Genomic DNA, 53405 nt, shown 5'->3' with positions numbered 1-53405 from the left:
AGGACGACCTCGCCAGGGTTCAGGCCCGGCGCATGCCCCCGACCCGGATGACCCAGCGCCTGCAGCGTCTCGTGCAGGACCGGGTCATCGCCCGCGTCCTCGACGGTTCCGGAGCGCCCCTCTCCCCGCCCCTGGCTCTGCGCCTGCTCGGCCGGGTGCCCTGGCTGCAGCGCCTACCGGCCCGCCTCGTCGGGCTCGGCTTCCGGCCGGAGCACGTCGCGGTTCCTCATGCCGCCGCGCCGTAGACCCGGTCGGCCCGGCTCTCGAAGGCGTCGGTGAACTTGCGAAAGGCCTTGTCGAACATCTTCCCCATCAGGAGGCCGAGGGCGAAGCTCTTGAACTCGTAGGTGATGAAGAAGTCGATGCTGCAGCCGCCGTTCGGTCCCGGCTTGAACGCCCAGCGATTCTCCAGGTGCCGGAACGGCCCGTCGATGTATTCGGCGGTGATCTTCAGCGCCGATCGGTCGAGGGTCACGCGGGTGGTGAAGCGCTCGCGGATCGCCTTGTAGCCGACCGCCATCTCGGCGACGAGGATCTCGACGCCCTCGCCCGGCCCCGGCTGGCGCCGCAGCACCCGCAAGGATTCGCAGAGCGGCAGGAATTCAGGGTAGCGCTCCACGTCGGCGACGAGGTCGTACATCTGCTCGGGGCTGTGGCGCACCGTGCGGGAGATCCGGAAGGACGGCATCGGGAGGCTTCGTCTCAGGCGTGTTCGGGGGCGAGCCGGGCGAGGCGGGCCGCCTTCAGCCGGGCGAAATCCTCGCCGGCATGGTGGGAAGAGCGGGTGAGCGGGGTCGCCGAGACCAGCAGGAAGCCCTTGGCGTAGGCGGTGGTCTCGAAAGCCTTGAACTCGTCCGGGGGAATGAAGCGCACCACCTCGTGATGCTTCTTCGTCGGCTGCAGGTACTGGCCGATGGTGAGGAAGTCGACGTCGGCCGAGCGCAGATCGTCCATGAGTTGCACGACCGCGTTCCGCTCCTCGCCGAGACCGACCATGATGCCGGACTTGGTGAAGATGGTCGGATCGAGCTCCTTTACCCGCTGCAGCAGGCGCACCGAGTGGAAGTAGCGGGCGCCGGGCCGCACGGTCAGATAATTGCCGGGCACCGTCTCGAGATTGTGGTTGAAGACGTCGGGCTTTGCCGCGACCACGACCTCCAGCGCCCCGTCCTTTCGCAGGAAATCGGGGGTGAGGATCTCGACCGTGGTGGCGGGGCTGCGGCGCCGTATCGCCGCGATGGTGCGGGCGAAGTGCTCCGCGCCCCCGTCGGCGAGGTCATCCCGGTCGACACTCGTGATCACGACGTGGTGAAGGCCGAGCTTGGCCACCGAATCGGCGATCTTCTCGGGCTCGTCCGCGTCGAGGGCGCCGGGCAGGCCGGTGCGCACGTTGCAGAAGGCGCAGGCCCGCGTGCAGGTGTCGCCCATGATCATGAAGGTGGCGTGCCGCTTCTCCCAGCACTCGCCGATATTCGGGCAGCCCGCCTCCTCGCAGACCGTCACGAGGCCGTGCTCGCGCACGATGGCGCGGGTCTCGGCATAGGCGGGCGAGCCCGGCGCCTTCACGCGGATCCAGTCGGGCTTCTTCGCCTGAACAGGCTGGTCCGGCCGGTGCGCCTTCTCCGGGTGGCGCAGGCGGACGGGGACGGCCGGACGGGGATCGTTCTTGAGGAGGTCGAGGACGACGGCCATGCCACACCGCGCGAGGACTAAGGCCCGCGCCTGACGGCGGGACGTCGGATGATCCTGGGATCGGGTCCCCTGACTTAGGGCCTCCAGCCCGCGCCCGCAAACCGGCGCGGCGGCGCGTCGCGACAGCCGGGCCTGTCAGTAACGCATGCTGCGTCCGCGGATCGCCCGGTAGATCGTGATGATGATGATCGCGCCGATCGTCGCCGAGAGGAGGTTGCGCCAGAAGCCGAACACCGCGATGTCGAGCTTGGCGGCGAGGAAGTTGCCGAGCAGCCCGCCCAGAATGCCCATGATGATGTTCGAGAACAGGCCCATGTCGGAGGAGGTGAATTTCTCCGCGAGCCAGCCGGCGATCGCCCCGATGACGATCGCCATCAGGAAGCCGACGCCGGGCTGCCCGAGCGCGCCGTAGACCTGTCCGTCCATCGAGCCGATCCCCTCTCTCACGGTCGCGGAGCATGGTCCGAAGCCGCACCGGGAGTCCAGCCCGCGGCCGTCCGACCGCCTGCCCAATGCCTGTGCAGGAAACCGGAACCCTGTTCGGAGGGCTGCCGTTACAAGCGGCATTCGGGTGCCGAAAATGGTGCCCCCTCTTCGAAGGGACCGAATCCCGTGACCATCAGAACCCTCCTCGCCGCCGCGCTCGTCGCCGGCCTCCCGAGCCTCGCCCTGGCCCAGGAGACGGCCAAGCCCGACGCCGGCAAGCCGGGTGCGGCCCCCTCGGCCACCGCTTCGCCGACGCCGAACTCCTCCTCTGCCGCGGCCGTCGCGGACGGGGGCATGAAGATGGCCGACAGCGCCACCGCGAAGGTGCAGTTCATCACGACGCAGCCGGCCGACACCCTCACCTCGAAGCTCGTCGGCCTCAGCGTCTACAACAACAGCAACGAGACGGTCGGCGAGATCGAGGATTTCGTGATCCTCGACGGCAAGACGATCCATGCGGTCATCATCGGCGTCGGCGGCTTCCTCGGCATCGGCGAGCGCTACGTCGCGGTCAGCCCGGCGAGCGTCACGCTGTCGAAGAAGGACGATCGCCTGCGCGCGCTCGTCAACACCTCGAAGGACGAGCTCAAGAACGCCCCGGCCTTCGAGTACAGGAAGAAGTCCTGAGCCGCGGCCGGCCCCCGCGCGCCGCACGCACGGGGGCCTCCCGCCGCGTGCATGGATGCGGATCCGTAGGGCGCGGCCCGCACCCGTCAAGAATTTCCTAACCGCCCGCCTGCGGCTACGCTTGTCCACAGTGATTTGCTGGTGGGAGCGATGATGGTCTCGGCGTTGCGCAGGGCGGTACGGTGGCGGCAGGCGATGCGGGAGCAGGATCCGCGCCTCGGCACGAGCGGCTGCGCACGGGCGCCGGCCGCGGAGTGGCGGGAGCCGCCGCCCGCGCCGGGACGCGGCCTCACGGCGCGCGAACTGATCCGGATGGCGCAGGCTGCCCGGCGCAGGCCGGAGGCGGGGCCCGAGGGCGCGGGCTGAGCGGTCCCGCGTCGGGATCCGGGCGCAGCTGGAGATCTGCGGGCGCCTGCGCGCCGACCCCCGCAATGCGGAGCCTCGGCGGGATGCGATCCCGGATCGCGGCCGTGACCCCGTCGATCGGTCGCGAAACGCGCGCTTCGCGGCCTCGGGAAGAGGGGCGTCAGCCGTGGCTGGCCGCGCCGAGCGCCGCCACCCGGCAGATGTTGCGGGCCGGTTCGTTGAGGATCGTCTGCGCGGCCGCGATCTCCGGCTCCGGCCGGGCCAAGCCCGTCGCGGCGACCATCGCGGGCGCCGGCTCGGGCGCGCCGCGCCCGCGCTTCTCGTAGAAGGCGTTGCCCCCGGCCAGCGCCACGTAGTGCATGTTGCCGTAGGGGTAGCGGCGCCCGGCCGTGTGGAAGAACATGGCGCGGCCCACCTGCGGGTGGCGCTCGCCCGCGAGCACGGCGTCGGCCACCTGCTCGATGCGCGGCCGGTCCTGCACCCGCATCGGCTTCGTCAGGACGCCGGTAGCGAATTGCCGGGGCTGACCGACGACGTCGCAGATACGGTCCGGGTAGGCGGTCGCGTCCACGCGGTTCATCACCACGGTGCCGACCGCGAGCAAACCCTCTTCATCGCTGCGATTCGATTCGAAGTACATGGCGCGGGCGAGGCACTCGCGCTCGGCCGAGGTCGCCGCGACGGGCTTGGCACGGCCGATCGATCCCGTTGTCAGATCAGTATTCGGAGTGAGCTGGCAGGCACCGAGCCCGGGCAGCGCAAGGATAAGTCCAATATAGACAGCCGATCTCGTGCCCCGGATACCCTGCATGCAGCCCCTCTCGACCCCTGTTTTCGAATCGTTGCCGACAGTGATGCCTCAAGCCAAGCTTGATGGCAAATCGGTTATAGCCTGGACGGGCTCGAACAGGACTTGCGGGTAGCCCCGCGAAACCTCGCGCGCGGCTTCGTGAACGGATCGCGAAGGCGATTCTAACCCGCTGCGACCGCTACTCTTTCGTGATCCGGGCCGCATCGGCGCGCGACGCGGCGACGGTCCGGTGTTGCCGTCCTGTTCTTGTGGGCCCGCGCGGGATCGTGTCTATCGCGGATCCTCGCCCGCCCCACGGGCCGACGCCGCGAATCGGGAGCCTCGCTTGCGCCACACGAACGCCGACGGATCACGTCGCGATGCCGGGTTCGGCGCCGCTCGGGCTCTCCGCCGGTGGTCCGGGATGGTCCTGCTCGCGGCCCTCCTCGCGCCCGGTCCGGCCGGGGCCGAGATGTTCGCCTGCGTCACCAAGGGAGCGACCACCGTCCTGAAGGACGGCAGTCCCGAGGCGGTCGACGCGGTCGAGGGCAAGGGTGTCTCGATCAACCTCGACGCGAAGGGGGCGAGCCTCGTCCTGATCAACGATTCGAACAACGCGGTCGCCCGCTTCGCCTGCCACCGGGATCGGGCCCGTCCGGGCGTCGTCGAGTGCGCGCGCCCCGACGAGACGCTGCGGCTCAACCGCCGCACCGGCGCGATGCTGCGCACCGTCACGACCCGGGACGTGGATTTCGTGCTCTCCCTCGTCCTGATCTGCACCCGGCCGAAGCCGGCCGCGCCGCTCGCCAGCGGCTGAACCGCTCTCAGGGCGTCGCGATCTGGCGGCCCAGGATCTCCCGCGCCGCACCGAGGAAGGCGCTCGTCGGAACCGCGAAGGAGGGGCCGGCCGGCCCGCCGGCGCGGGGGCCCGCCACGAGGACGCCGATCACCGTCGGCTGCCCGTCCTCGACCTGGAGCAGCGCGGAGCCGGACTCGCCCGGAATCGCGCGGCAATCGTGGACGAGGAGCGGGGACGGCCCGTCCGTCAGGCGGGCGGCGCACTTGTTCTGCGCGCTCATCAATTGCGAGGTGGTGCGGCGGTAGCCCGCCCGCTGGATGTCGATCCGGGTCCGCCGCGCCTCGCCGGGGGCGGCGAGGTGTTCGAGGGCCAGGGGCCGGAGGGGAATCGGGCTCGCGAGCTCAATCAGAGCCCAGTCGTTCGGCATGTTCGGCCGGCTCGTGCCGTAGGCGTAGACGTATTCCGGCGGCTTGCGCACGCTGCTCGCGAGCGCGTGGGCGACGTAATGGCCCTGGTCGTAGCCGGCCACGAAGTGGATCGCTTCGGGCTCGACCCAGCGCTGGCGCGGCCGGTCCCAGAGACAGTGCGCCGCGGTGAGGACGAGGCGCGGCCCGATCAGCGTCGCCGTGCAGAACTGCCGGCTGCCCGGCCCCGTGACGACGTTGAGCTTGCCGATGGCGGTGAAGGGCCAATGAGCCGGATCGACGGTCATCTCCTCGGCCCACCCCGCCGTGCCGGCGAAAAGGCTCGCCGCGGCGACCAGACAGACCCGCGTCAACCCCTGCACGCACACCCCTCTCGGCTCCCCGCCGGAGCGTCCCGGCAGAGAAAGCCAGATAGCCGGGCGTCGCGGAGCGTCAAGCGCGGGGTCGGGCGGTCAGGCGGCGATGCCGGACGTGCGCGTGCTCGGCGTGGTGGCCGGCCGGTCCTCGTCGAGCCACTGAGCCGAGAGCTGGATGGAGGCGGCGTGCACGATGTGACCGCTGCCGTCGCGCACCGTCACGCGCAGGCCGTGATGGAGATGTCGCTGCGGCCAGTCACCCGCGATCTCGCACAGCACGCGCAACGCCTCGTCCGCGACCGCGGCCCGGTCGGCGCATTCCGCGCCGTACTCGTCGAGGGTGGTGACCTGGCTGTCGTGAACGTCGAAGAAGTAGCGGGCCATGAGGCGCATCCGGCGGGTCGGCGAGATCGGAAAGTTCCAGTCACCCGCGCGATGCGGCTCACCGCCGGGCGACCGCATCGAGCTAGAAACTTGGCCTCACCAAGGCATTAACATAGTTTAAGTGCATAAACGTACTTGAGCAAGTCCGCCACGTAAAAGCGACGCGCTGTGTCGATGCAACCGCTGATCGGTATTCGCAGGGCGAGTGTATTCGTCAGTACCACGCTGCGCTGCACTTGGTGCCTTGCACCAAGGAACGGGCCGATCTGCTTTCCCGGGAACGCGAATTGCCCACGGGGACGGCGAGGCATCGGACTCAGTGCTGCGCGAACCCCGCGGCGAGGTTGATCCCGAGCGCCAGGATGCTCGTGTTGAAGAAGAAGGCGTAGATCGTCTGCAGGGTGGCGATGCGCCGCATCACCTTCGCGGTGATGTCGGTGTCGGAGGTCTGCGACGTCGCCCCGATCGTCACCGAGAAGTACAGGAAGTCCCAGAAGTCGGGCTCGGCGTCCCCGTTGAAGTCGAGGCCGCCCGGGCCCCGCCCGCGCCGGCCTCGCCGTAGTAGAGATGGGCGTAATGGATCGCGAAGACGACCTGCACGAAGGCCCAGGCGCAGACGAGGGTCGCTGCCGCGAGGACGAGGTGGGGGCCCCGCATCGGATCGTTCCCGCCCTCGCCGAGGACCAGCATGGTGACCGCGCCGATGCTCGCTGCCGCCGCGAGCAGGGCGAAGACCGAGATCGTCATCGCGCTGTCGTCGAGGCGCGAGGCCTCGTCGCGCAGCCTCCCCGGCCGGCGGGCGGCCTGCCAGCAGACGAGGCCGATATAGACGCCGACCCCGAGGCACCAGCCGATGAGGAGGCGCGTCGGCAGCTTCTCGACGGGTAGCGCCACGGCGAGCGCCCCGACGAGGACGAGGGAGCCGAGGAGTCGCGGACGCAGCCAGAACGCGCGCAGAGGGTTCGTCATGCCCGCTCGTCTCCCGTCATCTTCTCCCTCGTCTCGTTGCACTGAATGGGTCGTCCCGCGCCGGGCCGGCGTCTGCTTCGGCGAACGCAGTGCCGGCCTCAGAATTCGAGCCCGAGCTTCACCCGAACGGCGTGGCGCTCGAAATGGGTGAGGTCGAATGCGCGCCGCGTGTAGCTCGGATCCCGGTCGTGCCCGGCGATCTGGGTCGAGTGGGCCAGGGTCAGGAACGCCTTCTCGCCGAAGCGGTGGTCGAGCGCCGGGCCGAGGAAGACGGCGTGTCCCTCGAAGCGGTTGAGGAAGGCCCCGTCATAGGCGCGCAGGTAGCGGAGTTCCGGGCCGACGAAGGTATCCTGGGTCACGCGCGCCACGACCGCGTGCGACCACAGGAAGGTCGAGGAGCGGTCGACCTCGCGGGTGCTGCGCAGGCGCCCGACGCTCGGCTCGAAGCTGAGGTTGCTGCCGTACCAGACCTTGTCCGGCACGAGTTGGACGTCGAGCTGCAGCAGGCTCTCCATGTCGAAGATGTCGGCCCCCTGCCCCTCCACCGGCAGGATGCGGGCGTAGCGCGGCCGCAACTCCACCGCGAGCCCGAGGGGGTTGTCGTTCGAGGCCTTCAGGAACCGGTATTTGAACTCCGCGGAGGCGCCGTCGAACGTGCCGTAGGACTTGTCGGGCAGATCGGCGATGTTCCGGACGCTGCGGGCATCGGCGAAGATGCCGAGGTCGATGCTGAAATTGTCGGTCGGATCGAACTGATAGCTCAGCTTCGTGTTCGAGACCCGGTAGCGGGAAGGACCAGTATCGGCGCGGCGCTTGCTGAACCGCCCGATGCTGTCGAGGAGGATCTCCTGCTCGCCGCGCTTGCCGGTCTCGGATCCTTCCGTGAAGCCGAACAGGTTCTCGGTGTCGACCTCGTCCTGAGCGTCCGACCCCTTCCGATCGTCGTCTCCGTCCTTGCCGTTGCTGTCCTTGGCCTTGCCGTCCTTATCCTTGCCCGCATCGTTCGGGCCCCTGTCACTCGTCTCGCCTCCGGGTTCGGAGGCGCCCTGCTCGGCCCGGATAAGCGTGGGAGCGGCTAGAAGCGCTCCGGAGCGACAGAGCCCGGCGAGGAAGACACGGAGGCTGGCGAGGCGGGACGGACTCATCGGAACGATCAGGCAACCAACGGACGTCGAGCGACCGTCCTCGACCGGATTCGCATGCCGGCCTGTGTGGTGACTGCATCCGCGCGGACACAGGCGTACAGAAATTCACGCTCTGGCTGAAGTATTCGGGATGGATCGGCGCCCGCGCGCGTGCGGCTGGGCCCACGTCGGGCCTCCGGCCTATCGCCAGCGGATCATGAAGGCGATGACGGCGAGGACGATGGCGGCGAACACCCAGGCCGCCCCACCCTCGGACGCGTACCCGACCATGCCGATGAAGCCGAGGACGCCGGCCCAGGCCAGGGTGAAGGCAATCGGGTTCACGGCCGCACCGGCCCGACGGCCACCCGCACGCTCATACGCTGAAGACCTCGCGCTCGCTCGCTCGGCGGCCGTTGAAGCGTGCGAGAACGGCAATATCGCGGCCGAACGTGCGGAAGTACGCCTTCGAGCACAGGCTTTCAGGCGCGGGTGCAGCCGATCCACGCGCACGCAAGCTGATCTTTGGCTGGGTCGGAAACCAATTCGTCATTTCCTCTCGACAAAATCCTGAATTGCCTTATCTCCAGAGTGATCGTTTCGATCGCTTTGCCTTCAACATAGCCGAGTCTCAAGCACATCATGTCGCGCAGTCGCGTGCGGCGGCCCTTTACCGTCGAAGTCAAATCGAGCGGCCGGCAGGGCCACGGCCTCACCATTCCCTCCCGCGTTCCCGACCCGCCCCGGCAAGCCGACGCGCGCTCCGTCGACGCGTCAAGCCTCTGGCTGAAGGCCGAGCGCGTGCCCGAGCACGTGGCTCCGCCCCCGCAGGGCGAGGCGCGGCGCGTCCTGCCGAGCCTGCTCGTCCCCGAGCCTCAGGCGCCCGAGCCGGAATTGCCCCCCGCCAAGGAGCCGCCACTACCGCGGGTCCGCCGCGTGAAGCTGCGTCCGGCCGATGCGGTGGCGCTTCCCGAGAAGCCCGACCCCGTGCCGCAGCCCATCGTCGTCGCGAAGCCGGCCGTGCATTCCGCGCCCGGTGACGACCCCGTTGCCGCGCCGCGGCGCAAGGCCAGCCCCAGGCTGCTGCCCGACCTCGCCCGCGGCGAGCGCTGGAAGCGGCGCCTACCCCGCGCCTGCTGGTAAGGCAGCGTTTGGCAGAGTCGCTGCGGCGCGTGTTCTCGATCAGGAGGAGTATCCATGGCATCGACCCCCTCGCAGCAGTGGAACGAGGGCGACGCGGCCCGGCGCGCCGGCGAGCCCGACACCGCGAACCCGTACGAGGCCGGTTCTCAGGAAAGTGCCGATTGGCTCGACGGCTTCACCAGCGGCGAGCCGGAGCAGAACGTGGACCGGCCCGAGCGCGGCGAGGGCTGACAAGGAGGGCCCCTTTCGCGATGGGTCCTACTCGGCCGCGTCGAAATTGAGGGACAGGCGGGCGCGGAACAGAACGGTCCCGCTCTCGTCCCGGACGGCCGCCACGCAATGCTGATGGTCGGCGTCGGCCTGGAAACCTTGGGCCACGGCAGACATGATGCCGACCACGCGCTCCCGCGCGACGTCAGGATTGGCAGCCTCAAATCCTTCTTTGTCCTGAATGTGATGCGCGCCGTCGTGAAGGTCGATGAAATAGTGCGGCATGAAGTCATCCGGTCGGGAGGCCGCGAAGGCAGCCCGGATGCCGTAGACGGAAAACGTTTCTGTTCCGTGTCTCGCCCGGGAGCCGCGGGCCGATATCGGCCGGGCATTTGGCCTCACCGGACCGCAGGGACGGAAACTCAGTCTTCGCCGTCCAGCCCGTTCCGCTCGTGAAGGACGGCTCCGAGCCGGGCCCGCTCCTCGAGCGCCCGGATGGCGTGGTGGCGGCTCAGGCTCTCGAAAAGGTCCGCCGCAGAGGTACGGCCCTCCCGGGCGATGTAGGCTGCGAGGCGTGCGTAATCGCCCGCAAGGCGCTCGTTGTGCGCGGCCGCTTTGGCGAGGCCGGAGACGGTCGCCTCGAAGGCGGTGAGGGCCGTGTCGCGTGCGCGCATCGTCGCCGTTCCGGGCCCGGGGCTTCGATCGGGCGGGCCTCACAAGATTACGGAGCTTGGCGGCGGCGGTTCCGCAGCCCGGCTCGGAACGTGCGCTAACGCGCCGCTTGTCCTGCCAGGGACGCTTCGTCCCGCACCCGCCGCCGTTGAGTGGCCCGCGGACTCGGACTAGGTGGGGACCGGGGCCGCGATGTCTGACAGGCATCCGGGGCCGTGGGGGCTGCCATGACGTTTCTGCGGACACGCGCATTCGATGCATCGGAGGCGGCGTCGAACGGCGATGCCCTGAGTCGGTTGCGCGCCGACGACGAGCAGGCCGTCGTCATCCGGAACGTGCTCACCGCGGCCGAATGCGCCGCAATCGTCGCTGATCTGGAGCGGAACGCCCAGGATTTCCCGACTACGTCCTTCCCAACGCCATTCCGCTCCTCCTTCTACGGGATGAATCTCAATCTCGCCGATCCGGGCCTCGACGGGTATTTCGGGATGGTCCCGCATTTCTCCGGCAGCCTCGCTGCGCTGATGACCCCCTACGGGGGCTTCGAGGCGCGCGTGATGGCGCTGTTCTCGGCCATCGATGGCGGGCGCCCCTACCGGGCGCCGCCCGGGCCCCTCGGTGGCCGCCCCTACATGATCACGACCCTCCGCTCGCACCGCGAGGGCGGCTACATCCCCCCGCATTTCGACAACGAGCAGCGGACGCGGCCGAGCTACGAGCATCTCGAGACCCTGATCGAGGGCGACATCTTCTCCTTCGTGCTGACGCTGTCCCGGGCGGAGCGGGGCGGCATGCTCGAAGTCTTCGACGCGAAGGCGGATGCGTGGTCCGCCCGCTTCCAGAACCGTGACCGGCCGCAGCCGAAGCCGGACGTCGCGGCCTTCGCCCGCCACGCCTTCGACGTGGAGGCGGGCACGATCGTGCTGCTGAGATCCGGGCGCTTCCTGCACCACGTCTCCCCCGTGGGCGGCCCCGCCCGGAGATGGACCGCCTGCTCCTTCATGGCGGCCTCGCGCGACGGCGACGGCGTCTATTGCTGGGGCTGAGGGGTGGTGCCACGGGTCCCCGCCTATTTCGACGCGTTCCTGGCAGCCATCGCACAGGGGGCGGAGATCGACCATGTCCATCTCGGGCATTGGGACGAGCCGGAGGCGGTGACGCCGTCGCGCGCGCGCGCGGGCTTCGCCGAGGCTCAGGCGCGCCTGAGTGAGCGGCTCGTCGCGATGCTGGACGTCGGGCCCACCGACCGCGTGCTCGATGTCGGCAGCGGTTTCGGCGGAACCCTGCGCGCGCTCCGTCGGAGCCATCCCACCGCCGCCCTCGTCGGACTCAACGTCGATGCGCGCCAGCTCGCGGTCAGCCTCCGGCGCGACGCCGCGCCGATGAATGCAACCTGGATCGCCGCCGATGCCTGTCGCCTTCCCTTCGCGGAGGCGATCTTCGACCGGCTTCTCTGCGTCGAGGCGGCGTTCCATTTTCGAAGCCGCCTCGACTTCCTGACGGAGGCGCGCCGGGTCCTGCGCCGCGGCGGGGTCCTGGTGATGAGCGACATCCTCCTGACGCCGCCGCCGGACGGACTCGCTGCGCTCTCCGATCGACTTGAGGCCGACCTCGGCCCCTGGCCCGCCAAGTGGGTCTCGCTCGCCGAGATCCGGCGCGACGCGGCGCGGGCCGGATTCGCCCTGACGGTGCACGACGCCACGGCACATACGGGGCCGAGCTACCACACCATCGCGCCCGACGAGCGCGCCGACCGGACCGGCGGCGCGATCCTGCGCGACCTGCAACGGAGCGGCCGCCTGCGCTATCTCTACCTGCGCCTCGCCGCGTGAGGCGCGCTCATCGGCTCGCCGGTGCGGGAACGCGCGCCGATCGGGCGTGGATCACCAGGCCGAACGCGTGGAGCGCGCCCGTGCAGCATCTCCGAGAGCGTCGGGTACGGGAGGATCGTATGCTGATGCGGTGCACGCATCTGCGGCCGGAGACGCTTGCCGAGACGCTGCCTCCGCATGAGACTCGGTCGGACCTGACGGTTCCGGCCCATCGCCGGCCCTGCCGTGGCTGCCCCGCTAGCCCCTCTCCGGCTGATCGGATGATGGGTTTCGATTGAGCTTCTGGCTTGCCAAGTGCGTGACGACCTTCCGCACAACGTATCGCACGTGGAGCCGAACCTCGGTCTTCCTGCGCGGGTCGTCATCCGAACTCAACTTGCTGACGGGCACGCTCGCGTACACCATGGTACGAAAACCTCAGGGCCGCTGCCTCGGCATCAGAGTCAGAGACCGGACGGAGAACCGGACCTCATCTGATGCGGAATCCTATTGTAGAGCGAATGCCAAACTCTACCTAGCCCCAAAAAGTCACACCGCGCGCACCGGCCTCTACCAAATTGCAGATTGACAAAGGCCAATGCTGATTGGTCAAACGTGGTACTCGTATATACTCTCGAGCAAATCACGGTGAGAGTTTCGGCCGAATAATCGGATGGCAAAGCGCTTCTATTTCGATCTTACGGACGGCCATACTACTTTCCTTGACACGGAAGGTGTTTTGGCGGCCGACATCAACGAAGCTGTCATCGAAGCGCTGGAAGCTCTACGAGAAATACGATCGGGCAGTGAGCTTGACGATTTGGAAGGAAGCTGGAAGCTGGTCATCAGGGATGAGAAAGGCTCCGCCCGCAAGACTTTTTCGGTCTGGTAGTTGATCCGGTACTTAGGTCAGCAGTGGTCGAACCAGTCTTGAAGGTCGAAGCTGAGAGATGCGATTGACTGAGAGCAGGAAGCTGTAAGCTTCGCAGTTCAGTGGACGCGAGAAGTGTCGCCTGCCCTGGCCCAGTCTGAGATCTGGTCCCAATCCACCCGAAGCAACAGGTCGCGCAGGCGCCGAACCTCTGTCCAAGTCGGAGGCCGAGTTTGCGTCTTCAGGCGAGCGACGAAGGCAGCGTCAGTCTCCATGAGAGCACCGTTGCCGTTGAGTGAAGCCACGCGAGTTTAACTTACGATGGAAGCCCTCAGTTCCGGCCCGGTCCCGCCGCCGGTCAGAGGCCCGGGGCGAGGCGGGCTGCGCCTGTCGCAGCCTCGCTCCGCTTGCGCTGACGATTACCGAGCCTGCCCCTGGCCCTGAGACCCACCCTGCTGCTGTTGATCCTTCTTGTTGGCCCTGTGGTGACCCACGGCGCAACCGGCGGCTGCCCCCATTTTGCCGTGGCCTGCCATGCTGCCGGCCGCTCCGCCGACGACGGCGCCCTTGATGCAGCCCTTGGCTTCCGCCGCTGAGCCGCCCACGAGAAGCGTCAGGGCGAGCGCGGCCCCGAATGTGGTGATGGCCTTCATGATACTCTCCGTCGATTGCCGTAGGTGACGGCAACCGGGGGATCGGGGAAGGTGTTCCCCGCCTCGCGCTACCGATGCAACCTGTGGCAAATGCCGCGCATTGAGGGCAGCCAGGAGGCTTGGGCAGGCTTCACGACACGGATCGCGTTCGTGCTCGCGGCTGTACTGATCGGGACGGACAGCGCATTCGCCGAAGAGGTCAGGTCGTTCTGCACGAAGAATTCCAAGGTGCCGCGTCCGTTTCCCAAGAAGACGATTGCCAACGTCAGCCATCAACCCATTCGATTCGCCGCCTAGATTGACGACGGCGACACGATGTTCGTGAAGGATGCCGATACCGGCATCTACAGATGCAGGAAGACGGGGGAAGACAAGGGGGTGATGACTTGCGGCCAATCCCCCGACCGCAAGCTGGTCTTCGCGCTCAACCGAGCGAACCGGCACGTCTCGCTTGCCCGCCTCAGCACGGAGGATGAGATCCCGCCCGTCCTCTCCTCCGGAAAATGCGTGTGGTGACCTGATCGAGGAACCTAATCCGGCCGAAGGGTGAACCGTCAGGTCTCATTCGGCAGCATGTTGAGTGGCTGCCGACAACAGCTTGTCCTGGCGAGGCCTTTGGTAATCCCACGGATCAGGTGTGGATCACCCGGCCATAGGCGTCGAGCACGCTCTCGTGCATCATCTCCGAGAGCGTCGGGTGCGGGAAGACCGTGTGCATCAGCTCTTCTTCGGTGGTCTCCAGCGTCATCGCCACGACCGAAAAGCTGAGCACTCGTAGGCACATGGCGGCCTCGGGTCTCATCACACATCTGAGCTACTGAGGATCACCAAAGGCCTGTCTGGAACTCGCTGGCACACTCTTGGCACAGTGAGACCAGCCTAATGGCAACCTTTAGAAAGCGCGGGGATCGGTGGCACGCTCAAGTGCGCCGCAAAGGGTCTTCTGCCCTCACCCGTTCATTCTCCACCAAAGCCGATGCCCAGACCTGGGCGAGACAGATAGAAGCCGAGGCAGACCGCAGGGGCCTCCCGGTGGGCCTCAGGATGCTCGATGACCTGACTGTGGGAGACATCCTGATTCGCTATCGGGATGAGGTCACACCCACGAAGCGCGGCGCCTTTCGGGAGACCATGGCGATCAGGGTTCTCTTGAGGCACGCACTTTCCAAGGTGCCCCTAAGCGCCCTCACAGTGGCCAGGGTAGCGGCTCACCGGGACGCCCGACTCAAAACCATCAAGCCCGCCAGCATCAATCGAGAACTCGCCATCTATCAGCATGCCTTTGAGGTAGCTCGGCGCACCTGGGGTATCCCAATCCATGAGAACCCCTTCTCGTTGGTGAGGAAGCCTAATACCGGTCGACGGTGATAGCGACTCACGAGGTTTCGTATCGGCGGCGGATCTGGTTCGATGAGGCAAACCGGGAGGGTTTGCCATGTCCGCTGCGGTTGCTCTGCGTGAGGATTTCAACGCCGACGATCTTCGACGTCTGGCCAAGGCCAGCCGAGACGCGGGCCAGAGCCGCCGGCTGCTGGCGCTGGCCGAGATCTACGAGGGCGGCAGCCGCACGGATGCGGCTCGGATCGGGGTGGTAGGGTTGCAGACGGTGCGCGATTGGGTGCTCGCCTTCAACGCAGCTGGCCCGGCCGGGCTGATCAACCGCAAGGCCCCGGGCAACCCAGCCAAGTTGAGCGATGCGCAGCGTCAAGCGCTGGCGCAGATCGTCGAGAGCGGGCCGGACCCGGATCGACACGGCGTGGTGCGCTGGCGGCTGAAGGATCTCGCCGCCTGGATCTACGCCAGCTTCGGCGTGAGCCTGGACGAGAGCACGGTGGGCCGCACGGTGAAACAACTCGGCTTCCGCAAGCTGTCGGCACGCCCGCGCCATCATGAGCAGGACCCGGCCGCACTGGCAGCCTTCAAAAAAACTTGCCCGCCGAGGTGAGGGCGATCCGAACCCGGCTGCCGGCTGGCGCGGCCATCGAGGTGTGGTGGTCAGACGAGGCTCGGGTCGGCCAGAAGAACACGCTGCCCCGCCGCTGGGCGCGCCGCGGCAGCCGGCCCTCGGCGCCCAAGGACCAACGCACGGCCCACGCCTACATCTTCGGAGCGATCTGTCCCGAGAAGGGCAAGGGTGCCGGCCTCATCATGCCGAGATGCGATACCGCGGCGATGAACGAGCACCTCAGGGAGATCAGCTGCAGCGTCGAGGAAGGCGCCCACGCCGTGCTGATCCTCGATGGGGCGGGCTGGCACGTCGCCCACGACCTCGTCGTGCCCGCCAACATCACCCTGCTGCCGCTGCCAGCCTGCGCCCCGGAACTCAACCCGGTCGAGAATGTCTGGCAGTTCCTGCGCGACAACTGGCTCGGCGACCGCGTCTTCTCGTCCTACGAGGACATTGTCGAGCAGTGCTGTCAGGTCTGGAACCGGTTCATCGACCAGCCTTGGAAGATCATGTCCATCGGCCTGCGTGACTGGGCCTATCAGTTATGATCACCACCGATTGGTATAAGGTGTCTGATGCGCGTTCAAGGCGCTTAGAGCCCGGCGAATGGGAACAGCTTCGGGAAGCCTGCCGCCGCTCTCGGAACCCTCACGTCCTCTACATGGTGGAGTTTGGCCTAGAGACGGCCATGAGGCGCGGCGAGGTGCTGGGCGTCCGGTGGGGCGATATCAACCTCACAAGGAGGACCCTGCACATCCCTCGAACCAAGAACGGCCACGAAAGAACGATCCCCCTCACCGGGAGAGCGCTGGCTATCCTCAGTCAGCGTAGGCCTGCTGTTGCTCCAGCGGATGCCTTGGTGTTCCCCACCACCGAGGATGCCGTGAAAATGGCATGGCGCAGGATCATGATGCGGGCTCCCCTGCCCGACTTCCGCTACCACGACCTCAGACACGAGGCCGTCTCACGGTTCTTTGAGATGGGCCTGAGCATTCCGGAGGTGGCCCTTATCAGCGGGCACAGAGATACGCGGATGCTGATGCGCTACACACATTTGAGGCCGGAAGCGCTCGCCGAGAAGCTGGCTCAGACAGCGAAGAAGCGGCCGGAACAGCCCATCCGCTAACGAGGATTCTCCTGGGCTTTCTCACCGGCTTAGGTGCCAACAGATGCCCAGGAGTTTGCTCTTGGTAGTCAGTGGGGTGGCAAGCGACTCTTTGCGAATCCCGCCTTACCTATCGTCCTGCGCCGCGCCAGCTTGCTCATCTGCGCCTGAATGGCCTCGGTATCCACCACCGCAGGCTCGAAGGACCCACCGCACCACTCCAGCAGGCTCTTGCGTTCGCGGTGGCGGGGCTTGGAGAGAATCTCTAGGAACTCATCGAAGCCGAACGTGCCGCCCACATCCTCAGGCGGCGCTCGCCGCTCACCTTCTAGGAACCGCGGGTACTCTGTGGCTGGGTCGGCGTCGAAAACTTCTTCGACCGTGATGGTGTGCTGCCAGTTGTCGCCAAAGTCATAGGTGTACGCGAACTGCTTGATCCCATTCTCTAGCACCGCCCCAAGCTTCGCTACCTTGGCACTGCGGGTCTCCCGCCCGTCGAACTCAGGGTCTGGGATGGCAAAGCGCCGGTCACCGATCCGGAAGTCGAATAGGTGGTAGTTCTCAAACGGCATTGCCGCTTGGATGACCTCGTGCAGGCCGTTGAGACTGATCGTGAGCGGCACCTCCACCGTGCGCCAGATGGTCGGCTCTGTGTCATCCAGCACGATGCGCAAGCGGGCGATGCGGTCCACATAGCTCATGCCGTGAAGGTAGCCGATCTGGGTTCCGGAAGTTAGCGGGTTGCTTCGATGCCCTTTCACAGGGCTGCCCGAGTGCAGCTATGATGCAGGTTAATGCCCCGCTTGATGCAGGCGGCACACTCCTCAGCTTGTTGCTGGCAAAGCAGGGGGAGGCGCCGAATGGCAAATCAGGGAGGGCAGCAAACATCAGGCGGTAGGTCTACTGCCCGATACCGAGTGACACTACTGGACGACTCCGGTCACATCATCCTGACCGAGCATCTAACAGCGTCCGGTGACGATGAGGCGATGATGCAGGCTCGTGCATTCGTTGATGGGCATGCTGCCGAACTGTGGGACGGAGTGCGCTTTATCGAGCACTTTGAACCGAAGCACGAGTAGCGCGGAAACCTTCGGTTGGCCAGGAACCTTTGATGCCCAACCTCCAAAGGTGCCCTCGTTCTAGGCTGCTGTCTTGCTTGCTCCCGAAGGTTCAGGCTTCACCGATGTGACAGCATGTAGGCTGGGAGAGCGTCGCGCCCCGTAGTCCGACCGGTGAGAACGCTCAAGCTCCATCAGTGGGCGCATCTCGTTCTCGGCCAGATCGAGGAGCATCGCATCTCGCCACCGTAGCCTGAAGGCACCCTTGCGGAACCAGCGTGGCTTTTTCTCCTCTACCAGGAGAACCAGTTTGCCTGTCCACGTCTTGCGGAACCAGAACCGTCCTGTCAGCGCCATGCCCGTACCTCGCCACCAGTGCTGTTCGTTGAGGCCAGACTCGGGATTGCCCCAAGTTCCCAGCCGCTCGCTTGGAGCCATATTGCGAAGCTTCCGACGAGTGAAAATCGCTCTGGTTAAGCGTGGCTTGCTGAAGCGGCTGGATTCGCCGGCATACTTCCAAAGCGCTTTACGTTGGCGCTCACATTGACACCATCCGCGAGCCAGCCCTGAGAACCAATTGCATGATCGCGAGTTAACCTGTAGCAACAGCCCAGAAAAAAGACCGCCCCAAGGGACGGCCCGAAGTCTAGGGAGGAAACGCCCAAGGAGCTTTGCAATTCCGGAACGCCAATACCGGAGTTGCCTTCTGTCAACTTGAGGAAGTTGGGGGAGTTCCATGGGCTCAGGTTGTCAGGCAGGCTCGTCGCAAGGCGAGCCTGTTCTGTTTCTGGAAGCAGTTCCGGCGTGTGCACTCGACATGAACCGGCAGCGGCTTGCAGCGTTGCGTGAGATGGCCGAGCCGTTCTGCACCATCGTGATTGCTTCCGGCGTCCACCAAGTCCGTATCACTGGGTCCACCGAACGCTCGGCTGCCAATGCTGCTGACACCATCTTGCGCAGACTTGAAGGAACAGGACTCAACGTGGTGCTTCGTGTCGAGTGCCGAGACTCAGCCGCTGGGCAGCGCATCACGTCTTACCTCGTAGACGTTGCGGCTGAGATCGAGGTCATGACCTTGGTTGAGCGCCAGTCGAAATAGCTGAGCACTCGGCTCGGAACCGGCTTAACTGGCCGTCAACCAAACCACACAGAGCGGGGTGTCCAAAGGGGAGCCGCTAAAGCGCTGAAGACTTGGGAGGTAATGGCACAGTGGACACACCCTCAGAAGGTCCTTCCTTTGTCCACCTCAGGTTCGGCTCCGAGTTCGGCTTGAGGGTCGCAGTCAGCACTACCTGTCCGCTAACATCGTGGACGGAAACGACGGCGGGGCTGCTTCCATGGGTCGGGGCCTCAGGCAGATCATCCAGCATCCTTAGTGCGTGGCGCAGTATCTCGTCAGCGTCACTGCACTCTCGACCCTCATCGTCCCATGCGGACAAGCTATCGCTATGCAGGTCAAAGAAGAAGCGCGTCACGGCCTTACGCTACCAAAACAATGGCTTGGCTTGAGGCTTCGCGCGACACTGCTTAAGCTCCCACCAAAGCCGGTAGAGAGCAAAAGCTAACATCCAGCAATCGTTCCGTGGCGCGCTGACCTATTTGGTAGGGCCGTGTGGATCGAGGTGCTCGATGAAGCGCATCCCATCCCAGAGTTCGACCGAATGGCTGCCTACCCTGGCGCTGGCAAGATTGAGGGCAGCTTCATCGTCCTGTGCTGCAATCGGATCGGAGCGCAGGACCCTACCGTCTGCATCGAGGACAAAGGCACGATAGCGATGAAGCAGATGTTCCTCGGGCTGGATCGTGTCGTCCGGTGTATCTGCCAACATCTCCTCACCTCATCCTAGGCGAGCGCCGCTACACCGTGGCTTTCCGATGAGGATGCCGTTCAGTGCTTGGCGATAATAAACCCTTCTACGGCAACGGAGTAGGGCTCGGGCGACCTGAACCCCGGCTGAATCGGATTAGATCGAGAGGCTGGCAGCTAGGAAGCTTACCAAACAAAAAGGACCGCCCCGAAGGACGGCCCGAAGTCTTGGGAGGAAACGCCTGCCCATAAGCAGGGACGCGGTGCCCAGCGAAGGGGGGACACGACAAGGCACCGCACTGCAATAACTCGTGGTGCGATGCGAAGTTTCGAAACTCAAGGCAGCCTGATTCGCTCGCTAGAGCATCAGCGCCCAGCCTTCTCAGCGTCGCTCTTCACGCTACCCGGGTTGTTCAGGTTGCGCTCGGTGCTGCCGGCTGGGGCTGTAGCCGCTCCAGGAGCAGTGCCCAGGGTAGTCGGCACGTCACGGCTCGGCATACCCTTCTCAGCGTTGCTCTTCACGCTGCCAGGGTTGTTGAGGTTCTTCTCCGCAGAGCCGCCGCCAGTGGTCTGAGCAAGGGCAGCGCCGGACAGCGCGAAAGAGAGCGCAGCAGCAGTAGCAAGCGTCTTCATCATCGATGTTACTCCTACAAACGAACGTCCCGCTCTAACGCTGCTAGGCCGCTACGGTTTCCGATCCTATTGCAGCTCACAGGCCGGCCTTAATCACACAGGCTTGGAAAGAGCCAAGCGTAGTGCGTATCCCAGCACCTGTTGTAGTTGGTCAGACGTGAGTTCACTTCCTTCCGAAGCGCCAAGCTGCGGACCAGACCATTGAGCACCTTCGCTCGAATGAGGATCGTGAACGGCGAAGCTCACATTGCGGCTGCCCTTGTCGGCCTCGAAGGAGAACCCAAAGGTCTGAGCAGCAACGAGATCGCGCGGCAGCGTTGCTTTGGCAATCTGGAACGCAAGCGCTGGACGGTCTGCCTCGCGGTCGCGGCTTTTCGTCAGCGTCTTGTCTTCAAGGTAAACCTGATAGCCGTGCTCCAGCCATCCACGGTTCGCCTCCTCAAGGACCGGCAGAACGTCCCGCCGCAAGGAACGGCCCTTCAGATCGAACGTGCAGAGTGTGCCGCCGCCGGTGGCTTCCTGCTGTTGGGCCTCCTCAGCAGACATCCGCAGGAACATGGCTGAGAAGGGGTTGTCATCGAGGTGCCGCTGAGGGTTTCTAGCGGAGGCCGCATGCCCCTGCCTGCCGGCACCACGGATGCCAAGGCCGGGCAGATCAACCCCTCGTAGCAGCCCAGTGCGCCAAGCGAGGAAGCCCAAACCCGCAGCGACCGCGCCGACAGTTGCGATCAGAGCAACCTCCTCAGCGCCGAGCCTACCCAGCACACCCCTACGAGCTTTCAGCACCTTCACCTTCGCCCGCACATAGGCCCGCGTGGCAGCCTCGATCTCCTCAGAGGAGAGTAGGGCCCGGGCAGGCGGGACCAACTCGTGCGCGTGCCTGTGCAGGTGCTGGTCAACCAGGAAGGTCGCGTCCTCAAAAGCGTTGAGCCAGCCCTCTGAGCCTTTGCGCCGATATTTCGCTAGGGCACCGAGCTGCTTCATGAACGCGCCGTGTTCACGATGCAGGTCCGTGACGAGCTTGGCGGTCTTCTCGTGTTGGCGCAGGGGCGCATAGAGGCTGGCCTCCAGCGCCTTAGAGTGGGCCTCAAGCTCACCGATGAGGTCGCTGAGAAGGCGCTCTCTGCTCCGGACCACCCCGGGACCGTTCAGCGCATAGGGAATGTCTCGGATGAGCTGCGAGATGTTCTCGTGATCTCGCTCGATAAATCGCCAAAGGTCCACGCTTCGCTCCTGTAAGTAGTACCTCCCAACCTCCGCGACCGGTCAGCGTTCCGGCACCCCGCATTGCAACAGGCCGGTCCCTTAAGCGTGCTGAAGGATGTGCCTAAACGCGGAGCTTCCGACCACTGCATCGCGTTAATCAAGGCTCCCCTGCCATCTTGCGAGAAAATCCATGGCACTCGACGTTCGGTCAGAACTCCGCCGGCCGGTTACGCTGACGCTTGCGGCTATCGCTGGGCTGCTTCTCCTCACCACAATCGTGCTGGCCGTCGTTCGATCTGAGGACCTGCGGCGGCATCAGGATCAGGTTGCTGGTCTCCTCGGAGTACAGGCAGCCATTCAGGCTGACTTTGACCGCCTCAAATCGCTGGCCGGCACAGCGACGGAGTTACAGACCCGCATCGTCACCGGAGAGCGGCGCATCCAGGATGCCAACCAGACACTCGCACTGACGCGGGCGCAAATCGCAAGCCTTGAGGAGCAGCGGACAGAGGCCGAGCGAAAGAGTGCTGAGATTGAGCAAACAACCGCCGGACAAACCCAGCGGTTGGCCGACTTGCAGAAGCAGCAGCAGCAGGCAGAGCAGAATCTGAAGACCATCCAAGCCGCTGCCTCGCTCGCAGAGCAAACGGCCAAGACGCATACGCAGGATTTAGCGGAGGGTGGACGTCGGCTGGAGGAAGCCCGTCAGCAGGAAGCCAAGCTCCGCAACGAAATCGCGGTCCTCTCACAAGAAGCGGCAACGAAGCGAGCTTCGATCTCAGAAGCCGAACAGCACCAACGGCAGGCTCGCTCCGCGATGGAAGCGGCACAGCGGGACCTTACCGGAGCGCGTGCGGAAGCTGAGCGGCTGTCGCAACAGCGGACCGAGCTTCAGCAGGCCATCACCGTCCTTACGGCCAATCGGGAAAGGCTGTCCGCTGAGAGTAGGCAGGCTGAGCAGCAGACGCAGAAAGCACGCGACCAGTTCGGAGAGGTCCGCCAGCAGGAAACGAAGCTGCGTAACGATCTCACCGCGATCGGCCAAGAGCTTGCAGCGCGAACCGCTGACCTGAAGCAGCGCGAGCAGCAAATTCAGCAGGCCCAGGAAAGGCTCGCATCAGCGCAGAAGGAGGTAGCCGGTGTGCAGGCAGAGCGCGACCGCCTCAGTACTGAACGCGGTCAGACTGAGCAGAGCATCAGGAAGCTGGGCGACGACCGCCAGCGTCAAGCATCTGAGCTAGAGGCGCTCCAGAAGCGGCAAGCCGAGGCGCAGGCACAACTCGCAACGCTCAATGACGGCATGGCCTCGCGAAACAAGGAACTGGCAGCCCTTGAGGAGCGCCTGAAGTCAACGCGTCAGGAACTTGCGGATGCGCAGAGCAAGCTTGCTGACACCCGCCAGCAGCTCTCGGATCAGCCCACCTCACCGCAACCCGCGCAACGGGGGCCGGCAGCACCTGCGCCGAAGCCAGCCGAGGTGCTGAAGTAAGTGCCAGAGTGTTAAGCGACTCGTCGAGAACCGCGCCCTAATGAGCGTTTGGCACCGCACCAACTATCCCACTCTGTCGTCGCGCTTCCGAGCGTGCATCCGTCCAAACAATGCTCGATGTTTCGCTCTTATCAAGACACCATTACAATTGTACCGACCTAAGATTTCTGTGAGTACCACAACACGCTCGAAGGCTGAACAACAACGCGAGGCTTTAGCCGAAATTTGAAAGTGGTGGGGGTGGGGCTCCGACCCAGAAAGAGCGTGATGGGACCCTAGGACTCCGATCAACGCCAATCCACTCTCCGCCGCAGGCAGCCTGTATTCATCTCTCGAAGCGCTGCCTCAGTGCAGACTCAGGCTCAACCCCGGCATAGACATAGACAAAGCGAGAGGCAAGACCCGCGACATTGGGTCTTCGTTTAGGTCACCAGCCCAGCCTGCCTCATCGTCACCTTGCATTTGCCAGCCATCATCTTGCCCGAGAGAGCCCCGGTTGCACCGCTGGTGCTCTGGGTCACCAGCAGCCGCCCAGTAGCCGGGTAGATCGAATGGACCCACACGGCATCCCCTAGGATGCTCACAAAGCTCCAGTGGCCAGACGCCATCCGCTGAACAAGGGCCTTCTCCACCGAAGGCTGCCCGCCAGCCATCTTGGAACTCTGGAGGATGAGCGCGCCCTGGTTCGTCTTTTCGTCGCCCGTGTAGGCCCAGGACACGTCGACAAGGCGGTCCTGGTCCAACTCTAGCTTTTCGCCTGTGTCATCGACCCTAAGGCCTTGGACGTCCTTACAGACGGCAGACATGGTGGAGGCCGAAGCAGGCGCACCAACAAGGGCCAGGAAGGTGCCGATGATGGTCAGAGTGGCAGAGATGCGCATGTGGCCTCAGGGATGCCCATAGGTGGCTCCTGAGCCCCCTGTGGCAGCGCACAGGGCTTCGCCGCAATGGGAGCAATCGTGCCAGTCCTGAGGCTTCTGTGGACAGGCCAAGGCTGTTGCCGAAGCTTCCTTAGGACAGCCCGAGGGCACGAAGCACGATGGCACCGCAGAGCCAAAGACAGAAGCTCACATACGCGACCCCAACGAACGCGAAGGGACCGCCAAAAGCCTTCTGGCTGAAGGTCATAACTGCAAGGGCAGCTAGGAGTGAGAGGATGGCGAGCATGATCGCGTCTCCAAGTCCTACGCCGCTTGAGCTTCGATGATGCGGTAGACACTCGCCCGGCCAATCCCGAGAGCCTTGGCTATCTCGGTGGGGCTCTTTCCCTGCCCATGAAGAGCCAGCACATCGGCGCTCTTGGCCCGCGCAGTCGGTTTGCGGCCCTTGTAGGCACCCTCTGCCTTGGCCTTGGCGATACCCTCCCTCTGCCGCTCCAGCATCATCTCCCGCTCGAACTCAGCGATTCCGCCCATAACGGTCAGGATGAGCTTGCCTGTGGGTGTCGCGGTGTCCACGCCCAGGTTGAGGATGCGAAGGGCCACTCCCTTTGCCGCCAGGGCAGCGATGATGGTCCCCATGTGGGTCACTGAGCGGGCCAAGCGGTCCAGCTTCGTCACCACCAGCGTATCGCCCTCACGCGTGAACTCCACTGCGGTCTCAAGGGCGTTACGTGGCCCAATGCTGGAGGTCTGCTCCGAGAACAGCTTCTCGCATCCCACAGCTCTGAGGTCTCTTATCTGAGCCTCCAGGCCCGCTTCCTGCTCCAAGGTCGATGTGCGCGCGTAGCCAATGAGCATGTGCCCTACCGAAGGCCCCTGAAGTGTCCGATGATGTCAAAGACACTGTGAGACGACACGTCCGAAACGTCAACACCATTCTATTGGACGGCGAAGGTTGGGCGTGAAGCGTGTCTCACACAGGCAGGGCCTAATGGACGTCCCCGGATGTTGCTCACTATGCGGCCTAGGCGCTCAAGGCTTCAGCAGGAGTGACGGCCGCCCAGGACAGATGCCTTAGTCCTCCCCAACTCCTCCTCAGCAAATTTTTTTCAGCCAGCCTGAGTGTGTTGGGCCAGAGGCTTAAGAGCCATTGTCAGAGGACTAATAGTCCTTGCACTCTTGATCAAAAGCAAAACGCTTCTGTAATCCATAGGCATCTGCTGGTCGAACCGATACGCCGGGCCGACAGACTTATCATGCCAACTCGTGCTCAGATGGATCGGATTATGCCGCAATAAGGATAGCCCATGAAGAAAGCACGCTGCCGTAGAACGCAAGCACTGCAGACCCAGAAAGTGGCCCAGTCGCCCACAGGGAAGCCTCAGGACGCCAGTTACCCGCTGGATGCTGGCGAGGCTGCTAAGATTGCTCAAGAGGCTCAAGCGGGCTCCTGAGGGCCTGGAAAGCCCGTGCAATCAATCGGCGCGCAATAGGGACCCACTTCGACGTTGTTCGATCAACCCTGAACGCGACAGCCGCAATCGGCAGAAAAGGCTTGTAGGGCTCTTGATCGGCATGGAGCGCCACAAGTCGCACGTGAACGCCATACAGCCTCCACAGGCATCCTGGGCCAACTGACGGCCTCTCCATACAGATATCATCAGAGCATGTGTCCAATCAGATCAACAGCGCACGTGTGATCCCCTTTTCTCTTACCGTCTTTCCATACAGTACCTAGAGGTGAACCTTTATGGATATAACATGTAGATACATACCTAAGGATAGCATTAGCCCTCTAGAGGCTATGGGTCCCTATGGGCCTAATAACGATCCTGACAATGAGGATGGGATCGTAGAACCAATCAAGCCAGACAAGGAGCGATGGCTGGACCATTGGCTTGTGTTGTTGCCCCCTAAAGACCGGACACGGTCTCCTGGGTTGATCGGGCGATGAACTCGCGCGGCGAGCGGTAGCCCAGCGCGCGATGAGGGTGAAGGTCGTTGTAGTGCGCCAGCCAAACGGGAAGCTGGCGCAGCACGCTTTCAGCATCCGGCAGGATCGAGACGCGCACGTAGTCGCGCTTCAAGGTCCGCACGAACGCCTCGGCCATGCCATTACTCTGAGGGCTCTCCAGCGGCGTCGTTTTCGGCACCAATCCGAGGTCGCGAGCGAAGCGGCGCGTGTCGCGGGCCAAGTAGCAGCTGCCGTTGTCGGTCAGCCACTCGATCAGGCTCGGCAGCTGGTTGACTGGCCCGAAGCGATGCTCGACGGCCGCCACCATCAGGTCGCGGACGTCCTCGCCCGTGATGCCCGCCGTGGTTGCCACGTAGCTCATCGCCTCCCGGTCACAGCAGTCGAGCGCGAAGGCGACCCGCACCCTCTCACCGTTCTCCGCCGCGATCTCTAGCCCGTCCGAGCACCAGCGCGTGTTGCGGACGGCCACCGCCACCTTGCCCTCATGACGGCGCGTCTCGGCTCCGCCCGCGTGTCGCTGAAGCAGGAGGTCGTGCGCCTTCATGACTCGGTAGACGCGCTTCACGTTCGGCGCAGGCCGGCCGTCCCGCTCGGCCTGCCGGCGCAAGAGGGCGTGGACGCGCCGATAGCCGTAGGTCGGCAGATCCGCGATGAGCGCCTGGATCGCGCCGAGCAGCTCGGCGTCGGGTGCAGGCGGACGACCGCGTCGCGCTATGGGCTTCCGGGCGGGGCCGTCTGCCGGGAGGAGGCGAGGTGCGGGCGCGATAAGCCCAAAGCCGAAGCCACCGCGCTCACCGGCCGTCCCCCAGCCACGAGGTCATGCGCAGCGGCAACTTTTTGGGGGCGGCGACCCGCTCCATCGCCTCGCGCAAGATCTCGGTTTCCAGCGTCTTCTTGCCCAGGAGCCGCTGTAGCTCGCGGATCTGCTGCAGGGCAGCGCGAAGCTCGGAGGCTGGCACCACCTCCTCGCCGGCCCCGGCGGCCGTGAGGGCGCCGCGCGCCATCAGCCGACGCCACGTGAACAGCTGGTTGGCGTTCAGCCCGTGGCGGCGGGCGACGAGCGAGACAGACTGGCCGGGCAGATACGTCTCCTCGACGAGGCGCACCTTCTCCTGCGTGGTCCAGTGCCGCCGGCGCTGGACGGAGGTGATCACCTCGACGCGCTCGGCGCGGGGCGGATCGTTAAAACTCACCATAGGATCGGTCATAGGCACACACTTCCACAAGCGTGAGCCCGTGTCCGGTCATTTAGGGGGCTACTTCAGCTTGTCGCAGAAGGTGAGATGCTGAAGCTCCTAATTGGATCGACCAAGACGCACCTAAGCCACCTTGAGCCCAAGAGGCAGCGCAAGAGAAACGATAAAGCCCAGGCTGCCTATGATCGAGCTATCGAGGCAGTCATTGCAAATCTCGCCTACATGGTCCTTCGCCCTACCGACTCTGGTCGTCTTGTGGTTCCAATGAACACAGGGACTAAGCGACTTCGCTACCAGCACCCTTTGCTGGCTGTCACCAATCTCAGGAAGGTCATCAATCTTCTAGACGGAAACATTCTCCAGCTAACCAAGGGACGCCACAGATCGGAGACCTCAACGATAGAGCCAAGAGACTGGTTTCTATCTTTGGTGGATCAGCACAGCATCACCATAGAGGATTTTGGCAGAGACCCTAATGAAGAGGTCATCATCCTCAGCCACAAGTCTAAGGGTTTGGCTCACACGAGCGAGGGAGTAGTGTGGCGGAAGATTCCTGAGTGGATCGATTACACCGACACTGCTGAGACCATTGCTCGCCGTGAGTGGCTTAGGAAGCTCAACGCGTTCCTGAGAGAGGCTGATATCTCGTTCGTGGACGATGGGCTCTCGCCTCAGGTCTGCACCGAGGACCGCACTATGCAGCGCCGGTTCTCCCTGCTGAGCCGTAAGGATGTCCGGTGGGACCTCGGGGGCCGGCTCTTCGGTGGGTTCTGGCAGCAGCTAAAGCGCGAGCGCAGGGATGGCCTTCGCATTGGTGGTGAGCCTGTCGCTGACCTCGACCTCAAGAATGCCTTTGCCCGCCTTGCTTATCTCCATGTGGGCCAGGAGATGCCTGAGGACGACGCCTATGACCTTTCCGGTTTCCTTCCCGGCTACCACAACGATCTGCACCGAGATGGCGTGAAGAACGGCTTCAGCGCTCTTCTGTTTGGTGGTGCTGCTGACTGCTCTGAGATCAAGGCGAAGCTGCCCCCTGGAACGAACCACAAGCACCTGAGGGCTGCCCTGGAAGCCAAGCACCCAGCCCTTGCGCCATTGTTCCAGACCACGGTGGGCTACGCCTTGATGCACACCGAAAGCCGAATCCTGATCGGCGCCTTGGATCGGCTCATGATGCAGGGCGTGGTGGCCCTGGGGATGCACGATGGGCTCATGGTGGCGGTGAGTCAGCAGGAGGCTGCTCAGAGGGCCCTGGAGGCGGCTTCAGAGGAGATCGTGGGAGCGAGGCTGCCTGTAGTGACGAAGGTTGTCTGCGGGCTTCCTAGGGCAACTAAGGGGCTATTGATTGCTTGAACTAAATCGACCCCGCCTCTGCTGCATTGCTGCATAATTGATCGAGACGCACTGTTGTGAATAAGTTACACTAATACCAGTCCTCGGTGAGGGTGACTCACGTGGGGTGAGTAGCCCAGCGAACCCGGGTGTGATTCCTTCTCTGGGCGTGGTTGCCCGAGGAGGATGTGATGGCCGCTCCCGTGCCGCTCCGGTCAGATTTCGATGCGCCGAGGCTGCGCGCGCTCGCCAAGACCTCACGGACTCCAGCCCAGACACGCCGTCTCCTGGCACTCTCAGCCATCTATGCCGGCCGATCGCGCTCGGAGGCGGCGCAGATCGGCGGGGTCGGGCTGCAGACCGTGCGCGATTGGGTGCTGGCCTTCAACACACGGGGACCTGACGGCCTGATCGACGGCAAAGCGCCCGGTGCGCGCCCGCGCCTGAATGCGGCCCAATGCGAGGCGCTGCGGGCCATGGTGGAGCAAGGCCCGACGCCAGCTGCCCACGGTGTGGTGCGCTGGCGCCTGGTCGATCTGGCCCAGATCCTGTGTGAGGACCACGGTGTCTCGGTTTCCGAGCAGACGCTGAGCCGCGTCCTGCGCGCCATGGGCTTCCGTAAGCTCTCGGCGCGGCCTCGCCACCACGCCCAGGATCTGCAGGCGGCGGAGGTTTTTAAAAAGACTTCCCGGCCCATCTGGCAGAGATCGCGCAGGCAACCGGCGGCAAGCCGATAGAGATCTGGTTCTCAGATGAGGCCCGTGTCGGCCAGAAGAACACCATCACCCGGCGATGGGCACGCCGCGGCACACGGCCGGCAGCTCCGAAGGATCAGCGTACCGAATCCGCCTACATCTTCGGAGCGCTCTGCCCTGCACTCGCTAAGGGCGCCGGTCTCGTCATGCCACGCTGCACCACCGAGGCGATGAACCATCATCTCTCCGAGATCGCCCAGCATGTCACACCGGGCGCTCACGCCGTCCTGCTGCTCGATCAAGCAGGCTGGCATCTCACCAAGAAGCTTGTCGTGCCGGGCAATCTCACCCTCATGCCGCTGCCGGCGCGCTCGCCTGAGCTGAACCCGGTCGAGGCCATCTGGCAGTTTCTACGCCAAAACTGGCTCGGCAACCGGATCTTCGGCTCCTACGACGACATCGTCGATCACTGCTGCCATGCCTGGAACAGGCTCATTGATGAGCCCTGGCACATCGTCTCCATCGGCCGACGCACCTGGGCTCATGAGTGCTGATCAGTGAGACTTGGTATAAGGTCGTACTATAACCGCCGATGCTTTCAATGTTGTAATCGGAAGCACCGAAGAGGTATCATGTCCCAACTGCCATGGGTGTGGAGTTTTCCTTTGAAGGCGACTGCAGCATTCGTCTCTGTTTTTCTCCTGTTTACCCAGCTCTCCTTTGCGGATCGCATCAAGTACGGAGGCCATCTCTCGTGCTCCAATGGGACCACAGGCTTTTCTGACTCTCAGGGTAACCTGTGGACCCAGGACCGCCGAGGCAGGCAGGGTGTGCTCCTCAATCTGGATGCTCCACCTGAGGAAGCTCCGCAGCGTCGGAGAGGCATCAGCACCATAAACCCCGATGGCTCCGAGACGTGGGACTAAGAAAAAAACCGATAGTGACTCAGGGTTATCCTGGGCTGCTATCGGTGTTGTTGCTCAAAGCATCTGTTCAAGCGCAACTCCCCTCAGCCGGGCGTGCGCGGGTTGCTAGCTGCCTGCCGCTTGGAACATTGACCGGTCGACATGAAGGGAGGGGCAGCATCGCTGGTGTTCAGGCGAGCCAATGAGAACTTCTGGCTTCCGTAATCCAGCGTGAACACAGTTCTGTGGTCCGGGGACCGGCAATACAACGCACTCGAACCGGCACCATCAATAGGGGCGCAGCGGTATATACCCGTGTAGGCATCTTTGATGAACACCGTCTCGTCATCAATGTCGATGCTAAACCGCTGCGCGTCCTGCTTCACGGGTGCGGTGTCATTGCCTTGATGGGCAAGTGCAACCCTGCCTTCTTCCGCGCAGTAGTACTGAACCTCCTCTGCGAACGGGCTTCCGGAGGCGATCAGAAGGGCTGCAAACGCGAAGGTGATACGCATCATGCCGGTGCTCGGTCGTGTGAATTGCCGCACCAAACGCGGGCGCTGACCAGACGGTTTCAGCGAAGGTTGCCCCACGTCAGTGAGCGCACGTTCGGGTCTGCGTTGCCCGACAACTACAGGGTGACCTAAAGGCTAGACCGAACGGGCTGATGGTTGCAGAGCCGGTCCCCACACCGCCTCCTTCATTGCCCACTTCCCTTCACTAAGGCTCGACCACCAGCAGCACCAAGGCAAAGCCCAGGGATCAGCCCAGATTGTCTTGTCGCTCGGCTATGGCGCCACGGGGTGATGTTGAGAGATCATCCTCTCCCCACTATCAAGAACGGCAGGATGATCGAGTGATCATGGAGAGCTATTTCGCAGTCGGTCATTGTAGATTCAGGCTGCTGTGAGGAGCTTGTTAGCACCATGGCCCACAACAGAAAGTTTGACGGAGCACGAACAAACAACGTTCCTCGATTCGTCGCGGATGCGCACCTCAAGATTTCTCAGAGTATATCTCTGAGGTTGGTCGGCAGCAATCTCGCAAGCCGAACGAAGCGCCTCGTCCAAAGCAGTATTCAAGTCTAAAAACTCAGTACCATCATAGTCATAAGTCGTGAAATCGGCATCGCTAACATCAAAGAAATACCTGGCCATTCAATGACCTTTCAGATATGGACTGGGATTTGTGTGGAACTATACCCGGGGCCAGACGAATCAGGCGCCGTAACGATCATATGAATGATGAATTTGGCAGGATCAACCTATGTTGACCGTGCGGAATGGTACTAGATAAGGTGGGTTAACCCTTTCCAGCCCATCGCCATACGGATGGTGCGGCCCGAAAAGCGCATCAACGATAGACCCTTAGCTGGTTACCCATTGACCGCCGCTTTCTTCGCTCCGGATACGCAGGGTGCCAGGTGGTACGTGAATGTATCCGTTAGGACGGCGCTTGTTGCGGCGTGGACACGCTTGCCAAGCCTGCGTGCCATGCTGACTACTGATGCATCCGGCGCAGCCCAACCCGAACGTACCCGACGCTGATCAGGCGTTCCCTGTTCTTTTCCCGGCACTCAGCCTCAAGCAGATTAGCGAGCGCATCCGTGATGGCGCACCTGAGGGCCACCCCAGCGTCGCCATAGGCTGTCCTGAGGTACGCCTGGGCAATCTCCTCCACCGGACCAGCAGGAACCTCCGTGGCCGGGGTAGCGAGCGCTTCAGCCTTCAGCATCGATGTGCTCCCATCTGAGAACGGAATGAGAACACACTTGCGGGGTTAACGTTCGGTTACCGGCACCGATAGGGTTGTGGATATCGGGGACCGGAGCACCACAGAGGCCCTTTACACCCTGCGAATAGGCTGCGGATAACCTGTGGGCAGCCTGTGGGCCGCTATTAACCTTTGCAGTTGTCTTGGCCGTAAGCGGCTCTAGGCTCCTCCAGGCACATGTGAGGAGAGGACCCTATGAGCGTACTCACTGGCCTTTTCATAACCTTGCTGGTTGTGGCTGTACTTCTCGCACGGGGGCGCCCGGCACACGTCCTGGGTTTCTTCTGCCTTCTCGGGCTCGGCTGTGTGATCGCGACGACAAGCCTTGTGGGGGCCGCACGTCACTCTCGGTGAGCCTGGGGCTCCTCAAGTAGCTGAGGTTGGCGTTCAGAAGCGCGACCTGCGGTGGTTGGATTGCTTGTCTTCAGTCACCTGACGCCCTTCCCTCACCGTTATCGCTGGCACAATCTTGGCACACGGCGGGCTGCTCAGAGAGGCACCAAGCGCCCTCCCTGGCTTGACCATAGAGACTGAGCCCCGCTAGGCTGCTGCCGTTAACAGCTTGTTCCAGCGAGGCTTTTGGTCAACCCAAAGATCAGGTGTGGATCACCCGGCCATAGGCGTCGAGCACGCTCTCGTGCATCATCTCCGAGAGCGTCGGGTGCGGGAAGACCGTGTGCATCAGCTCTTCTTCGGTGGTCTCCAGCGTCATCGCCACGACGTAGCCCTGGATCAGCTCGGTGACCTCCGCCCCGACCATGTGGGCGCCGAGCAGCTGGCCGGTCCTGGCGTCGAATACCGTCTTGATCAGCCCATCCGGCTCGCCCAGGGCGATCGCCTTGCCGTTGCCCGCGAAGGGGAAGCGGCCGACCTTGACCGAGAAGCCCTGCTCCTTGGCCTTAGCCTCGGTCAGTCCCACGCTCGCGATCTGCGGCTGGCAATAGGTGCAGCCCGGGATCTTGCCCTTGTCCATCGGGTGCGTGTGCAGGCCCTTGATGGTCTCGATGCAGATGACGCCCTCGTGCTCGGCCTTGTGGGCAAGCATTGGTGGGCCGGCCACGTCGCCGATCGCGTAGATGCCCGGCACGTTGGTGCGGCCGAGCCCGTCGGTGACGACGATGCCCCGGTCGATCGTCACGCCGAGCTTCTCGAGGCCCAGGTTCTCGATGTTGCCGACGACGCCGACCGCCGAGATCAGTTTTTCCGCCGTGATGGTCTGGGACTTGCCGTCCGCCGCCTCGACCGTCGCGGTCACCGAATCGGCGCTCTTCTCGACCTTGGTCACCTTGGCCCCGGTGAGGATCTTGATGCCCTGCTTCTCGAAGCGCTTGCGGGCGAGCCCGGCGATCTCGGCGTCCTCGACCGGCAGAATCTGCGGCAGCAATTCCACCACGGTCACCTCGGCGCCCATGGTGCGATAGAACGAGGCGAACTCGATGCCGATGGCGCCCGAGCCCATCACGAGGAGGCTCTTCGGCATCGCCTCCGGCACCATCGCCTCGTAGTAGGTCCAGATCTGCTTCTTGTCCGGCTCGATGCCGGGGATGGCGCGCGGGCGCGCACCGGTGGCCACGATGATGTGCTTGGCCTGATAGGTGCCCGCGCCCTTGGCCCCCTTCGGCGCCTCGGCGCGCTTCGTCTCCCTGACGGTGACCTGCCCCGGCTGGTTGCCCTTGGCCGGGGAATCGATCGCGGCCTCGCCCCAGATGACGTCGACCTTGTTCTTCTTGAGCAGCATGCCGACGCCGCCGTTGAGCCGGCCCGAGACGCCGCGCGAGCGCTTGACGATGGCGGCCGCGTCGAACCCGACCTTCTCCGCCGAGAGGCCGTAATCGGTGGCGTGCTGCATGTAGTGGTAGATCTCGGCGGAGCGCAGCAGGGCCTTCGTCGGGATGCAGCCCCAGTTCAGGCAGATGCCGCCGAGGTGCTCGCGATCGACCACCGCGGTCTTGAAACCGAGCTGCGCCGAGCGGATCGCCGTGACGTAGCCGCCGGGCCCGGCGCCGATGATGAGGACGTCGTAGGTGTCGGACATCGTGCGCTCCGGCTCAGACCAGCATGCCCATCGGGTTCTCGATCAGGCTCTTGAAGGCGGCGATCAGCTCGGCGCCGAGCGCGCCGTCAAGGACGCGGTGATCGCAGGAGAGGGTGCAGGTCATCACCTGCACCACGGCCGGAGCGTCCCCCTTCACCACCATCCGCTTCTCGCCGGCGCCGACCGCCAGGATCGTCGATTGGGGCGGGTTGATCACGGCGGTGAAGTGCTTGATGCCGAACATGCCGAGATTCGAGACCGAGGTGACGCCGCCCTGGTATTCCTCGGGCTTCAGCTTCTTGGCCCGGGCGCGGGCGGCGAAGTCCTTCATCTCGTTCGAGATCGTCGAGAGCGTCTTCTGGTCGGCCCTGCGGATCACGGGAGTGAACAGGCCGCCGTCGATCGCGACCGCGACGCCGACCTCCGCGTTGTTGAAGCGCAGGATTCTGTCCTCGGCCCAGACGGCGTTCGCCGCCGGCACGCGCATCAGCGCGAGGCCCATCGCCTTGATGACGAAGTCGTTCACCGAGAGCTTGAAGAGCGGCTTGCCGTCCTTGTCCTTGCCGGCGCTGGAATTCAGCTGCTCGCGCAGGCGCATCAGCGCGTCGAGCTCGCAATCGACGGTGAGGTAGAAGTGCGGGGCCACCTGCATCGCCTCGGTGAGGCGCTTGGCGATGGTCTTGCGCATCCCGTCGAGGGGCACCTCCTCGTAGGCGCCCTTGTCGAAGAAGCCGCGGACCTGATCGAGGCTGAGGCCCGACGGCGCGCTCGCGGTTGCCTTCGGGGCGGGCGCTGCCGCGACGGCGGGCTTCCCGGCCGGGGCCTCGGCGGGCTTGGCGGCCGCGGCCTTGCCCGTGCCGTTCGCGGCGGCCGCGCGCACGTCCCGCTCGATCACCCGCCCGTGCGGGCCCGAGCCCTGCACGCCTGCGAGGTCGATGCCCTCCTGCTTGGCGATGCGGCGCGCCAGCGGCGAGGCGAAGACACGCCCGCCCGCGGGCGCGGCCTGCGCAACGCCGTCGCCCCTCGCCCCGGGCACGGCGCCGCCCGGCGCCTCGTTCACCCGCTCGTAGCTCATGTGGCCGCCGCCGGGCGTGGTGTTCTGGGAGGCAGGGGACGCGTCCGTCTTCGGGGCTTCCTTCGCCGCGGCCGGGGCCGCGCCACCGCCCGACGGGGCCTGGACGCTGCCCGGATCCTCACCCTCGGCGGCGATCAGCGCGATGAGGTCGTTGACCGGCACGTCCGCCGTGCCCTCGGGCACCAGGATCTTGGCGAGCACGCCCTCGTCGATGGCCTCGACCTCCATCGTGGCCTTGTCGGTCTCGATCTCGGCCAGCACGTCGCCGGACTTGACCGCATCGCCCTCCTTCTTCAGCCACTTGGCGAGGTTGCCCTTCTCCATCGTGGGTGAGAGGGCGGGCATCAGGACGTTGATGGGCATCGCGTGATGATCCTGAGCGGCCAGGGGCCTGGAATGAGTGCGTGAGCGGTCAGTTGAGGGCGGCGCCGGGCTCGGGATCCTCGCTGCCGCCGGAGGCGAGGCCTTCCCGGATCTGCGCGAAGGCCTCCTCCTCCGTGAGGCCGGTCTCGAGCGCGTAGATCCGGGCCGCGTGGCGGGCGAGGTCGATCAGCAGCACGCCCCAGGTGAAGGGATCGTCGAAGGAGCGGCGCAGGGCGATGCTGACCGCGCCGTCGACGACGCTCGCGCGCAGGACCTCGACGCCGCCCTTCTCGAGGGCGTCGGGGGGCGGGGAGAGTTCCTGGAAGTCCTTCATCTTACTTGTAGCAGACGCTTTTCGCCGCCTCGACCACCTCGGCCACGGTGGGCAGCGCGAGCTTCTCGAGGTTCGCCGCATAGGGCATCGGCACATCCTTGCCGGTGATGCGCAGGACCGGTGCGTCGAGGTAGTCGAAGGCATCGACCATCAGGCGCGCCACGATCTCGGCGCCGACGCCCGATTGCGGGAAGCCCTCCTCCACGGTGATGCAGCGGCCGGTCTTCTTCACGGACTCGACCACCGTGTCGGTGTCCATCGGGCGGATCGTGCGCAGGTCGATCACCTCGGCCTCGATCCCCTGCTCGGCGAGCGCCTGCGCGGCCTTGAGCGCGTAGGTCATGCCGATCGCGAAGGAGACGATCGTGACGTCCGAGCCCTGGCGGTGGATCCGTGCCTTGCCGATCGGCAGCACGAAGTCGTCGAGCTTCGGCACCGGGAAGGACTGGCCGTAGAGGATCTCGTTCTCGAGGAAAATCACCGGGTTCGGGTCGCGGATCGCGGCCTTGAGCAGCCCCTTGGCGTCGGAGGCCGTGTAGGGCGCGATCACCTTGAGCCCGGGCACGTTCGAGTACCAGGCGGCGTAGTCGTGGCTGTGCTGGGCGCCGACGCGGGCGGCGGCGCCGTTCGGCCCCCGGAACACGATCGGGCAGCCGAGCTGGCCGCCCGACATGTACAGGGTCTTGGCGGCGGAGTTGATGATGTGGTCGATCGCCTGCATGGCGAAGTTGAAGGTCATGAACTCGACGATCGGCTTCAAGCCCGTATAGGCCGCGCCGACGCCGATGCCGGCGAAGCCGTGCTCGGTGATCGGCGTGTCGACCACGCGCCGCGCGCCGAATTCCTGCAGCAGGCCCTGCGTGATCTTGTAGGCGCCCTGGTACTCGGCGACCTCCTCGCCCATCACGAAGACGTCCTCGTCCCGGCGCATCTCCTCGGCCATCGCGTCGCGGAGCGCCTCGCGCACCGTCGTCGTCACCATCTCGGTGCCGGCGGGGAATTCCTCCATCACCGGGGCGGGAGCCTTGTTGGTGATGGTGGCGGGAGCGGCGGGCGCGCGCGGCGCGTCCTCGCCGCTCTTGGCCTCGGGAGCGGGCTTGCTCGCCTGGCCCTCGGCCTGCATGTCGGGGGCGGGCGCCGGCTGGCCGCCCGTGTCGGCGCCGTTGCCCTTCGGCTTGCCGCCCGAGGCCGCGGCCGCCGAGACGTCCTCGCCCTCCTCCGCGATGATCGCGATCGGCGTGTTGACGGCGACGCCTTCGGTGCCCTCCTCGATCAGGATCTTGGCGAGCACGCCCTCGTCGATGGCCTCGACCTCCATCGTGGCCTTGTCGGTCTCGATCTCGGCCAGCACGTCGCCGGACTTGACCGCGTCGCCCTCCTTCTTGAGCCACTTGGCAAGCTTGCCCTCCTCCATGGTCGGGGAGAGCGCGGGCATGAGGATGTCGGTCGCCATGGAAGGACTCTGTCGGAGGGGCGTCTGGCGCGGCGGCCTGAGGGCGAAGCGGGGCGGCGCGCCGTCAGGCGCGCGCCTCCAAGAGGATGTCGGTCCAGAGCTCCGAGGGATCGGGCTCGGGATCGTGGGTGGCGAACTCGGCGGAATCGTTGACGATCTCGCGCACCTTGGCGTCGGTGGCCTTCAGGTCGCCATCGGGCACGCCGTGCAGCTCGATCAGGCGCTTGCGCACCATCTCGATCGGGTCGTGCTCCTCGCGCATCTTCGAGACCTCGTCCTTCGAGCGGTACTTCGCCGGGTCGGACATGGAATGGCCGCGGTAGCGGTAGGTCTGCATCTCAAGGATGTAGGGGCCCTCGCCCGTGCGGGCGTGCTGGATGGCGCGCGCCGCCGCTTCGCGCACGGTGCGCACGTCCATCCCGTCCACCTGCTCGCCGGGGATGCCGAAGGAGAGGCCGCGCTTCGAGAAATCCGTCTGGGCCGAGGCGCGGACGACCGAGGTGCCCATCGCGTAGCGGTTGTTCTCGATCACGTAGACGACGGGCAGCTTCCAGAGGGCCGCCATGTTGAAGCTCTCGTAGACTTGGCCCTGGTTGGCTGCACCGTCCCCCATGTAGGTGAGGCTGACCTTGCCGTTCTTCCGGTAGGCGTCGGCGAAGCCGAGGCCGGTCCCGAGCGAGACCTGCGCCCCGACGATGCCGTGGCCGCCGAAGAACTGCTTCTCGCGGGAGAACATGTGCATCGAGCCGCCCTTGCCGCGCGAGTAGCCGCCGCGGCGCCCGGTCAGCTCGGCCATCACGCCCTTGGGGTCCATGCCGCAAGCGAGCATGTGGCCGTGATCCCGGTATCCCGTGATCACCTGATCACCTTCCTCCGAGGCCATCTGCATGCCGATGACCACGGCCTCCTGGCCGATGTAGAGATGGCAGAAACCGCCGATCAGGCCCATGCCGTAGAGCTGGCCCGCCTTCTCCTCGAAGCGGCGGATCAGCAGCATCTCGTGGTAGGCGTGGAGATCCTCGTCGCGGGTGAATTGCGGCGCGTTCGGTGCGGGCCGGTGGGCGGCTTCCGGAGAGCCCTTCGCCTCGGACTGCGCCTCATCGGGTTTCGGCTGCCCCGCTTCTTTCGCGGCATCCATCGGCGACCTCCCGTGATCTGTCTCTCAGCCACGGTTTAGTGCAGGGTCTGCCGGAAAGCGAGGGCCGCCCCTCTGACAGCGCCGCGCTCTTGTCAGAGGGCCGCGACACCATTGCGATCTTGAGTTGAGTAATTCTGCGAGGCTGCTGCCGCACGTTGCCGAATGCGCGGGACCGGCGCCGGATCAGGGGTCGATGATCACGACATCGTTGGCGTGGACGCGGCCGAGCACGACGCGGGCCCGCTCCTCCAAGAGGTCGCGATCGATCTGCTCGCTGCGCAGGAGGGCGACGCGGTGTTCCCAGATCGCCCGGTCGGCCTTGACGGTGGCGAGTTCGCGGATCAGCCCGAAGGCCTGCTCCTTGACGGCGCGCTTGGCCTCGAGGCCGCGGCTGCCGTTCTCCGCCTGATGGACGAAGTAGCTCACGACGAGGGCCGACACGGTCCAGAGACCGAGCGGCATGAGGACGGATCTGACGCGGCGGCGGACGACCATGGGCCGACCATCGCCGCGCAAGGTTAACAAAGGCTTCAGGGCGGCGGGCGCCCTGCCCGATCGATGGCGTCCGTCAGCGGCTCGCGAGCTGCTTGAGAGCGGCGCGGCCGGCGTAGCGTCCCTGCGGCCCAAGTCCCTCCTCGATGCGGATCAGCTGGTTGTACTTCGCCAGCCGGTCCGAGCGAGCGAGCGAGCCCGTCTTGATCTGCCCGCAATTCGTCGCGACCGCGAGGTCGGCGATGGTCGAATCCTCGGTCTCGCCGGAGCGGTGGGACATCACCGCCGTGTAGCCGGCGCGCTGGGCCATATCGACGGCCGCCAGCGTCTCGGTGAGCGAGCCGATCTGGTTGACCTTCACGAGGATCGAGTTTGCCGTGCCGGTCTCGATGCCGCGCGACAGGCGCTCGACGTTCGTGACGAACAGGTCGTCGCCGACGAGCTGGCAGCGATCGCCGACCTTGTCCGTCAGGAGCTTCCAGCCCTCCCAGTCGTCCTCCGACATGCCGTCCTCGATCGAGACGATCGGGTACTTGGCGACGAGCTCGGCGAGGTAGTCGACCTGGGCCGCGATGTCGCGGGTGCGGCCCTCGCCCTCGTAATGGTAGGCGCCGTCCTTGAAGAATTCGGTCGCCGCGCAGTCGAGCGCTAGCACCACGTCGGTGCCGGGCTTGAAGCCCGCCGCCTGGATCGATTCCATCACGAAGTCGAGGCCGGCCTCGGCCGAGGGGAGGTTCGGGGCGAAGCCGCCCTCGTCGCCGACATTGGTGTTGTGGCCGGCCTTCTTGAGCGCGCTCTTGAGGGTGTGGAACACCTCCGAGCCCATACGCACGGCCTCGGCGAGCGAGGAGGCGCCCACCGGCATGATCATGAATTCCTGGAAGTCGATCGGGTTGTCGGCGTGGGCGCCGCCGTTGATGATGTTCATCATCGGCACCGGCAGCAGCCGCCCCTGCACGCCGCCGATGTAGCGGTAGAGGGGCAGGCCGGAGGCCTCGGCCGCGGCCTTGGCCACGGCGAGCGAGACGCCGAGGATGGCGTTGGCGCCGAGGCGTGCCTTGTTCGGGGTGCCGTCGAGTTCGATCATCGCCTCGTCGATGGCGACCTGATCCTCCGCGTCCATGCCGCCGATCGCGTCGAGGATCTCGGTCTGCACGGCGTTGACGGCCTTGCGCACGCCCTTGCCGGAGAAGCGGGCCTTGTCGCCGTCGCGCAGCTCCACCGCCTCGTGGGCGCCGGTCGAGGCGCCCGAGGGCACCGCAGCGCGGCCGAAGGAGCCGTCCTCGAGGAGCACGTCGACCTCGACGGTGGGGTTGCCCCGGCTGTCCAGGATCTCGCGGGCGGCGATGTTGGTGATCGCGGTCATCTATGGTCCCCCTCTCGAGGCGGCGGGCTGAATCGTCCAGCCCCGGTTCGGTCCGATGCGGGTGCCACAGGCTGGCGGGCGCCGCAGGCCGAAGCGCGGGAATCGGCGATCGGGCTTATCCGTCAACGGAGAGCGACGGGCAAGCGCCCGCGGGGGCTTCGGCTCGGCAGGGATGAGGCGCAGGCGGGCGGGGATGCGCTGACCCGGCCCGAGGGGTATAGGGCGGTCCATGACGAACGACCTGACGAACGACATCACCGACGCGGCCGCGTCGGACCTGCAGCTCGGGCAGGCGACGCCGCAGCCCACCTCGCCCGAGGAGGCCCGCCTCGACCGGGTGCCGAACCCGCACGTCGATACGGATTACCTCGCCCGCTTCACCGCGCCGGAATTCACCTCGCTCTGCCCGGTGACGGGGCAGCCCGATTTCGCGATCCTGGTGATCGATTACGTGCCGGACCGCTGGCTGGTCGAGTCGAAGTCGCTGAAGCTCTACCTCACGAGCTTCCGCAACCACGGCGCCTTCCACGAGGATTGCACGGTCGCGATCGGCAAGCGGCTGACGACGCTGCTGGAGCCCCGCTACCTGCGGATCGGCGGCTTCTGGTACCCGCGCGGCGGCATCCCGATCGACGTGTTCTGGCAGACGGGCGAGCCTCCGAAATCCGTCTGGCTGCCCGATCCGGGCGTCCCGCCCTACCGGGCACGCTGACGCAAAAGAAGGGCGGCCGGGTCACCCCGGCCGCCCTCGTGCAATCTCTGTCGCGTGGCTCAGTAGCCGTAGCCGTAGGCGCCGTAGCCCGGGCCGTAGCCGCGATCGTAATAGCCATCGCGGTAATAGGCGTCACGCGTCGCGCCCGCGGCGATCGCACCGGCGGCGAGGCCCGCGATGCCGAGGCCGACGGCCGCGCCCGTGCCGATGCCGCGGCGGCCGCGATAGCCGTTCCCGTAGCCGTAGGCGTGATTATGGCCGTAGCCGTAGCCGTGGCCGCGCGGACGGGCATCGGCAGAGGTGGCGGCCATGGCGCCAACAGAGAGGGCGACAGCGGAGATGAGTGCGAGCTTGCGCATGATATCCTTTCGTGATCGATGACACGATTGGAGTTTCAAACGTCCTCGCGGCCAAGTCGTTCCCCGAAAAGCCGGGACGAAGCTGAGGCGTTCCTTGCGGAGACACCCGGCCTCATCCGGCGAAAACTGGCGCTCGCCGTCCGCGCCAGGCTCGGCCCGTCTCAGCCCCGCCCCTTCGCCACCCGGTCGAAGGCGCCGAGGGTTTCGAGAAGCGCCGGCATGTCCCTCAGCGCCACCATGTTCGGGCCGTCGGAGGGGGCCCGGTCGGGGTCGGGATGCGTCTCGATGAACAGGCCCGCCACGCCGACCGCGACCGCCGCGCGTGCAAGGACGGCGACGAATTCCCGCTGGCCGCCCGAGGTCGCCCCCTGCCCGCCCGGCTGCTGGACCGAGTGGGTCGCGTCGAACACCACCGGCAGGCCGCCGGTCACCTGCGCCATGATGGGCAGGCTGCGCATGTCGGAGACCAGGGTGTTGTAGCCGAACGAGGCGCCCCGCTCCGTCACCAGGACGTTGCCGTTGCCCGTCCCCGTCACCTTGGCGGCGACGTGCGCCATGTCCCAGGGGGCAAGGAACTGGCCCTTCTTGACGTTGACGACGCGGCCCGTGGCGGCGGCCGCCAGCAGAAGGTCGGTCTGGCGGCAGAGGAAGGCCGGGATCTGGAGGATGTCGACCACCTCGGCGGCGGCAGCGCAATGATCCGCCTCGTGCACGTCGGTGAGCACGGGCAGGCCGAACCGCTCCTTGATCTCGGCGAAGATCGGGAGCGCCCCGGCGAGCCCGAGGCCACGGGCCGAGCCCGCCGAGGTGCGGTTCGCCTTGTCGAAGGAGGCCTTGAAGACGAGGCCGATGCCGAGGCGCCCAGCCATCTCCTTGAGGGCGGCGGCGATCTCGAGCGCGTGCTCGCGCCCTTCGAGCTGGCAGGGGCCGGCGATCAGGGCGAAGGGCCGGTCGTTGGCGAAGGCGACGTCGCCCACGCGGACGGTGACCGGCGCTGGCGGGGCGGAAGGGGCGGCGTTCGGGCTCGACATGGGCGCGGTCTAGCCCGCCGATGCGGCGGACGAAAGGCCGGCCCGGCTGCGCAGGATCGCCGGCTCGCGGGGCCGCAGCACGCAGACCGAGAGGTTCCCAACGAGGCCGTCCGCGCGCGGGCCCGTCTCGCAGCGCAGGCGCGCCCGCCCGACGATTCCCTCCTGCGGCGCGCCCGTCAGGAGCGAATCCTGATGCAACTGCAGGGCGCGAACGGTCGCCGCCGCCTGGGGGGCGCCGGCAAGACCCTCGGCGGCGAGCCCGACCAGGATGAAGAAGCGGCGGTCCGGCTCGCGCTCGTGCGAGCCGAGGACCAGCCGGGCGGGCTTGCGGCAATCGAGGCTCATCCGGTCGGCATCGGCCGCGCGGAACACGGCGAGCGGCCCCTGCCGCCCCGCTATCGAGGCGCCGGTGGTGCGGATCATCCGCGCGGCGAGCGCGTCGCAGGCATCGGCGCGGGCCGGTCCGGCGCAGGCGAGGACGAGAGGCAGGGCGAGGAGGGCGGCGCGCATGCCCCGTGGTCTAGCGCGCCCGCGGCCTCCCGTCAGCGGGTCGGCGACAGGGAGCCGGTCGTCTCGCTCGCGGCCGGGTCGAGACAGGTCCGGGGGGCGACGGCGCGCAGCACCCGGGTCAGGCGCAGCGGGCGGGCGCCGCTGGCATCGCTCAGCGTGCCCGTCAGGGAATCAGCCGAGAGCGTGCCCTCGAAGGAGACCGGCCCCGTCTCGGTCTGCGCCGTGAAGGCGACGGTCCGGGCCGCGTCGTCGACGGTCGGCGCGGCCTGCACGGGCACGAGCCCCGTTCCCTGCCCGACCTCGTAGACGAGGCCGTCCCCGTTCGGCGAGCGCCGCAGGGTGATGCGGCGGCCGGACAGGTCGCCGCTCGCGGGGCGCGTGCAGAGATCGGCATAGACGTAGGTGCCCGAGATCCAGCCTGGACGCGCCGCAAGGCCCATCGGCGTCAGGCCGGCCAGAAGGCCGAGAGTGGGGATGAGGCTCGCGGCGCGCATGCGCACTCCGTCTCGATGGGGCATCGCGTGCCGCATGCAGGAATCGGGCTAGGCGGCCGCTCCCGTCTCCCAGGCGGCGCGGCCCTGGCCGTCGAGGGCCTCGAACTCGGCGTCCGTGAGCGTGAGGGCGGCGCCCGCCATGTTGTCGGCGAGGTGCTCCGGGTCGCCAGTTCCGGGGATCGGCAGCATCACGGGGGAGCGCTTGAGGAGCCAGGCGAGCGCCACCGCTCCGTCGCCGACCTCGTGCTGCCCGGCGATCTCGGCGAGCGCCGAGCCCTCGCGGGCCAGCGCCCCGCGGGCGAGCGGCGCCCAGGGAATGAAGCCGATGCCTTGCGCGGTGCAATGGTCGAGGACGGCTTCGCTGGTGCGGTCGACGAGGTTGTACTGGTTCTGCACCGTGGCGACGGGGAAGAATCGTTGCGCCGCCTCGATGTCGTCGACCGAGACCTCGCTCAGGCCGACATGGCGGATCAGGCCCTCCTCGCGCATCCGCGCGATCGCCTCGAACTGCACCTCGCGCGGGCAATCGGGGCCGATCCGGTGCAATTGCCAGAGGTCGATGCGCGCGAGACCGAGCCGGCGCAGGCTCATCAGCACGCATTGGCGCAGGTAGTCCGGGTTGCCGACCGGGCGCCAGATATCCGGCCCGTGCCGGGTGAGGCCGCCCTTCGTCGCGATGACGAGGCCCGGATACGGGTGCAGCACCTCGCGGATCAGGTCCTCGCTGACGAAGGGCCCGTAGCTGTCGGCGGTGTCGATCAGGTCGATGCCGAGGTCCGGCACCCGCGCCAGCGTCGCCTTCGCCGCCTCGCGGGAGGGCGGCTCGCCCCAGATGCCGGGGCCGGTGATGCGCATGGCGCCGAAGCCGAGGCGGTGGACGCTGAGGTCTCCGCCGATGGCGAAGGTGCCGGAGGGGTTCCTGCTGGAGGGCGTCTCGCTGGGCATGGGACACTCCGTGAGAGGTTCGGTGGCCGGCATATGGCGCGCCCGAGCGGCGCGGCCATGCCGGCCCCGCCGGTCCGCGCCCGGCAGGCCCGTGCCCATTGCCCGCGCCCCCTGCCCCGCCCCCTGCCCGCAACCGGAGCGTGAAAAAGGCGCCGGCCCGCGAGGACCGACGCCAGTGGAAGGGACCGGAAGAGGGGCGCCGGTCCCGAGCCCGGATGAGGCGGAGGGAGCGATCACGAATCGGCCACGCCCGCGTAGAGCGCGATCATCCGGACGGACGGCCGGTCCGGCGGGAAAGCGCGAGACCGGACAAGGACTTGGAGCCGGGCCCGGCCGCGCCGCGGCCGGGCGTCGCACTAGCCCGCGCTCTTGGCTAGCCCGCGCTCTTGGAGAGCGCGACCGCGACGAAGCGGGTGACGCCCTTCTGGTTCTTGATGCGCATCAGCACCGCCTTGCGGCCGCTCGACTCGGCCGAGCGGATGCGCTCGGCGACCTCGGAGGGCTTCGTGACGCTCTGGCCGGCGACGTCGAGGATGACGTCGCCCTGCTCGATGCCCTTGGCGGCCGCCGGCCCGTCGGGATCGACCTCCATCACCACCACGCCCTCGTCGGAGAGGCCGACATCGGCGGCTGGCGCGAGGCTGAGGCCGAGTCGGGGCTGGCCGTCGGAGGTGTCGCCGCCGCGGCTCGCCACCTTGGTGTCGGTCGGCAGCGCGCCGAGCGTGATCGTCGCGGTGTCCTGCTTGCCGCCGCGCAGATAGGCGATCTCGACCTTGGCGCCGGGCTTCAGCCCCGCGATCTTGCGGGACAGCTCCTTGGCGTCGTTGACCGCGTTGCCGTTGACCGACTCGATCACGTCGCCCGACTTCAGGCCCGCCTTGGCGGCCGGCGTGCCGTTCTCGGCGTGGTCGACGAGGGCGCCCTTCGGCTTGTCGAGGCCGAGGCCGTCGGCGATGTCCTTGGTCACGGGCTGGACCTGGACCCCGAGATAGCCGCGGGCGACCTTGCCGTCCGTGCGCAGCTGCTCGACCACCGCCTGCACGGTCTCGGCGGGGATCGCGAAGGCGAGGCCGACGCTGCCGCCGGAGGGCGAGGCGATCGCCGTGTTCACGCCGACGACCTCGCCGTTGACGTTGAAGGTCGGGCCACCCGAATTGCCCTTGTTGATCGGCGCGTCGATCTGCAGGAAGTCGTCGTAGGGGCCGGCGCCGATGTCGCGGCCGCGGGCCGAGACGATGCCCGCCGTCACGGTGCCGCCGAGGCCGAACGGGTTGCCGATCGCCACCACCCAGTCGCCGACCCGCGGGGCCGCCTTGCCGAACTGGACGTAGGGGTAGGTGCCCGCGTCCGTGATCTTCAGGAGGGCGAGGTCGGTCTTCGAATCCTTGCCGATCACCTTGGCGTCGAGGGTGCGGCTGTCGTCGAGCACGACCTGCACGGTCTTGGCGTTGTCGACGACGTGGTTGTTCGTCACCACGTAGCCGTCGGCCGAGATGATGAAGCCGGAGCCCACCGCGCCGCGCTGGCCCTGGCGCTGGGGCATGCCCTGCATGCCGCCGCCCTGGCCGTTCTGGCCGAAGCGCTTGAAGAACTCGCGCAGCTGCGGCGGCACGTTCTGCAGGCCGCGGCCCTGGCCGGGGCCGTCATCGTCGTCGGACGCGGCGCTGGCGTCGAGCTTCACCCGCACCGAGACGACGCCGGGCTTCACCTTGTCGACGATGTTGGCGAACGAGCCCGGCGGATGCTCCGGCGCCTCGATCGGGGTCTTGGGCAGGGCCTGCGCGAAGGCGGGGGTCGAGCTCTGCACGAGGCTCGAACCGACGGCCCCGCCGGCCACCAGGGCGGCGGCCGCGACGGAGGCGAGGGCACCGCGACGGAAGCGGCGGGTCGGCTGGGGGGTGGACAGGTCGGTCATCCGGGGTCTCCGAGGGGCAGGCGGCGCCGCGTCGTCTGCGGGCGATGATCCTGTCCTAGGGAGGCGTGCCTCACCCGCCCGTGGCGGCGGGATTACGGTTTCGTCAGGTTGAGCGGGGCCGGGCCGCGACGGGTGAGCCGCCCCGGACAGGCCGAGGGCTCGATCCGCATCGGCCCAACCGTGCCCTGCCTCACACCGTCCCGTCGCTCAGGCGGGCCAGCGCCTCCCGGATCTTGGCGAGCCGCGCGGCCTCGGCGTCCCGCCGCTCGCGGATCTCGTCCACCACCTCCTCCGGCGCGCGGGCGAGGAAGTCGGCGTTGCCGAGCTTGCCGTCGAGCTTGCCGATCTCGCCCTCGGCCTTCGCCGCCTCCTTCCTCAGGCGCGCCACCTCGGCGTCGAGGTCGACGATGCCTTCGAGCGGCAGGGCGGCCACGCTGCCGCGGACGAGGAGCTGCACGGAGTTCCTCGGGGCGGCCTCCGCGAAGGTGATCTCGGAGAGGCGGGCGAGGCGCAGCAGCGTGTCGCGCCACGCCTCGATCCGGGCGCGCACCGCCGCGTCGGCGTTGACGAGGACGAGGGGCACCTGGGCGCCGGCCGGCACGCTCGTCTCGGAGCGGGCCGAGCGCACCTCGGAGACGAGATCGACCACGAACCCGATCTCGGCCTCGGCGGCGGGATCGGCCAGGCCGTCGAGCTGCGGCCAGGGGGCGAGCGCGAGGAGGCCCCTGCCCTCCAGCCCCGCGCCCTTGATCGCCCAGAGCTCCTCCGTGAGGAAGGGCATGAACGGGTGCAGGAGCTTGGCGATCTGGTCGATCAGGAAGGCGACCGTACCTTGCGTCTCGACCCGGGCCTCGGGATCCGCCCCCTCCCCCTGCAGGACGGGCTTGGCGAGCTCCAGGTACCAGTCGCAGAAGATGTTCCAGACGAAGCGGTAGGCGGCCGCCGCCGCGTCGTTGAAGCGGTAGGCTTCGAGCGCGCCGCCCACCTCGGCGACCGCGCGCGCGGCCTCGCCGAGCGCCCAGCGGTTCAGGACCGATCGCGCCTCCTCCGGCCGGAAGCGCGGATCGAGCCGGCAGCCGTTGAGCTCCGCGAAGCGGGCGGCGTTCCAGAGCTTCGTCGAGAAGTTGCGGTAGCCCTCGACCCGCTGCAGGCTCAGCTTGATGTCGCGTCCCTGCGCCGCCATCGCGGTCAGCGTGAAGCGCAGCGCGTCCGCCCCGTACTGGTCGATCAGGCCGAGGGGATCGACCACGTTCCCCTTCGACTTCGACATCTTGGCACCCTTCTCGTCGCGCACGAGGGTGTGCAGGTAGACCGTGTCGAAGGGGACCCGGTCCGTGACGTGCAGGCCCATCATCATCATCCGGGCGACCCAGAAGAACAGGATGTCCTTGCCCGTCACCAGGGTGTTCGTCGGGTAGAAGCGGGCGAGCTCGGGCGTCGATTCGGGCCAGCCGAGCGTCGAGAACGGCCACAGCGCCGAGGAGAACCACGTGTCGAGGACGTCCGGGTCGCGGGTCAGCGCCACCGGGCCGCCGCGGGCCTTCTCCGCCTGTGCCGCGGCCGCCGCCTCGCTCTCGGCGACGTAGATCCCGCCGTCCGCGTCGTACCAGACTGGGATCTGGTGGCCCCACCAGAGCTGGCGGGAGATGCACCAGGGCTCGATGTTCGTGAGCCACTGGAAGAAGATCTTCTCGTAATTCTCCGGCACGAAGCGGGTCTGGCCGTCGCGCACGGCCTGGAGCGCCCGCTCGGCGAGCGGCTTCACGTTCACGTACCACTGGTCCGTGAGGTAGGGCTCGATCACGACGCCCGAGCGGTCGCCGTGGGGCACGGCGTGGGTGTTCGGCTCGATGGCGCGCAGGCGCCCGCGCGCCTCCATCAGGGCGACGACGGCCTTGCGCGCCGCGAACCGGTCGAGCCCGTGCAGCGCCAGCGTCTCGGGCTCCGGCGCGGCCTCGGCCAGGAAGTCGGCATTGCCGTCGAGGAGGAGGCGGGCCTCCGGATCGAGGATGTTGATCGGCCGGCAGCCGTGGCGGCGGCCCACCTCGAAATCGTTGAAATCGTGCGCCGGCGTGATCTTGACCGCGCCGGTGCCCTTCTCCGGATCGGAATATTCGTCGGCGACGATCGGGATCAGGCGGTCGACGAGGGGCAGGCGCACGCGCTTGCCGACGAGGGCCGTGTAGCGCTCGTCCTCCGGGTGCACCGCGACCGCGGTGTCGCCGAGCATGGTCTCGGGCCGGGTGGTGGCGACGGTGACGACCTCACCCGTCTCGGCGCCGGATCCGTCGACGACCGGGTAGTCGAAGTGCCAGAGATGGCCCTTCACCTCGACCTGCTGCACCTCCAGATCCGAGATCGCGGTCTGGAATTTCGGGTCCCAGTTCACGAGGCGCTTGTCGCGGTAGATCAGCCCCTGCGCGTGGAGATCCACGAACACCTTGAGGACGGCGGCCGAGAGGCCCTCGTCCATGGTGAAGCGCTCCCGCGACCAGTCGCAGGAGGCGCCGAGCCGCTTCAGCTGGTTGACGATCGCCCCGCCCGATTCCGCCTTCCAGGCCCAGACCCGCTCGACGAAGGCCTCGCGGCCCATCGTCCGGCGGTCGGGCGCGCCGGTCTCGGCGAGCTTGCGCTCGACGACCATCTGGGTCGCGATGCCGGCATGGTCCGTGCCCGGCTGCCAGAGGACGTCGCGGCCGCGCATGCGCTCGAACCGGCAGAGTATGTCCTGCAGCGTGTTGTTGAGGGCGTGGCCCATGTGGAGCGTGCCCGTCACGTTCGGCGGCGGGATCACGATGCAGTAGGGGTCGGCTCCGGCCCGCTCGGGGCGCCCGGCCCGGAAGGCCTCCCCCGCCTCCCAGGCGGCGGCGATGCGCGCCTCGACGGCGGCGGGATCGAAGGTCTTGTCCATCATCGGAATACGGGCCGGTCCTGCGGGCGACGAGAGCGCCCGCTTTCAACCCGTCGGGGCGCCCGCGTCAACACGGGCGCGCGATGAGGGGGTCAGCGTCCGCGGGAGACCCGCTCGATCTCGGCGCGGACCAGGCGCTCGACCATCACCGGCAGGTTGTCGTCGAGCCACGCCTTCAGCATCGGGCGGAGCATGTCCTTGACGATGTCCTCGAGCGTCCGGCTGTTCTGGCTCAGCACGGTATGGGCGAGGAGGTTGAAGGCCTGGCTCACGTTGGCGCCGGCCGCGGCCGAGACCAGCGGCTCCTGCGCGTCGAGGAGCGCGTCGTGCAGGCTGGCCCGCGGCGGCTCCGGCGGGGGCGCCTGCACGCGCGGGGGCTCGGCGGCGCGCACGGGCTCCGGCTCCACCTCGATCGCGTCGAAGTCGAGGGGCTCGTCGGCGAAGTCGATCGGGTCCGGCTCGATCGGCGTGGGCTTGGCCGCCTGCGGCTTGCGGACGGGCTCGGCCACGTCCGCGAGGTCGAGCACGTCGTCGTTCTCAGGCGTCGGGGCGGCGCGCGGCGCCGGCTCGTCGTCGGGCTTGGCGGCCTGATCGTCGGCGATGATGCGGCGGATGGAGGCGAGGATCTCCTCCATCGACGGTTCGCCCGCCTTGTCCTGCGTCTTGGGGCTCGCTGCACTCATGCGGACGGCGCTCGGGCGGGGTGAGAGATCTGAAACGGTCGGGGCGAGTATTTCACGCCTGTGCGCCGCGGCAAGCCTGTCCGCGACACAGTCCAGCGCAAATCCTCGCCGCAGGAAACCTTCCGCGGGATACCTTCCGGCCGCGCGTCCTTGCCGTCCGCCTCAGCGGCCGTCGGGCGTGCGCACGCCGTACCAGAGATCCTTGACCTGATCGAAGTGCGTCTTGGCGCTGTAGGCGGCCACGGGCAGCGCGATGAAGCGCGCGGTGAGGCGACCGATCGCCTGGACGACGCCGTAGGAGAAGATCACCCGGTCGCGCTGGGCCAGGATCAGGTTCACGCGGGCGTTGAGCAATTCCTGCTGCGCGTTCAGCACGTCGAGGGTGGTGCGCTGGCCGACGCGGGCCTCCTCGCGCACGCCGTTGAGCGCCACCTCGTTGGCCTGGACCTGTGCCTGCGAGGCGATCACGCGGGCCTTGGCCGCCTCGAGCTGGCCCCAGGCCGAGACCGTCGCCGCGCGGATCTGGTCGCGGACCTGCTCGACCTGGATGCGGGCCTGCCCCACCGTCTCCTTGGCCTGGCGGATCGAGGAATACTCGGCGCCGCCCTGGAAGATCGGGATCGTCACCTGCCCCAGGATCGCGGCGGTGACGCCGTTCGAGTTGGCGAGCTGCTGGTCGTAGCGCTGGTTGACCTGACCGGTCAGGCCGACCGTCGGGTAGAGCGCGCCCTCCGCGACCTTGACCTGCGCCTCCGCGAAATCGACGGCGTGCATGGCCGACAGGATCTGCGGGTGCTCCTTGAGGCCGATGTCGATCGCGGCGTTGAGGCTGCCCGGAACGAACCGGTCGAGGGGACGGCCGGGGGCGAGCTGGCGCGGCTCGACGCCGACGACCTGCCGGTAGATGCCGATGCTGGCGCGCAGCTGGGCCTCGGCGGCGCTGACGCTGGCGCGGGCGCCGGCGAGGCGCGCCTCGGCCTGGGCGACGTCGGTGCGGGTGACCTCGCCGACGTTGAAGCGGTCGCGGGTCTGGCGGAGCTGCTCCTCCAGCACCTCGACGTTGTTGCGCTGCAGCTCCAGGCTCGCCGTGTCGCTGAGGACGTTCATGTACGCCTGGGCGGCGTTGAACAGCGTCGTCAGCTCGGTGAAGCGCAGGGTCTCGCGCTCCTGCAGCACGCGCGATTCGGCGCCGCGGGTGCGGTTGTCGGTCTGGAAGCCGTTGAACAGGGTCTGGTTGACGGTGATGCCGGCGCCGCCGGGCAGGGTCGTCTGGTTGATGTTGGCGCCGCTGAACCGGCCCTCGAACTTCGAGACGCCGATATCGGCCGAGATCGCGACCTGCGGGCGATACCCGGCCTGGGCCTGCGCGACGTCCTCGTCCCGGACGCGAACGCCCGCACGGCCGGCATTCAGCACCGGATTGCCGCCGTAGGCGCGGGACAGCGCGCTCTCCAGCGTCTCGGCGCTGGCCGGGTCCATGGCCGCGAGGCCGGCCGCGACCGTCAGACCGGCCAGCCGGAGCCTGGGGCGCGTCGCAGGTTTGCGTTCTCTCACGTCGGTCAGCCCTTGCGGTTTCTCGAAAGAACCGGATCCCGTCTCCGTGACGGAAGCGGCGCGGTGTTACGCGCGATCCGGCTCAAGTCCGCCCTGATGCAACTTTAGCCGAGCTTGAGCACCCGGGCCCAGGGGCGTGGCGGCCTCGGCGGCAGAATCGCGGTGGGGTGGCGCATAAAAGCGACACTTGGCGGGGAGCCTCGCGGGCGCGGGCGTCCTTATCCACGCTATCCCCGTCAGAGGGCGCCCCGAGCGGGTCGCCCGGGCGCGCTCGCGACGACGGTCCGGCGACGTACGAACTCGGGAGAGGCGCGACGCGGAGCGGCGGAACGTCCGCGGTTGTACAACCACAGATCGAATGAGCGTGCCGGGCGAACGCGGTCAGAAGCTGAAGCCGGCCTCGGCGGCGAAGGCGGAGAGGGCCGGCACGGACGCGTCGAACAAGGGGCGCGCACCGAATGCGTCGCCCGCGCGCACGAACAGCGTCGCCTTGGCGGCGCGCTCGCGCCCCATCACGCAGGCGAGCCGGCCGCCATCCGCGAGTTGGTCGAGGAGGGATTGGGGGCGGACCTCGACCCGGCCGCCGACGAGGATCGCGTCGAAGGGGCCGGAACCGGGCGCGCCGGCGGCGAGGGGCCCCTCGATCACCTCGGCCGTCCCGGCGAGGCGCTCGCGCGCGGCCGCCGCGAGGTCCGGCACCGCCTCGAGCGCCACCACATGGGCGCCGAGCCGGCTCATCAGGGCGGCGGCGTAGCCGTATCCCGTGGCGACGTCGAGGACGCGGGTGCCGGGACGGATCGCGAGCGCCTGGATCAGGCGGGCGAGCACCATCGGGGCCGGCAGGAACCGGGCGTCGCCGTCCCCGCCGCCGAGGCGCAGCGTCTGATCGATATAGGCGAAGTCCTCGCGCCCCTGCGGCACGAAGCGCTCGCGCGGGATGGTGTCGAAGGCGTCGAGGACGGCGTTGTCGTTGACGTCGAAGGTTCGCAGCTGACAATCGACCATGAGGCGTCGCGCCTGCGCGTAGTCGAGCATGATGGCCGTCTTCCCTCGCTGCCTGCCCCGGCGCATTGTGCCCCCGCCCGCGTCCCGGGCCGGCACCGGCGCTCAAGGTTGGCGGCTTTTCGAGGATCGGCCGCCAAAAGGCAAGGACGTCGTGCCGGGCGGAACCCGCCGCGGATGAAACGGGGGCGGGGAAAGAAGGTGGAGGCCTCGCCCGGAATCGAACCGGGGTGCAAGGATTTGCAGTCCTCTGCGTAACCACTCCGCCACGAGGCCGTCCGGCGCCGCTCCCGCGAGCGGGGGCGCATCCCCGGGAGCGGGCGGCCGCCCCGGCGAGTGGCGGTGTCTAGCAGAGGGTCGGTGCGCTGGGCAACGGTGATTCTCGCGGTGATGGCCCTCCGGCCCGCGCCCGCCGATTTTCATGACGGAATCGTCAAACAAGCCGCCCGATCACTCTTGCGCCCGCCATCCGGGCTGTGTAGAGACACCGCCGCGATCCCCGATAGCTCAGTTGGTAGAGCAAGCGACTGTTAATCGCTTTGTCGTAGGTTCGAGTCCTACTCGGGGAGCCAAATCTTTTCAGGCACTTGGCGTGACGTCTTCGACCAACGGTCGAGGCGCGTGACTGTGCTTGTTGCCGCGCATGGTCCGGAGGCGCTCTCTGCCCTCCCCGCGACCCGTCCGGCGCGCCGCCCGCAATTCGGCCACGCGGCTCGACCGCACCATTCCTCCGCACGTGTCGATCATCGCCGTCGCCATCTGCGCGTGCGTCGCTCTGCGCATCGCGTCGGCCGGCTCGGCGCCCGCCTCGCAGGCTTCCGACGCCGCCCCTGCCCGGCTGTCCATGTTCCAGGCCTCGTCCGGCCTTCCGGCCGCGCGGGCGACCGTCTGTAACGAGGGCGAGACGTGCGACCGCTTCCAGGGCTTGCCTCAGGCGTCCTCCCCCTTCGCGAGAGCCTCCAGGCGGTTGATCGCCGCGTCCGCCCGCCGCTCGGCCTCCAGGGCCTCATTCACGGCCTCGGCGGACCGGGCCCTCGTCTCGGCCATGCGGGCATCGATCAGCATCGCGGCGGCCTGCCGGAAATCCCTGAGCACGGCGCCCTCGACCCGCGCCCAGATCGCCCGCGCCTCCGGCCCGAGATCCGCCCAGGCCGGCGCGATGCCGCGCTGGCCCAGCGGAAAGCCGGCGAAGCGCGCCTCGTAGGCCGTGCGGCCAGGCTCGTGCCGCTCAGCCATGGCGCACCGCGCGTTCGGCGCAGCGGAGCGTGTCGGCGGTGCTGAAGGTCATGCTCACGCTGTGGCTCCGATGTCGAGGGCGTCGGCGGGCCAAGATTTCCTCGGCGATGAGACGAAGCAAAATAATATTTTACGGTGGTTATTTAGTACGATTGCAATCGTCAGATTGTGCCATAAAAATCCGTCCATGCGGAGACTTGATGCAAGCTCAATGACGATGCTCGTCGAAGAATTCGAAGAGGAAGCCTTCTGCCGCCTCATCATGAAGCTGGCCCAGGCTGCTCTCGAAGGCGCGAGCGAACCTGTGCCTGTCCTTCTCGAACGTCTGCGCGAGATCGAGGGGCACGCTCGTGCCGGCGGCCTCAGCCCGCAAACAATCCGTGCGGTCGTGGCTGCGCGGCGGTTGCTGGAGG

At 66.7% G+C, this 53405-nt stretch carries 62 protein-coding genes, 2 tRNA genes and 2 pseudogenes (2 of these 66 only partly in view); 20 read left to right on the top strand and 46 right to left on the bottom strand.

Annotated features, from left to right (window positions below; genetic code table 11):
• Positions 1-245 carry the final stretch of an FAD-dependent oxidoreductase gene (locus DK389_RS26400; protein ID WP_109894163.1) on the top strand. 982 nt of this gene lie to the left of the window's left edge, so 245 of the gene's 1227 nt are visible here — the last part of the coding sequence; the start codon falls outside the window, past its left edge; it ends in the stop codon at positions 243-245.
• Here the strand turns inward: DK389_RS26400 and DK389_RS26395 are convergent.
• From DK389_RS26395 to DK389_RS26385, 3 genes are all read right to left on the bottom strand, one after another.
• Positions 227-688 carry a type II toxin-antitoxin system RatA family toxin gene (locus DK389_RS26395; protein ID WP_109894161.1) on the bottom strand — a complete coding sequence of 154 codons (462 nt, stop codon included), beginning with the start codon at positions 686-688 and terminating at the stop codon, positions 227-229. The genes DK389_RS26400 and DK389_RS26395 overlap by 19 nt on opposite strands.
• Before the next feature lie 14 nt (positions 689-702).
• Positions 703-1692, bottom strand: coding sequence for a lipoyl synthase (lipA, locus tag DK389_RS26390; RefSeq protein ID WP_109894159.1), 990 nt, complete (start codon positions 1690-1692; stop codon positions 703-705).
• Positions 1693-1827: 135 nt separating this feature from the next.
• Positions 1828-2118 (bottom strand): GlsB/YeaQ/YmgE family stress response membrane protein, encoded by a 291-nt coding sequence (locus DK389_RS26385; protein WP_109894157.1) that lies wholly within the window; start codon positions 2116-2118, stop codon positions 1828-1830.
• A 186-nt stretch (positions 2119-2304) separates the two neighbouring features.
• Between DK389_RS26385 and DK389_RS26380 the strand changes: the two genes are divergently transcribed.
• Both DK389_RS26380 and DK389_RS26375 read left to right on the top strand, forming a co-directional pair.
• Complete coding sequence (locus DK389_RS26380; protein ID WP_109894155.1) at positions 2305-2805, top strand: PRC-barrel domain-containing protein; 501 nt, start codon at positions 2305-2307, stop codon at positions 2803-2805.
• 141 nt (positions 2806-2946) lie between these two features.
• Entirely contained in the window at positions 2947-3171 is a 225-nt protein-coding gene (locus DK389_RS26375; RefSeq protein ID WP_162560878.1) for a hypothetical protein, read from the top strand.
• Positions 3172-3331: 160 nt separating this feature from the next.
• Here DK389_RS26375 and DK389_RS26370 read toward each other — a convergent pair whose 3' ends face one another.
• On the bottom strand, positions 3332-3982 hold the full coding sequence (locus DK389_RS26370; protein ID WP_109894151.1) for a cell wall hydrolase: 651 nt from the start codon (positions 3980-3982) through the stop codon (positions 3332-3334).
• A 325-nt stretch (positions 3983-4307) separates the two neighbouring features.
• Here DK389_RS26370 and DK389_RS26365 point away from each other — a divergent pair, with 325 nt between their 5' ends.
• Positions 4308-4778 carry a hypothetical protein gene (locus tag DK389_RS26365; protein ID WP_109894149.1) on the top strand — a complete coding sequence of 157 codons (471 nt, stop codon included), beginning with the start codon at positions 4308-4310 and terminating at the stop codon, positions 4776-4778.
• Positions 4779-4785: 7 nt separating this feature from the next.
• Here DK389_RS26365 and DK389_RS26360 read toward each other — a convergent pair whose 3' ends face one another.
• The 6 genes from DK389_RS26360 to DK389_RS32965 form a co-directional block, all read right to left on the bottom strand.
• Positions 4786-5547, bottom strand: coding sequence for a trypsin-like serine peptidase (locus DK389_RS26360; RefSeq protein ID WP_162560877.1), 762 nt, complete (start codon positions 5545-5547; stop codon positions 4786-4788).
• A gap of 90 nt (positions 5548-5637) precedes the next feature.
• Positions 5638-5925, bottom strand: a complete 288-nt coding sequence (locus DK389_RS26355) for a DUF6894 family protein (protein WP_162560876.1) — start codon at positions 5923-5925, stop codon at positions 5638-5640.
• Between the two features lie 316 nt (positions 5926-6241).
• Entirely contained in the window at positions 6242-6409 is a 168-nt protein-coding gene (locus tag DK389_RS34865) for a DUF1345 domain-containing protein (protein WP_250645691.1), read from the bottom strand.
• Positions 6394-6894 carry a DUF1345 domain-containing protein gene (locus tag DK389_RS26350; protein ID WP_250645679.1) on the bottom strand — a complete coding sequence of 167 codons (501 nt, stop codon included), beginning with the start codon at positions 6892-6894 and terminating at the stop codon, positions 6394-6396. Before DK389_RS26350 ends, DK389_RS34865 begins: the two co-directional genes overlap by 16 nt.
• A 98-nt stretch (positions 6895-6992) precedes the next feature.
• On the bottom strand, positions 6993-8039 hold the full coding sequence (locus tag DK389_RS26345; protein ID WP_109894143.1) for a hypothetical protein: 1047 nt from the start codon (positions 8037-8039) through the stop codon (positions 6993-6995).
• Between the two features lie 180 nt (positions 8040-8219).
• Complete coding sequence (locus DK389_RS32965) at positions 8220-8363, bottom strand: hypothetical protein (RefSeq protein WP_162560875.1); 144 nt, start codon at positions 8361-8363, stop codon at positions 8220-8222.
• Between the two features lie 297 nt (positions 8364-8660).
• On the opposite strand from DK389_RS32965, the gene DK389_RS26340 reads away from it, so the two are divergent.
• Both DK389_RS26340 and DK389_RS33510 read left to right on the top strand, forming a co-directional pair.
• Positions 8661-9161 carry a DNA-binding protein gene (locus DK389_RS26340; RefSeq protein WP_109894141.1) on the top strand — a complete coding sequence of 167 codons (501 nt, stop codon included), beginning with the start codon at positions 8661-8663 and terminating at the stop codon, positions 9159-9161.
• Between the two features lie 54 nt (positions 9162-9215).
• Positions 9216-9392: a hypothetical protein gene (locus DK389_RS33510; protein WP_194075116.1), complete on the top strand. Its 177-nt coding sequence runs from the start codon at positions 9216-9218 to the stop codon at positions 9390-9392.
• A gap of 27 nt (positions 9393-9419) precedes the next feature.
• Here DK389_RS33510 and DK389_RS26335 read toward each other — a convergent pair whose 3' ends face one another.
• Together DK389_RS26335 and DK389_RS26330 are read right to left on the bottom strand one after the other, a co-directional pair.
• Positions 9420-9656, bottom strand: a complete 237-nt coding sequence (locus DK389_RS26335; protein ID WP_109894139.1) for a DUF6894 family protein — start codon at positions 9654-9656, stop codon at positions 9420-9422.
• Between the two features lie 137 nt (positions 9657-9793).
• A complete protein-coding gene (locus DK389_RS26330) occupies positions 9794-10045 on the bottom strand; it encodes a hypothetical protein (RefSeq protein WP_109894137.1) in 252 nt (83 codons plus the stop codon).
• Between the two features lie 225 nt (positions 10046-10270).
• On the opposite strand from DK389_RS26330, the gene DK389_RS26325 reads away from it, so the two are divergent.
• The 3 genes from DK389_RS26325 to DK389_RS26315 all read left to right on the top strand — a co-directional run bounded on the left by DK389_RS26325 (position 10271) and on the right by DK389_RS26315 (position 12746).
• Entirely contained in the window at positions 10271-11089 is an 819-nt protein-coding gene (locus DK389_RS26325) for a 2OG-Fe(II)-dependent halogenase WelO5 family protein (RefSeq protein ID WP_109894135.1), read from the top strand.
• A 6-nt stretch (positions 11090-11095) separates the two neighbouring features.
• Positions 11096-11875, top strand: coding sequence for a class I SAM-dependent methyltransferase (locus DK389_RS26320; RefSeq protein ID WP_109896854.1), 780 nt, complete (start codon positions 11096-11098; stop codon positions 11873-11875).
• 652 nt (positions 11876-12527) lie between these two features.
• Entirely contained in the window at positions 12528-12746 is a 219-nt protein-coding gene (locus tag DK389_RS26315; RefSeq protein ID WP_109894133.1) for a DUF6894 family protein, read from the top strand.
• A 398-nt stretch (positions 12747-13144) separates the two neighbouring features.
• On the opposite strand, the gene DK389_RS26310 is transcribed toward DK389_RS26315, so the two are convergent.
• Complete coding sequence (locus tag DK389_RS26310) at positions 13145-13378, bottom strand: hypothetical protein (RefSeq protein ID WP_109894131.1); 234 nt, start codon at positions 13376-13378, stop codon at positions 13145-13147.
• A 51-nt stretch (positions 13379-13429) separates the two neighbouring features.
• On the opposite strand from DK389_RS26310, the gene DK389_RS26305 reads away from it, so the two are divergent.
• Both DK389_RS26305 and DK389_RS26300 read left to right on the top strand, forming a co-directional pair.
• Positions 13430-13675 carry a hypothetical protein gene (locus tag DK389_RS26305; RefSeq protein WP_162560874.1) on the top strand — a complete coding sequence of 82 codons (246 nt, stop codon included), beginning with the start codon at positions 13430-13432 and terminating at the stop codon, positions 13673-13675.
• An 18-nt stretch (positions 13676-13693) separates the two neighbouring features.
• Complete coding sequence (locus DK389_RS26300) at positions 13694-13894, top strand: hypothetical protein (RefSeq protein ID WP_109894127.1); 201 nt, start codon at positions 13694-13696, stop codon at positions 13892-13894.
• A 115-nt stretch (positions 13895-14009) separates the two neighbouring features.
• Here DK389_RS26300 and DK389_RS32960 read toward each other — a convergent pair.
• Positions 14010-14135, bottom strand: a pseudogene (locus DK389_RS32960) (hypothetical protein); the annotation flags it as partial.
• 678 nt (positions 14136-14813) lie between these two features.
• Here DK389_RS32960 and DK389_RS26290 point away from each other — a divergent pair.
• Both DK389_RS26290 and DK389_RS26285 read left to right on the top strand, forming a co-directional pair.
• Positions 14814-15874 (top strand): IS630 family transposase gene (locus DK389_RS26290; protein WP_109894123.1). Its coding sequence is split into 2 segments (ribosomal slippage): positions 14814-15318 and positions 15318-15874, totalling 1062 coding nucleotides; the frame shifts between segments, so codons are not numbered across the junction.
• A complete protein-coding gene (locus DK389_RS26285) occupies positions 15871-16452 on the top strand; it encodes a site-specific integrase (RefSeq protein WP_109894121.1) in 582 nt (193 codons plus the stop codon). The genes DK389_RS26290 and DK389_RS26285 overlap by 4 nt, the downstream gene beginning before the upstream one ends.
• A gap of 68 nt (positions 16453-16520) precedes the next feature.
• Here the strand turns inward: DK389_RS26285 and DK389_RS26280 are convergent, their stop codons facing one another.
• Complete coding sequence (locus tag DK389_RS26280) at positions 16521-17132, bottom strand: plasmid pRiA4b ORF-3 family protein (protein ID WP_109894119.1); 612 nt, start codon at positions 17130-17132, stop codon at positions 16521-16523.
• 441 nt (positions 17133-17573) lie between these two features.
• Positions 17574-17849, bottom strand: a complete 276-nt coding sequence (locus DK389_RS34580) for a hypothetical protein (protein ID WP_109894117.1) — start codon at positions 17847-17849, stop codon at positions 17574-17576.
• A 379-nt stretch (positions 17850-18228) separates the two neighbouring features.
• Here DK389_RS34580 and DK389_RS26270 point away from each other — a divergent pair, with 379 nt between their 5' ends.
• Positions 18229-18591 carry a hypothetical protein gene (locus DK389_RS26270; protein ID WP_236960362.1) on the top strand — a complete coding sequence of 121 codons (363 nt, stop codon included), beginning with the start codon at positions 18229-18231 and terminating at the stop codon, positions 18589-18591.
• Between the two features lie 76 nt (positions 18592-18667).
• Here the strand turns inward: DK389_RS26270 and DK389_RS35785 are convergent, their stop codons facing one another.
• The 4 genes from DK389_RS35785 to DK389_RS26255 form a co-directional block, all read right to left on the bottom strand.
• Positions 18668-18967 carry a DUF6894 family protein gene (locus DK389_RS35785; RefSeq protein ID WP_418291975.1) on the bottom strand — a complete coding sequence of 100 codons (300 nt, stop codon included), beginning with the start codon at positions 18965-18967 and terminating at the stop codon, positions 18668-18670.
• A gap of 120 nt (positions 18968-19087) precedes the next feature.
• The gene (locus DK389_RS32955) at positions 19088-19321 is read right to left on the bottom strand and encodes a hypothetical protein (RefSeq protein WP_162560873.1); all 234 of its coding nucleotides are present in this window, start codon (positions 19319-19321) and stop codon (positions 19088-19090) included.
• A gap of 344 nt (positions 19322-19665) precedes the next feature.
• Entirely contained in the window at positions 19666-19935 is a 270-nt protein-coding gene (locus DK389_RS26260; protein WP_109894113.1) for a hypothetical protein, read from the bottom strand.
• A 90-nt stretch (positions 19936-20025) separates the two neighbouring features.
• Positions 20026-21156 (bottom strand): hemerythrin domain-containing protein, encoded by a 1131-nt coding sequence (locus tag DK389_RS26255; RefSeq protein WP_109894111.1) that lies wholly within the window; start codon positions 21154-21156, stop codon positions 20026-20028.
• Between the two features lie 172 nt (positions 21157-21328).
• On the opposite strand from DK389_RS26255, the gene DK389_RS26250 reads away from it, so the two are divergent.
• Positions 21329-22627, top strand: a complete 1299-nt coding sequence (locus DK389_RS26250) for a coiled-coil domain-containing protein (RefSeq protein WP_109894109.1) — start codon at positions 21329-21331, stop codon at positions 22625-22627.
• Positions 22628-23049: 422 nt separating this feature from the next.
• Here the strand turns inward: DK389_RS26250 and DK389_RS26245 are convergent, their stop codons facing one another.
• The 3 genes and pseudogenes from DK389_RS26245 to DK389_RS26235 form a co-directional block, all read right to left on the bottom strand.
• Entirely contained in the window at positions 23050-23508 is a 459-nt protein-coding gene (locus DK389_RS26245) for a hypothetical protein (protein WP_109894107.1), read from the bottom strand.
• A 303-nt stretch (positions 23509-23811) separates the two neighbouring features.
• Complete coding sequence (locus tag DK389_RS26240; protein ID WP_109894105.1) at positions 23812-24366, bottom strand: recombinase family protein; 555 nt, start codon at positions 24364-24366, stop codon at positions 23812-23814.
• Between the two features lie 1055 nt (positions 24367-25421).
• Positions 25422-26679 (bottom strand): annotated as a pseudogene (locus DK389_RS26235) (IS3 family transposase).
• 87 nt (positions 26680-26766) lie between these two features.
• Here DK389_RS26235 and DK389_RS26230 point away from each other — a divergent pair.
• Positions 26767-28032: a MoaD/ThiS family protein gene (locus DK389_RS26230; protein WP_162560872.1), complete on the top strand. Its 1266-nt coding sequence runs from the start codon at positions 26767-26769 to the stop codon at positions 28030-28032.
• 170 nt (positions 28033-28202) lie between these two features.
• Positions 28203-29260 (top strand): IS630 family transposase gene (locus DK389_RS26225; protein WP_109888638.1). Its coding sequence is split into 2 segments (ribosomal slippage): positions 28203-28695 and positions 28695-29260, totalling 1059 coding nucleotides; the frame shifts between segments, so codons are not numbered across the junction.
• Positions 29261-29715: 455 nt separating this feature from the next.
• Here the strand turns inward: DK389_RS26225 and DK389_RS26220 are convergent.
• The 10 genes from DK389_RS26220 to eno form a co-directional block, all read right to left on the bottom strand.
• Positions 29716-30129 carry a hypothetical protein gene (locus DK389_RS26220; RefSeq protein WP_109894101.1) on the bottom strand — a complete coding sequence of 138 codons (414 nt, stop codon included), beginning with the start codon at positions 30127-30129 and terminating at the stop codon, positions 29716-29718.
• Between the two features lie 378 nt (positions 30130-30507).
• Positions 30508-30768 (bottom strand): DUF6894 family protein, encoded by a 261-nt coding sequence (locus DK389_RS32950; protein ID WP_162560871.1) that lies wholly within the window; start codon positions 30766-30768, stop codon positions 30508-30510.
• Positions 30769-31111: 343 nt separating this feature from the next.
• Positions 31112-31345, bottom strand: a complete 234-nt coding sequence (locus DK389_RS26215; RefSeq protein WP_109894099.1) for a hypothetical protein — start codon at positions 31343-31345, stop codon at positions 31112-31114.
• Between the two features lie 634 nt (positions 31346-31979).
• Complete coding sequence (gene lpdA, locus DK389_RS26210; protein ID WP_109894097.1) at positions 31980-33419, bottom strand: dihydrolipoyl dehydrogenase; 1440 nt, start codon at positions 33417-33419, stop codon at positions 31980-31982.
• A gap of 13 nt (positions 33420-33432) precedes the next feature.
• Positions 33433-34857 (bottom strand): pyruvate dehydrogenase complex dihydrolipoamide acetyltransferase, encoded by a 1425-nt coding sequence (locus DK389_RS26205; protein ID WP_109894095.1) that lies wholly within the window; start codon positions 34855-34857, stop codon positions 33433-33435.
• A gap of 49 nt (positions 34858-34906) precedes the next feature.
• On the bottom strand, positions 34907-35191 hold the full coding sequence (locus DK389_RS26200) for a DUF5076 domain-containing protein (protein WP_109894093.1): 285 nt from the start codon (positions 35189-35191) through the stop codon (positions 34907-34909).
• Position 35192: 1 nt separating this feature from the next.
• Positions 35193-36644 carry a pyruvate dehydrogenase complex E1 component subunit beta gene (locus tag DK389_RS26195; protein WP_109894091.1) on the bottom strand — a complete coding sequence of 484 codons (1452 nt, stop codon included), beginning with the start codon at positions 36642-36644 and terminating at the stop codon, positions 35193-35195.
• A 64-nt stretch (positions 36645-36708) separates the two neighbouring features.
• Positions 36709-37782 (bottom strand): pyruvate dehydrogenase (acetyl-transferring) E1 component subunit alpha, encoded by a 1074-nt coding sequence (gene pdhA / locus DK389_RS26190; protein WP_109894089.1) that lies wholly within the window; start codon positions 37780-37782, stop codon positions 36709-36711.
• Positions 37783-37965: 183 nt separating this feature from the next.
• The gene (locus tag DK389_RS26185; RefSeq protein ID WP_109894087.1) at positions 37966-38277 is read right to left on the bottom strand and encodes an FtsB family cell division protein; all 312 of its coding nucleotides are present in this window, start codon (positions 38275-38277) and stop codon (positions 37966-37968) included.
• Positions 38278-38350: 73 nt separating this feature from the next.
• Positions 38351-39640, bottom strand: coding sequence for a phosphopyruvate hydratase (eno, locus tag DK389_RS26180; protein ID WP_109894085.1), 1290 nt, complete (start codon positions 39638-39640; stop codon positions 38351-38353).
• Between the two features lie 229 nt (positions 39641-39869).
• Between eno and queF the strand changes: the two genes are divergently transcribed.
• Positions 39870-40352 (top strand): preQ(1) synthase, encoded by a 483-nt coding sequence (gene queF / locus DK389_RS26175; RefSeq protein WP_109894083.1) that lies wholly within the window; start codon positions 39870-39872, stop codon positions 40350-40352.
• 59 nt (positions 40353-40411) lie between these two features.
• On the opposite strand, the gene DK389_RS26170 is transcribed toward queF, so the two are convergent.
• The 11 genes from DK389_RS26170 to DK389_RS26120 form a co-directional block, all read right to left on the bottom strand.
• Complete coding sequence (locus DK389_RS26170) at positions 40412-40711, bottom strand: hypothetical protein (protein WP_109894081.1); 300 nt, start codon at positions 40709-40711, stop codon at positions 40412-40414.
• 161 nt (positions 40712-40872) lie between these two features.
• The gene (gene kdsA, locus DK389_RS26165; protein WP_109894079.1) at positions 40873-41742 is read right to left on the bottom strand and encodes a 3-deoxy-8-phosphooctulonate synthase; all 870 of its coding nucleotides are present in this window, start codon (positions 41740-41742) and stop codon (positions 40873-40875) included.
• A gap of 9 nt (positions 41743-41751) precedes the next feature.
• Positions 41752-42252 carry a hypothetical protein gene (locus DK389_RS26160; RefSeq protein WP_109894077.1) on the bottom strand — a complete coding sequence of 167 codons (501 nt, stop codon included), beginning with the start codon at positions 42250-42252 and terminating at the stop codon, positions 41752-41754.
• A 32-nt stretch (positions 42253-42284) separates the two neighbouring features.
• Entirely contained in the window at positions 42285-42746 is a 462-nt protein-coding gene (locus DK389_RS26155; protein WP_109894075.1) for a hypothetical protein, read from the bottom strand.
• Positions 42747-42794: 48 nt separating this feature from the next.
• On the bottom strand, positions 42795-43691 hold the full coding sequence (locus DK389_RS26150; protein ID WP_109894073.1) for an aldo/keto reductase: 897 nt from the start codon (positions 43689-43691) through the stop codon (positions 42795-42797).
• Between the two features lie 373 nt (positions 43692-44064).
• The gene (locus DK389_RS26145) at positions 44065-45606 is read right to left on the bottom strand and encodes a Do family serine endopeptidase (RefSeq protein ID WP_109894071.1); all 1542 of its coding nucleotides are present in this window, start codon (positions 45604-45606) and stop codon (positions 44065-44067) included.
• A gap of 190 nt (positions 45607-45796) precedes the next feature.
• Positions 45797-48520 (bottom strand): valine--tRNA ligase, encoded by a 2724-nt coding sequence (locus tag DK389_RS26140; protein WP_109894069.1) that lies wholly within the window; start codon positions 48518-48520, stop codon positions 45797-45799.
• Positions 48521-48609: 89 nt separating this feature from the next.
• Complete coding sequence (locus DK389_RS26135; RefSeq protein WP_109896850.1) at positions 48610-49152, bottom strand: PopZ family protein; 543 nt, start codon at positions 49150-49152, stop codon at positions 48610-48612.
• A 210-nt stretch (positions 49153-49362) separates the two neighbouring features.
• A complete protein-coding gene (locus DK389_RS26130; RefSeq protein WP_322947237.1) occupies positions 49363-50763 on the bottom strand; it encodes a TolC family outer membrane protein in 1401 nt (466 codons plus the stop codon).
• Positions 50764-51135: 372 nt separating this feature from the next.
• Positions 51136-51789, bottom strand: coding sequence for a protein-L-isoaspartate O-methyltransferase family protein (locus DK389_RS26125; protein WP_109894067.1), 654 nt, complete (start codon positions 51787-51789; stop codon positions 51136-51138).
• Positions 51790-51958: 169 nt separating this feature from the next.
• Positions 51959-52032: transfer RNA gene (locus DK389_RS26120), tRNA-Cys, on the bottom strand.
• Positions 52033-52252: 220 nt separating this feature from the next.
• Here DK389_RS26120 and DK389_RS26115 point away from each other — a divergent pair.
• Positions 52253-52328: transfer RNA gene (locus tag DK389_RS26115), tRNA-Asn, on the top strand.
• Positions 52329-52335: 7 nt separating this feature from the next.
• Here DK389_RS26115 and DK389_RS26110 read toward each other — a convergent pair.
• Both DK389_RS26110 and DK389_RS26105 read right to left on the bottom strand, forming a co-directional pair.
• Positions 52336-52602 carry a hypothetical protein gene (locus DK389_RS26110; protein ID WP_109894065.1) on the bottom strand — a complete coding sequence of 89 codons (267 nt, stop codon included), beginning with the start codon at positions 52600-52602 and terminating at the stop codon, positions 52336-52338.
• A gap of 84 nt (positions 52603-52686) precedes the next feature.
• Positions 52687-52992, bottom strand: coding sequence for a hypothetical protein (locus DK389_RS26105; protein WP_109894063.1), 306 nt, complete (start codon positions 52990-52992; stop codon positions 52687-52689).
• 211 nt (positions 52993-53203) lie between these two features.
• Between DK389_RS26105 and DK389_RS32945 the strand changes: the two genes are divergently transcribed.
• A protein-coding gene (locus DK389_RS32945; RefSeq protein ID WP_162560870.1) for a hypothetical protein crosses the window boundary here: on the top strand, positions 53204-53405 show its 5' portion. Its footprint extends 17 nt past the window's final position; the window shows 202 of its 219 coding nt (coding positions 1-202); it begins with the start codon at positions 53204-53206; the stop codon falls past the right edge of the window.

The organism is Methylobacterium durans, assembly GCF_003173715.1.
Classification (GTDB): Bacteria; Pseudomonadota; Alphaproteobacteria; order Rhizobiales; family Beijerinckiaceae; genus Methylobacterium; species Methylobacterium durans.
Note: the sequence above shows the minus strand (reverse complement) of the source record. Positions and strands in the feature narration are given on the sequence as shown.

Bases quoted from the DNA above. Each gene is read 5' to 3' on its own strand.
- DK389_RS26150 (WP_109894073.1), bottom strand. From the start codon at position 43,691: ATGCCCAGCGAGACGCCCTCCAGCAGGAACCCCTCCGGCACCTTCGCC.
- DK389_RS26340 (WP_109894141.1), top strand. From the start codon at position 8,661: ATGTCGCGCAGTCGCGTGCGGCGGCCCTTTACCGTCGAAGTCAAATCG.
- DK389_RS26260 (WP_109894113.1), bottom strand. From the start codon at position 19,935: ATGATGAAGACGCTTGCTACTGCTGCTGCGCTCTCTTTCGCGCTGTCC.
- DK389_RS26355 (WP_162560876.1), bottom strand. From the start codon at position 5,925: ATGGCCCGCTACTTCTTCGACGTTCACGACAGCCAGGTCACCACCCTC.
- DK389_RS26310 (WP_109894131.1), bottom strand. From the start codon at position 13,378: ATGAAGGCCATCACCACATTCGGGGCCGCGCTCGCCCTGACGCTTCTC.
- DK389_RS26230 (WP_162560872.1), top strand. From the start codon at position 26,767: ATGCTGAAGCTCCTAATTGGATCGACCAAGACGCACCTAAGCCACCTT.
- pdhA (WP_109894089.1), bottom strand. From the start codon at position 37,782: ATGGATGCCGCGAAAGAAGCGGGGCAGCCGAAACCCGATGAGGCGCAG.
- DK389_RS26325 (WP_109894135.1), top strand. From the start codon at position 10,271: ATGACGTTTCTGCGGACACGCGCATTCGATGCATCGGAGGCGGCGTCG.
- DK389_RS26145 (WP_109894071.1), bottom strand. From the start codon at position 45,606: ATGACCGACCTGTCCACCCCCCAGCCGACCCGCCGCTTCCGTCGCGGT.
- DK389_RS26370 (WP_109894151.1), bottom strand. From the start codon at position 3,982: ATGCAGGGTATCCGGGGCACGAGATCGGCTGTCTATATTGGACTTATC.
- DK389_RS26395 (WP_109894161.1), bottom strand. From the start codon at position 688: ATGCCGTCCTTCCGGATCTCCCGCACGGTGCGCCACAGCCCCGAGCAG.
- DK389_RS26350 (WP_250645679.1), bottom strand. From the start codon at position 6,894: ATGACGAACCCTCTGCGCGCGTTCTGGCTGCGTCCGCGACTCCTCGGC.
- DK389_RS26335 (WP_109894139.1), bottom strand. From the start codon at position 9,656: ATGCCGCACTATTTCATCGACCTTCACGACGGCGCGCATCACATTCAG.
- eno (WP_109894085.1), bottom strand. From the start codon at position 39,640: ATGACCGCGATCACCAACATCGCCGCCCGCGAGATCCTGGACAGCCGG.
- DK389_RS26385 (WP_109894157.1), bottom strand. From the start codon at position 2,118: ATGGACGGACAGGTCTACGGCGCGCTCGGGCAGCCCGGCGTCGGCTTC.
- DK389_RS26270 (WP_236960362.1), top strand. From the start codon at position 18,229: ATGGGCTCAGGTTGTCAGGCAGGCTCGTCGCAAGGCGAGCCTGTTCTG.
- DK389_RS26170 (WP_109894081.1), bottom strand. From the start codon at position 40,711: ATGCGCAAGCTCGCACTCATCTCCGCTGTCGCCCTCTCTGTTGGCGCC.
- DK389_RS26110 (WP_109894065.1), bottom strand. From the start codon at position 52,602: ATGGACAGCCGGGCAGGGGCGGCGTCGGAAGCCTGCGAGGCGGGCGCC.
- DK389_RS32950 (WP_162560871.1), bottom strand. From the start codon at position 30,768: ATGGCCAGGTATTTCTTTGATGTTAGCGATGCCGATTTCACGACTTAT.
- DK389_RS26315 (WP_109894133.1), top strand. From the start codon at position 12,528: ATGGCAAAGCGCTTCTATTTCGATCTTACGGACGGCCATACTACTTTC.
- queF (WP_109894083.1), top strand. From the start codon at position 39,870: ATGACGAACGACCTGACGAACGACATCACCGACGCGGCCGCGTCGGAC.
- DK389_RS26300 (WP_109894127.1), top strand. From the start codon at position 13,694: ATGTTCGTGAAGGATGCCGATACCGGCATCTACAGATGCAGGAAGACG.
- DK389_RS34580 (WP_109894117.1), bottom strand. From the start codon at position 17,849: ATGGCGCTGACAGGACGGTTCTGGTTCCGCAAGACGTGGACAGGCAAA.
- DK389_RS26220 (WP_109894101.1), bottom strand. From the start codon at position 30,129: ATGATGCGTATCACCTTCGCGTTTGCAGCCCTTCTGATCGCCTCCGGA.
- DK389_RS26135 (WP_109896850.1), bottom strand. From the start codon at position 49,152: ATGGAGGAGATCCTCGCCTCCATCCGCCGCATCATCGCCGACGATCAG.
- DK389_RS26200 (WP_109894093.1), bottom strand. From the start codon at position 35,191: ATGAAGGACTTCCAGGAACTCTCCCCGCCCCCCGACGCCCTCGAGAAG.
- kdsA (WP_109894079.1), bottom strand. From the start codon at position 41,742: ATGTCGAGCCCGAACGCCGCCCCTTCCGCCCCGCCAGCGCCGGTCACC.
- DK389_RS26245 (WP_109894107.1), bottom strand. From the start codon at position 23,508: ATGCGCATCTCTGCCACTCTGACCATCATCGGCACCTTCCTGGCCCTT.
- DK389_RS26140 (WP_109894069.1), bottom strand. From the start codon at position 48,520: ATGATGGACAAGACCTTCGATCCCGCCGCCGTCGAGGCGCGCATCGCC.
- DK389_RS26345 (WP_109894143.1), bottom strand. From the start codon at position 8,039: ATGAGTCCGTCCCGCCTCGCCAGCCTCCGTGTCTTCCTCGCCGGGCTC.
- DK389_RS26205 (WP_109894095.1), bottom strand. From the start codon at position 34,857: ATGCCCATCAACGTCCTGATGCCCGCCCTCTCACCCACGATGGAGAAG.
- DK389_RS26250 (WP_109894109.1), top strand. From the start codon at position 21,329: ATGGCACTCGACGTTCGGTCAGAACTCCGCCGGCCGGTTACGCTGACG.
- DK389_RS26155 (WP_109894075.1), bottom strand. From the start codon at position 42,746: ATGCGCGCCGCGAGCCTCATCCCCACTCTCGGCCTTCTGGCCGGCCTG.
- DK389_RS26185 (WP_109894087.1), bottom strand. From the start codon at position 38,277: ATGGTCGTCCGCCGCCGCGTCAGATCCGTCCTCATGCCGCTCGGTCTC.
- lpdA (WP_109894097.1), bottom strand. From the start codon at position 33,419: ATGTCCGACACCTACGACGTCCTCATCATCGGCGCCGGGCCCGGCGGC.
- DK389_RS26125 (WP_109894067.1), bottom strand. From the start codon at position 51,789: ATGCTCGACTACGCGCAGGCGCGACGCCTCATGGTCGATTGTCAGCTG.
- DK389_RS26105 (WP_109894063.1), bottom strand. From the start codon at position 52,992: ATGGCTGAGCGGCACGAGCCTGGCCGCACGGCCTACGAGGCGCGCTTC.
- DK389_RS26240 (WP_109894105.1), bottom strand. From the start codon at position 24,366: ATGCTCATTGGCTACGCGCGCACATCGACCTTGGAGCAGGAAGCGGGC.
- DK389_RS26330 (WP_109894137.1), bottom strand. From the start codon at position 10,045: ATGCGCGCACGCGACACGGCCCTCACCGCCTTCGAGGCGACCGTCTCC.
- DK389_RS32955 (WP_162560873.1), bottom strand. From the start codon at position 19,321: ATGTTGGCAGATACACCGGACGACACGATCCAGCCCGAGGAACATCTG.
- DK389_RS26215 (WP_109894099.1), bottom strand. From the start codon at position 31,345: ATGCTGAAGGCTGAAGCGCTCGCTACCCCGGCCACGGAGGTTCCTGCT.
- DK389_RS26160 (WP_109894077.1), bottom strand. From the start codon at position 42,252: ATGCGCGCCGCCCTCCTCGCCCTGCCTCTCGTCCTCGCCTGCGCCGGA.
- DK389_RS26195 (WP_109894091.1), bottom strand. From the start codon at position 36,644: ATGGCGACCGACATCCTCATGCCCGCGCTCTCCCCGACCATGGAGGAG.
- DK389_RS26280 (WP_109894119.1), bottom strand. From the start codon at position 17,132: ATGAGCTATGTGGACCGCATCGCCCGCTTGCGCATCGTGCTGGATGAC.
- DK389_RS26285 (WP_109894121.1), top strand. From the start codon at position 15,871: ATGATCACCACCGATTGGTATAAGGTGTCTGATGCGCGTTCAAGGCGC.
- lipA (WP_109894159.1), bottom strand. From the start codon at position 1,692: ATGGCCGTCGTCCTCGACCTCCTCAAGAACGATCCCCGTCCGGCCGTC.
- DK389_RS33510 (WP_194075116.1), top strand. From the start codon at position 9,216: ATGGCATCGACCCCCTCGCAGCAGTGGAACGAGGGCGACGCGGCCCGG.